Origin of the sequence: uncultured Williamsia sp. (assembly GCF_947494875.1) — a bacterium.
Lineage (GTDB): Bacteria > Actinomycetota > Actinomycetes > Mycobacteriales > Mycobacteriaceae > Williamsia_A.
Window position 1 is genome coordinate 343,814 of record NZ_CANLWM010000005.1, and the last position, 57,671, is coordinate 401,484.

Here is a 57,671-nt window from a genome sequence, read left to right on the forward strand (position 1 = left end):
CACCGTCGTCGTGTTCGACAAGGTGGAGGAGAACGTCCGCGGCGTCCTGCACACGACTCGCCGCACCTACGCCGAACAGGCGAACCTGGCGGTGAACCAGACACTCATGCGGTCGATCAACACGACGGTGATCTCGGTGCTGCCGATCATCGCCCTGATGGTGATCGCCGTCTGGCTGCTCGGTGTCGGGACGCTCAAGGACCTCGGACTGATCCAGCTGGTCGGCGTCGTGGTCGGCACGTTCTCGTCGGTGGCGTTCGCAACACCGCTGCTGGTGACGCTGAAGGAGCGCCGCAAGGACATCCGGGAGCACACGAGCCGGGTGCTCGCGCGCCGCGCCGGCTCTGATGAAACCGACGCCGTCGGCGCGCGGACGCGCACGTCGCTGTCGAAGACGTCGGTCGCCACGGCCACGGGCGACCGCCCGTCGGGCAAGCGGAACCGTCGGCGGTGACCGCCCCGCAGGTCGGAGACGCACTCGCCCGCGCACGGCAGGCGATCGCGACGCACACCCGCCTGGTGCCGGACTTCCCGGAGCCGGGAGTCCAGTTCAAGGACCTCACCCCCGTCCTCGCCGACCCGGAGGGTCTCGCCGCCGTCACCGCTGCGCTGGCGGAGGCCGCCGGTGACGCCGATCTCGTCGCCGGGATCGACGCCCGCGGCTTCCTGCTCGGCGGGGCGATCGCGCTGCACCTCGGCGTGGGTGTGGTCGCCGTGCGCAAGGCGGGCAAGCTGCCGCCGCCGGTCCACGCCGAGAGCTACGACCTCGAATACGGATCCGCCTGTCTGGAGATCCCGGCCGACGGCGTGACCCTGAGCGGGCGGCGGGTGTTCGTCGTGGACGACGTCCTGGCCACCGGCGGGACGCTGAACGCGGCGATCGCGCTGCTGTCCGCGGCCGGCGCCGACGTCCACGCCGCCGCCGTCGTCATGGAGATCGAGGGTCTGCCGGGCCGCGACGCGGTCCGTGCGGCGCATCCCGACCTCGTGCTGACGGGTCTCACCACCGGGTGAGGACTACGATCGGCTGACGAGGAGGTGTAGATGGCCGACGACACCACCGCGGGTCCGCGCGACGCGTCCACCGACGTCGCCCCCGACACCGGTGTGTCCGCGCCTGCCCCCCGCCTCGCGTCGGACGTCACGACCACCGCCCCGGTCAGCCCCGAGCCCGCCCCCACGGCGCCGATGCCCACCGCGGCCGAGTCCGTCGCCCAGTCATCCGGGTCGTCGGCGTCGCGACGGGTCCGCGCCCGCCTCGCCCGGCGGATGACCGCCACCCGCAGCCCGATCCGACCGGTCCTCGAACCGCTCGTCGCGCTGCACCGGGACCTGTACCCGAAGGCCGACGTGGCGCTGCTGCAGCGCGCCTACGACGTCGCCGAGCGTCACCACGACGGCCAGTTCCGCAAATCCGGTGACCCCTACATCACCCATCCGCTGGCCGTCGCGAGCATCCTCGCCGATCTCGGCATGGACACGACCACCCTCGTCGCAGCGTTGCTGCACGACACCGTCGAGGACACCGGCTACAGCCTCGACGCGCTCGCCGCCGACTTCGGCGACGAGGTGGCGCACCTCGTCGACGGTGTCACCAAGCTCGACAAGGTCGCTCTCGGGCACGCCGCCGAGGCCGAGACGATCCGCAAGATGATCATCGCGATGGCCCGCGACCCGCGGGTGCTGGTCATCAAGGTCGCCGACCGCCTGCACAACATGCGCACCATGCGGTTCCTGCCGCCGGAGAAGCAGGCCCGCAAGGCCCGCGAGACCCTCGAGGTGATCGCGCCGCTCGCGCACCGACTCGGGATGGCCACGGTCAAGTGGGAGCTCGAGGACCTGGCTTTCGCGATCCTGCACCCCAAGCGGTACGAGGAGATCGTCCGGCTCGTCGCCGACCGTGCCCCGTCGCGGGACACCTACCTCGCGAAGGTCCGCACCGAGATCACGGCGTCGCTCAACGCCGCCCGCATCACGGCGACCGTCGAGGGCCGACCGAAGCACTACTGGTCGATCTACCAGAAGATGATCGTCAAGGGCCGCGAGTTCGACGACATCCACGATCTCGTCGGCATGCGCATCCTGTGCGACCAGATCCGCGACTGCTACGCCGCGGTCGGTGTGGTGCACTCGCTGTGGCAGCCGATGGCCGGACGGTTCAAGGACTACATCGCGCAGCCGAGATTCGGTGTGTACCAGTCGCTGCACACCACGGTGGTCGGACCGGAGGGCAAGCCCCTCGAGGTGCAGATCCGCACCCGCGACATGCACCGCACGGCCGAGTTCGGCATCGCGGCGCACTGGCGCTACAAGGAGACCCGGGGGCGCAACGGCGCCAAGCACGGCGACGACGCCGCCGAGATCGACGACATGGCGTGGATGCGGCAGCTGCTCGACTGGCAGCGCGAGGCCGCCGATCCCGGTGAGTTCCTCGAGTCGCTGCGCTACGACCTCGCGGTCAAGGAGATCTTCGTTTTCACCCCCAAGGGCGACGTCATCACACTGCCCGCGGGATCCACCCCCGTCGACTTCGCCTACGCCGTCCACACCGAGGTCGGCCACCGCTGCATCGGCGCCCGGGTGAACGGTCGTCTCGTCGCTCTCGAGCGGACCCTGGAGAACGGTGAGGTCGTCGAGGTCTTCACCTCCAAGGCGCCCAACGCCGGACCGTCGCGGGACTGGCAGGGCTTCGTGGTGTCGCCGCGGGCCAAGGCCAAGATCCGGCAGTGGTTCGCCAAGGAGCGCCGCGAGGAGGCCCTCGAGGCGGGCAAGGACGCGATCGCGAAGGAGGTCCGTCGCGGCGGACTCCCGTTGCAGCGGTTGATGAACGGTGAGTCGATGGCCGCGATCGCCGCGGAGCTCCGCTACGGCGACGTGTCCGCGCTGTACACGGCGATCGGGGAGGGACACGTCTCCGCTCGCCACGTCGTCGGTCGCCTCGTCGCCGCGTTGGGCGGCGTGGACGACGCCGAGGAGGAGCTGGCCGAGCGGTCGACGCCGTCGACGATGCCGACGCGCCCCCGCCAGACCGGCGACGCCGGCGTCGTGGTGCCCGGTGCCGACGGTGTCCTCGCCAAGCTCGCCAAGTGCTGCACGCCCGTGCCCGGTGACGAGATCCTCGGCTTCGTCACCCGCGGTGGCGGCATCAGCGTGCACCGCACGGACTGCACGAACGCCGATGCGCTGCAACAGCAGTCGGAACGCATCATCGAGGTGAAGTGGGCGCCGTCACCGTCGTCGGTGTTCCTCGTCGCGATCCAGGTGGAGGCACTCGACCGGTCGCGACTGCTGTCCGACGTGACGCGCGTCCTCGCCGACGAGCGTGTCAACATCCTGTCGGCGTCGGTGAACACCAGCCGCGACCGCGTGGCCATCAGCAAGTTCACCTTCGAGATGGGCGACCCCAAACACCTCGGCCACGTCCTCAACGTGGTCCGCAACGTCGAGGGCGTCTACGACGTCTACCGGGTGACCTCGGCCTCCTGAGGCACACACGTCGACCGGCGCCGACACCCGCCGAGTGTGCAGCAGATCCGCGCGAACGTGCACACGATCACGTCGAGCCGAGCCGGCGTGAACTCTCGGCGGGATCCGCTGCACGATCGGCGGGATCTGGTGCACGGTCGAGGATTTGGGCGCGGCGTTCTGACGCCTCCGGCTCAGTGGTGAGGGCCGGATCAGCTGACGGTGGCCTTCTCGATCGTCGTGGTCAGCTTCGGGGTGCCGTCGCCCGGCGTGGGGGCGTAGGTCACCGCGCCGGTGTTCGGGTCCTGCTGCGGGCGGATGGACGGGGTGATGCCGCCCTTCGAGATCTTGTCCAGGACCGGCAGGCCGGACGGGTCGATCGACCCGACGACGCTGTAGTTCGGGGGGAGCTGGCTGTCGTTGATCGCGATGAACAGCTGCGACGAGCCGGTGTTCTGGCCCTGCGCCTGTCCACCCTGACCGGTCTGATAGCTGTTCGCGATCGCCACCGTCCCGCGTGGGTAGACGACCGAGCTCGGCACGCCGAGCGCGGCGAGCTGCGGGTCCTGGGGGATCACCTTCAGGTTCGTCGGGAACTCGTCCGGGCTCGACCATCCGGGCCCCCCGGCGCCGGTGCCCGTCGGGTCGCCGCACTGCAGGACCGCGATCTTGCCCGCGCCACCCTCGGTGAGGCGGTGGCAGGTGGTGCCGTTGTAGTACCCGTCCTTGATCAGGGACACGACCGCGCCGACGTTGCACGGCGCCTCCGACCGCTTCAGCGTGATCGGCAACGTGCCCTGCGTGGTGTCCAGTGTCGCCTGCAGGTCACCCTTCTTCAGCTGACGGTCCGCGGGGATCGGCGCGGTGCGCTGCTTGGTCTTCCCGGCGACGAACTCGTCGCGGTACTGCTCGGCGAGCGTGCGCTGCTCGGGGCTCAGGTTCGGCGGGATCTGCGGGGAACTGTTGAAGGGGTTCTCCGACGCCGGGGTGGGGGTGAACTGGCACGCGGTGTAGCGGGCCTTCTCGCGGTCGTCGAGGACCTTGTTGGTGATCAGGGTCGCGCCCGTCGCCACCACCACCACGGCCACCACGATCGAGGTCGTCAGGATGATGCGCTTGCGCCGCCGGGCGGCGGCCTCCTGGGCACCGAGCTTCTGCTCGAGCTTCCGCTTGGCCTCGGCCCGCCGCTGTTCGTTCGTGAGCTGGTCGCCGCCGTCCGGGATGTCCTCGCCGGGATTCTCGGTGTTCGGCACAGCTCTCCTGACCTGGTCGATGACGGTGATCCGACGGGTCGTCGGGGCTCACGCAGCCGGTGCGGGGCACAGTCGGTGACCTGCCCGAGACGCACCGTACGGGCAGGGTCGCCGGTGTGAGTGTGCCAGGACTCCCTGTGAATCGTCCCGACCGGGTCTCGGCCACGTCACCGTTGTCCGCGGGTTTGCCATGATGGAGGTTCCGACCACGACGGGAGACGCATGCTGATCACGGGGTTCGCCGCGGGCGTGTTCGCGACGAACTGTTATGTCGTCGCCGATCGACCGGGCGCGGACGCGGTGATCATCGACCCCGGGCAGGATGCGGCCCCCACGGTGACCGAACTGCTCGACGAGCACGGGCTCACGCCGGTGGCGGTGCTGCTGACCCACGGTCACCTCGACCACACGTGGAACGCGGCCGACCTGTGCGAGCAGTACGGGATCCCCGCCTACATCCATCCCGCCGACCGCCCGATGCTGGCGGACCCGGCGGCCGGGATCGGCCCCGCGCTGTCGTCGCTGATCGGCGACCTGACGTTCGCCGAACCGGACAAGGTGGTCGAGTTCGTCGACGGGCACGCGGTGGAGCTCGCGGGCATCCGATTCGACGTCGCCGTGGCGCCCGGACACACCCAGGGCTCGGTGCTGCTCACCGTCACGGTGCCCACCGACGACGCCGAGGTGCCGGTCTGTTTCTCCGGCGACGTACTCTTTGCGGGTTCCATCGGCCGGACGGACCTGCCGGGCGGCGACCACCAGCAGCTGCTGGACAGCATCGCCACCACACTGCTCACCCGCTCCGACGACACCCAGGTGCTGCCCGGCCACGGGCCGCAGACGTCGGTGGGACGCGAGCGCGCCACCAACCCGTTCCTGGCCGACCTGCCGGGAGCCGGGCCCGACGCCGCCGCGCACCCCCGGAAAGGACGACACGGACTGTGAGCGCAGACGCGCCCGGATCGAGCCCCACCCCCACCCCCACCCCCACCCCCACCCCGTCGGCGTTCCAGGCGCCGCGCGGCGTCCCCGACTACCTCCCCCCGACGTCGGCGACGTTCCTCGCCGTCCGCGACACGCTGAGTCAGGCGGCGCGACTCGCCGGCTATTCACATGTCGAGCTGCCCGTGTTCGAGGACACCGCGCTGTTCGCCCGCGGCGTCGGCGAGTCGACCGACGTCGTGTCGAAGGAGATGTACACCTTCGCCGACCGCGGTGAGCGGTCGGTGACGCTGCGTCCGGAGGGCACCGCCGGCGTCATGCGCGCGGTGATCCAGCACGGACTCGACCGCGGACAGCTGCCCGTCAAGCTCACGTACCACGGTCCGTTCTTCCGGTACGAGAAGCCGCAGACCGGCCGGTATCGGCAGCTGCAGCAGGTGGGGGTCGAGGCGATCGGTGTCGACGACCCGGCGCTCGACGCCGAGGTGATCGCCATCGCCGACGAGGGCTACCGCCGACTCGGACTGACCGGTTACCGCCTCGAACTGACCTCGCTGGGCGACGACACCTGTCGCCCGCAGTACCGGGAGACGTTGCAGCAGTTCCTGTTCGGTCTCGATCTGGACGACGAGACGCGGCGTCGCGCGGAGATAAACCCGCTGCGTGTCCTCGACGACAAGCGGCCGGAGATCCGGGCCGCGACCGCCGACGCGCCGCTGATGCTCGACCACCTGTCGGACTCGGTCGCCGAGCACTTCGCCGCGGTCCGACGGCACCTCGACGCCCTCGGCGTCCGCTACGAGATCAACCCGCGCCTGGTCCGCGGCCTCGACTACTACACGAAGACGACCTTCGAGTTCGTCCACGACGGTCTCGGCGCGCAGTCGGGCATCGGCGGCGGTGGCCGCTACGACGGCCTCATGCGTCACCTCGGAGGCAAGCAGGAGCTGTCGGGCATCGGGTACGGACTCGGCGTCGACCGTACGGTCCTCGCGCTGGAGGCCGAGCAGCTCACGGCCACCACGGGTGGTCGGTGCACGGTGTTCGGTGTCCCGATGGGCGACGCGGCCCGCGACCGGATGGTGGCGCTGGCCGGTGAGTTCCGCGCCCGCGGCGTCGCCGTCGACATCGCCTACGGCGGACGGGGACTCAAGGGTGCGATGAAGGCCGCCGACCGCTCCGGGGCCCGCTGGGCGCTGGTCCTCGGCGACCGCGAGCTCGAGTCGGGTCAGGTGGAGGTCAAGGACCTGACCGACGGATCCCAGCGCACCGCCGCGCTCGACGCCGTCGTCGGCGAGATCGTCGCGTCGGCGGGCTGACCCGCCCGCCCCTGCTCAGACGAGGCGGTCCTCGAGTCGACCGCCGTCCATCGTCCATCGCCGTGTGGCGCGGACCGTGTCGAGCATGCGTCGGTCGTGCGTGACCAGCAGCAGGGTGCCGTCGAAGCTGTCGAGCGCGGACTCGAGCTGTTCGATCGCGGGCAGGTCGAGGTGGTTCGTCGGCTCGTCGAGCACGAGCAGGTTCACCCCGCGGGCCTGCAGCAGTGCCAGTGCCGCGCGCGTGCGTTCGCCGGGGGAGAGGTCGGCGGCGGGACGTAGCGCGTCGTCGCCGCGGAGGCCGAACTTCGCGAGCAGCGTCCGCACGTCGGCCTCCGTCTCGTCCGGGACCCGGTCGCGGAACGCCTCGGTGAGCGACTGCGGCCCGGTGAAGACGCCTCGGGCCTGGTCGATCTCGCCGAGTTCGACCCCCGACCCGGTCGAGACGGTGCCGCGGTCGGGTGGTGTACGCCCGAGGATCACCGACAGCAGCGTCGACTTCCCGGACCCGTTGCGGCCGGTCACCAGGATGCGGTCGCCGGCGTCGATGCTCGTCGAGACGGGCCCCAGGGTGAAGTCGTCGCGGGTGACGACGACGTCGTGCAGTGTCGCGACCACGCCACCGCCCCGGGGTGCGCGGGCGATCTCCATGCGGAGTTCCCATTCCTTGCGGGGTTCCTCGACGACGTCGAGTCGTTCGATCCGTCGTTGCGTCTGACGGGCTTTCGCCGCCTGCTTCTCCGTCGACTCCGCCCGGTGTTTGCGGGTGATGGTGTCGTTGTCGGTGGCCTTGCGGCGGGCGTTGCGGACACCGTGCTCGAGCCAGTTGCGTTGAGTACGAACGCGTTCCTCGAGTCCCGCCTTGGTGTCGGCGTACTCCTCGAAGCGTTCCCGCGCATGGCGCCGAGCGATCTCCCGTTCGGCGAGGTAGGCCTCGTAGCCACCGGAGTACGCGGCGACGGTGTTCTGTGCGCGGTCGAGTTCGACGATCCCGGTGGCGGTGCGGGCGAGGAACTCCCGGTCGTGGCTGACCAGCATCATCGCCGCCGGGGTCTCCTGGACGAAGCGTTCGAGGCGTGCGAGGCCCGCGAGGTCGAGGTCGTTGGTGGGCTCGTCGAGGAGCAGGACGTCGAAGCGGGACAACAGGATCGCGGCGAGACCGGCGCGGGCCGCCTGCCCACCGGACAGCGCGGTCATCGCCGTGGCCGGATCGACGTCGAGACCGACGTCGGCGAGGGCACCGGCGACCCGGTCGTCGAGGTCGGCTCCGCCGAGGGCGAGCCACCGTTCGAGCGCCGGCGTGTAGGTGTCGTCGGTCGCGTCGGCGAGTGCCGCCGCGGCGGTGTCCATCGCGTCCTGCGCATCCGTGACACCCGTGCGGCGGGAGAGGAATGCCAGGACCGACTCGTCGGGACGTCGGTCGACCTCCTGGGTGAGGAGCCCGATGGTGGCGTCGGGCGGGGTGAGGGTGATCGCGCCGGTGTGATCGGCGTCGGACACGCCCGCGATCACACCGAGCAGCGTCGACTTCCCCGCGCCGTTGGCACCGACGAGCCCGACGACATCGCCGGGTGCCACGACCAGGTCGAGCCCGTCGAACAGGACGCGGTTGCCCCGCGATGCGCCGACGTCGTCCAGGTGCAGGACCGCGCTCATGCCCCGATCAGTTCGGATCGCAGCACATCGAGGCTGACACCGCCGAGACGCAGTGCGCGCGTGTGGAACTCCTTCAGCGTGCCGTCGGGGTGTGCCGTGCGGAACTCGTCGCGCGCCTGTTCCCAGACGCGTTGGCCGAGGGCGTACGACGGCGCCTGCCCCGGCCATCCCAGGTATCGGTTGCGTTCGAACATCAGCACCGTCCGGTCCATCGCGACGGCCTGGGTCAGGAACGACCACATCGTGTCGGCGTCCCACGTCCCGCCGCCGACCGACTCGGGGGCCGGCAGACCGCAGTGCAGACCGATGTCGACGACGACCCGTGCGGCGCGCAGACGCTGGGAGTCGAGCATGCCCATCCGGTCGCCGTCGTCGTCGAGCCAGCCGAGGTCGGCCATGAGGCGCTCGGCGTAGAGAGCCCACCCCTCGCCGTGGCCCGAGGTGAACGAGGCCAGCTTGCGCCACCGGTTGAGTTCCGGGCTCACCATCGCCGACCCGATCTGCAGGTGGTGGCCCGGCACACCCTCGTGGAAGACGGTGGTCGTCTCCTGCCAGGTGTGGAACACGTCCTGCTCCGGCGGCACCGACCACCACATGCGGCCGGGGCGGCGCATGTCCTCGCTGGGCGCGGTGTAGTAGATGATCCCGGTGGCCGACGGTGCGAGCATGCACTGCAGTGCCGTCAGGTTCTCGGGGATCTCGAAGTGGGTGTCGCGCACCGCGTCCAGCGAGCGGTCGGAGAGTTCCTGCATCCACGCGACGAACGCGTCGCGGTCGGTGACGCGGTGGCGGGGGTCCTCGTCGAGCGCCGCGAGCGCGCCGGCCACACCCGCGCCCGGGGCGATGCGCTCGGCCAGGCTCTCCTGCTCGGCCACGATGGTGGCGAGGTGGTCCAGACCCCAGGCGTAGGCCTCGTCGGGGTCGATCGCCGTGCCCACGAACTCGGCCGACCACAGGCGGTACACGTCGCGCCCGACGGCGTCGGCGGGATCGGCGCGATCGGCGACGGATTCCCGCAGGTGCCGTTGCAGCCGCGAGAACGCCTCTCCCGCGGCGGCGTGCGCGAGGTCGAGATGGCGCTGCATCGACGGGTCCTGCGCGACCACCCGGTCGACCGTGGCGCGGACCGCGTCCGCGGCGGTGCCGCACTGGTCGGCGACGAGGCCGACCTGTCGGCGGGCGATCGGCGGGCCCGAGGCCAGTCGACGGTCGAGGCCGGCGATGACGGTGTCGACGGCGGTGGGTATCGCGGTCACGCGGGCGAGGACGGCGCCGCGATCGGCCTCGTCGTCGACGCCCATCAGGTCGAACACGTCGCGGATCGCCTGCAACGGCGAGGCGATGACGTTGATCTCGCCGACGCGCAGCCCCGCGTCGTCGACGGCGACGGCCCGCGACAACTGGTCGGTCATCGTGGCGATGGTGACGCGGTCGACGTCGTCGGCCGGTGTCGCCGTCGACAGTCGGCGCAGGGTGTCGCGGATGATGTCGGTGCGCTCGGCGACCGCGGCGGGGGAGTAGTCGGTGAGCCGGTGCTCGTGGCCCGACACACCGAGATCCGTGGCGGCGATCGGGTCCGCGGCACACACGCGGGCGAGGTGGTCCTCGGCGATCGCGTCGACCTCCGTGGGGGTACGGGCGGGGGTGCTCACAGGCGGGCTCCTCGTGTCGGTGCTGTTGTCGGCGGACCTGTTCCCACAGGCCGGGATCTACAGGCTGCGGGCGGAGAACGTGTCGCAGGACGCCGGATCGCCTGTGCGATAGCCGGTCTGGAACCACCGGACACGCTGCGCGGACGATCCGTGGGTCCAGCCCTCCGAGTCGTTCCTGCCGGACAGCGTGTCGTCGCCGATGGCCTTCGCGGTCTGGATCACCTCGGAGATCTGCTCCTGGGAGATGGGCGCGAGCATCGCGTCGGGCCCCTTGTCGGCGTGTTCGGCCCACACACCGGCGTAGCAGTCGGCCTGCAGCTCCAGGCGCACCGAGCCCGACGTGGCGCCGCGGGACCCGAGCCGTTGCGCCTCCTCCATCGTCCCCATCAGGTTCTGTACGTGGTGACCGAACTCGTGCGCCACCACGTACTCCTGGGCGAGCGGCCCGTTGCTGCCGCCGAGCTGGTCGGACAGCGTCGTGAAGAACGTCGGGTCGAAGTAGGCGGTGCGGTCGCCGGGGCAGTAGAACGGCCCCACCGACGACGTCGCCGAACCACAGCCGCCGGTGCTGATCGCGTCGGCGAAGATCACGGTCTTCGGCTTCGTGTAGCCCTGCATCAGGGTCGGCCACACCTCGTCGAGGCTGTTGGTGGTGGCCACGATCCGGCAGATGGTGTCGGAGTTCGCCTTCTGCACCGTGCAGCTGTCGATCTGCTGCTGGATGGCCTGATTCGTGGTGCCCTGACTCGTCGACGACGATCCACCGTCGCCGCCGAGGATGTCGCCGGGGTTCACCCCGAACAGAACGGCCACGATCGCGACGATCAGCCCGGCACCACCCCCGAGCGCGATCCGCCCACGACCTCCGCCGCCACCGCCGCCGGACACCCCGCTCGTGTCGAGCGGACCGTCACCCTGGAACGTCATGCCACCCCTTCGTGCCCACCACCGACGGGCGTCGAGTCGGACATCTGATCGTACGTAGGATGAGCGGCGCCGTGGGGCCGACCGCAGGCACCCCCGGAGAGTCTCGAGAGAGGACGCACGTGCTGCGCACGCATTCCGCCGGATCCCTCCGTGCCGACGACGCCGGGGGATCGGTGACGGTCGTCGGCTGGGTGGCCCGCCGCCGCGACCACGGTGGCGTGGTGTTCATCGACCTGCGCGACAACACCGGTCTGGTGCAGGTCGTCTTCCGCGACGAGGCCGTGGCCGAGGCGGCCCACCGTCTGCGCGCCGAGTTCTGCGTCCGCGTCGTCGGCGACGTCGAGGTCCGTCCCGAGGGCAGCGAGAACGCCTCCCTCGCCTCCGGGGCGATCGAGATCAACGCGACCGAGCTCGAGGTGCTGAACGCCTCCGCGCCGCTGCCGTTCCAGCTCGACGAGACGCCGGGGGAGGAGGCGCGGCTGCGCTACCGCTACCTGGACCTGCGTCGCCAGGGGCCCGGGAACGCGCTGCGCCTGCGGTCGAAGGTGAACGCCGCCGCCCGCGGTGTCCTCGCCGACCACGACTTCGTCGAGATCGAGACGCCGACGTTGACGCGCTCGACGCCCGAGGGCGCCCGCGACTTCCTGGTCCCGGCGCGTCTGCGCCCCGGATCGTTCTATGCACTCCCGCAGAGCCCGCAGCTGTTCAAGCAGCTGCTGATGGTGGCCGGGATGGAGCGGTACTACCAGATCGCCCGCTGCTACCGCGACGAGGACTTCCGCGCCGACCGTCAGCCCGAGTTCACCCAGCTCGACGTCGAGATGAGCTTCGTCGACCAGGACGACGTGATCGCGCTGGCCGAGCAGATCCTCGTCGCGCTGTGGTCGCTGATCGGTGTGCAGGTGCAGACCCCGATCTCGCGCATGACCTACGCCGAGGCGATGCGTCGCTACGGTTCCGACAAGCCCGACCTGCGCTTCGATCTCGAGCTCGTCGAGTGCACGGACTTCTTCGCCGACACCCCGTTCCGTGTCTTCCAGGCGCCCTACGTCGGTGCCGTCGTCATGCCGGGCGGCGCGAGTCAGCCCCGCCGGACGCTCGACGCGTGGCAGGAGTGGGCCAAGCAGCGCGGCGCGAAGGGCCTCGCCTACGTCCTCGTCGCCGACGACGGCACCCTCGGCGGTCCGGTCGCGAAGAACCTGTCCGACGCCGAGCGCGAGGGTCTCGCCGCCCACGTCGGCGCGAAGCCGGGCGACTGCGTCTTCTTCGCCGCCGGCCCCGCGAAGGCGCAGCGTGCACTGCTCGGTGCCGCGCGCGGGGAGATCGCGTCGCGCCTGGGTCTCATCGACCCCGACGCGTGGGCGTTCACCTGGATCGTCGACGCGCCGCTGTTCGAGCCGACCGCCGACGCCACCGCGGGTGGCGACGTCGCCGTGGGGTCCGGGGCCTGGACCGCCGTGCACCACGCGTTCACCTCGCCCAAGCCGGAGTCGCTCGACACCCTCGAGTCCGATCCCGGCGCGGCCCTGGCCTACGCCTACGACATCGTCTGCAACGGCAACGAGATCGGCGGCGGCAGCATCCGCATCCACCGGCGCGACGTTCAGGAGCGCGTGTTCGCGATCATGGGCATCGACCATGCCGAGGCGCAGGAGAAGTTCGGCTTCCTCCTCGACGCGTTCTCCTTCGGCGCCCCGCCCCACGGCGGCATCGCGTTCGGCTGGGACCGCATCACGGCGCTGCTCGCCGGCGAGTCCTCGATCCGCGAGGTGATCGCGTTCCCGAAGTCCGGCGGCGGCGTCGACCCGTTGACCGACGCCCCCGCGCCGATCACCGCCGCGCAGCGCAAGGAGTCCGGCATCGACGCGAAGCCCGCCCCCCGGGGCGGCACGGACCCCGCGACCCCCGCCGGCTGACCGGCCGTCGATGCTGCACCTGCGGGTGATCGTCCCGGCCGACGAGTCCGCGGAGGTCCTCGACCACCTGCGGTCGGCGGTGGGCGTCACCCACGTCGTCGTCAGCCCCGGTGCCGCCGTCGACCCCGTCGGTGACCTCCTGCAGGCCGACGTCACCCGGGAGGCCGCCGACGCGGTGCTCGACGCCCTGACCGCTCGCGGACTGCAGCATCGGGGCGCGATCACCATGGAGCCGCTCGACACCGTCCTCTCCGACGCGGCGGTCCGGGCGGAGAAGGAGGCGCCGGGTGATCCCGACGACGCCATCGTCTGGCACGAACTCACCGGCCGGACCCGCGACGACGCCACCCTGAGCGTCACGTTCCTCGCCTTCCTCACCATCGCGTGTCTGCTCGCCGCGGTCGGGGTCATCACCGACTCACCGGTGACGGTGGTGGGCGCGATGGTCGTCGGACCCGAGTTCGGCCCGCTCGCCGGCATCGCCGTGGGTGCGGTGGCCCGCCGGGCCGACCTGGCGCGGCGGTCGCTGATCGCCCTGCTCGTCGGGTTCCCCGTCGCCATGGTCGTCACCGGCCTGGCTGCGCTGGCGGCCGAGGCGGTCGGGCTCGTCGAACTCCGCGACGTGACCTCCGCCGACCAGGTCGACTTCATCTACCAGGTCGGGGTGTTCTCGTTCGTGGTCGCGGTCCTCGCGGGGGCGGCCGGCATGCTCTCGCTGGTCTCGGCGAAGTCCGCGGCCCTGGTCGGCGTCTTCATCTCGGTGACGACGGTGCCCGCGGCCGGGTACGCGGTGATCGCGGCGACCCTGGGACAGTGGGCGGTCGCCGCGGAGTCGGCCGCCCAGCTCGCCGTCAACATGATCGGGATCGTGCTCGCCGGGGCGGGCGTGCTCTGGGCACATCGGGCGGCGGCCCGGCGGCGCGCGGCCCGCGCGTCCTGACCTCGAAAGTCCCAGCGGGAGCGGCTCGCCCACGGGTGACGTCACACCCGCTCGTGCGGTGGGTCCCGCCGATGTGTGATGGGATCGGGGACACCGCCGGGCACCCGAGCTCCGACCAGGCCGGCGCCGGGAAGGACTCTCCGCCGTGACGATCAAGGTCGCCCTCGAGCACCGGACGAGCTACACCTTCGACCGTCCCGTCACCATCCATCCCCACGTGGTCCGGCTGCGACCAGCGCCGCACTCGCGGACGCCGATCGAGGCCTACTCGCTGCGGGTCGAGCCCGACGACCACTTCGTCAACTGGCAACAGGACGCGTTCAGCAACTACCAGGCACGCCTGGTGTTCCCGACCCCGGCGACGTCGCTGACCATCACCGTGGACCTCGTCGCCGACCTGACCTCGGTCAACCCGTTCGACTTCTTCGTCGAGGAGGCGGCGCAGGAGACCGGGTTCGTCTATGGCGACGCACTCCGCGCCGACCTCGAGCCCTACCTGCGGGATGTCGCACCGACCGGCCGGCACGCCGAACGCACGGCGGGTGGGGACGGCGCCGCACCGCTCGTCGACGAGTGGGTCGCCGCCCACCGCCCGTCGCCGGGCACCCGCACCATCGACCACCTCGTCGCCGTGAACCGGGCGTTGCGCGACGACATCGGGTACACCGTGCGGCTCGAGGCCGGCGTGCAGACCCCCGAACACACGCTGTCGTCGGCGATCGGCTCCTGTCGGGACTCGGCGTGGCTGCTCGTCGCGATCCTGCGGCGCATGGGACTGGCTGCGCGGTTCGTCTCGGGCTACCTCGTGCAACTCACCTCCGACATCCCCGCCGTCGACGGGCCGTCGGGTCCGTCGGCGGACTTCACCGACCTGCACGCCTGGACCGAGGTGTACCTGCCCGGCGCGGGCTGGGTGGGCATGGACCCGACCTCGGGCCTGTTCGCCGGCGAGGGGCACATCCCGCTCGCGGCGACCCCGGCGCCTGGCGGCGCCGCGCCCATCACCGGCGCGACCGGTCCGTGTCACGCGACGATGGACTTCTCGAACACGGTCACACGGTTCCACGAGGACCCGCGGGTCACGTTGCCGTACACCGACGACCAGTGGCGGCGTGTCGTCGACCTCGGCGCCCACGTGGACGACCTGATGGCGTCGCAGGGTGTCGACCTGACCATGGGCGGCGAACCGACGTTCGTGTCGATCGACGACCAGACGTCACCGGAGTGGACGACCGCCGCGGACGGGCCGCACAAGCGGCGTCGGGCGTCGGTGCTCGCCGAGAGCCTGCGTGAGAAGTACGCCCCCCATGGCCTCGTGCAGCGCAGCCAGGGCAAGTGGTACCCCGGGGAGCCGTTGCCGCGCTGGCAGATCGCGTTGATGTGGCGCACCGACGGGGAGGCCCTGTGGACCCGGCCCGAGCTGCTCGCCGACCCCTGGCCCGACGACGACGCCGCCCGGCGGTCCATGGCGGGTGAGCCCTCGACGCCCACCGCGGCGACGGCGGCGCGGTCCCGGAGGTTCATCGAGGCGGTCGCCGCCGCGCTGCACCTGCCGACGACGACCGTCGCACCCGCCTACGAGGACCCACTCCTGGCGCTCGCGGACTCGCTGCGCCGCCCCGTCGGGACCCCCGCGCCCGCGACGGCGATCGCGGACGACGCGCCCGACCTCGGACCCGACGACGACTCTGCCGACCGACGGGCCGCGTTGCTCGCCGCGCTCGACGCACCTGTCGTCGACGCGACCGCGCACGTGCTGCCGATCAGCCGCACCGAGGACGACGCGGCGTGGGAGTCGACCCCGTGGACGACTCGGCGCAAGCGATTGGTGCTGTCGGCGGGGACATCCCCGGCCGGCCTCCGACTCCCGTTGGGATCGCTGTCGTGGTCGGCCCCGCCGCTGCTGCCGGACACGGACCCCACGGCACCGACACCGGCACTGCGCGCTCCCGGACCGCCGCCGGAGGTGACGATCGTGGCGCCGGGGGCCACCTCGCCACCGCCCGCCACCGACCCCGAGACCCGGCCGGTGCCGCGTACCGCCGTCGTCGCCGAGGTCCGCGACGACGTCCTCCACGTCTTCCTGCCGCCGACACAGACGCTGGAGGACTTCGTCGACCTGGTGTCCGCGGTGGAGGAGGCGGCCGCCCGCACCGGCGAGCCGGTCGTCGTCGAGGGATACGGCCCGCCCGCCGACGCCCGGCTCCAGTCGCTGTCGGTGACGCCGGACCCGGGTGTCATCGAGGTCAACGTGCAACCGACCGCGTCCTTCGCCGAGCAGTCGGAGTTGTTGGGCGAGTTGTACTCCCAGGCCCGTCTGGCGCGCCTGGGCACCGAGTCCTTCGACCTCGACGGCTCCCACGGGGGTACCGGTGGCGGCAACCACATCACGCTGGGTGGTGTCACCCCCGCGCGGTCCCCGTTGCTGCGACGGCCGGACCTGCTCGTCTCGATGATCGCCTACTGGCAGCGGCACCCGTCGCTGTCGTACCTGTTCTCGGGCCGGTTCGTCGGCACCACCTCGCAGGCGCCCCGCGCCGACGAGGGTCGCGAGGACGCGCTCTACGAACTCGAGATCGCGTTCGCCGAGATCGACCGTCTCTCCCGGGACGGACACACCGCGCCGTGGACCGTCGACCGCGCGCTGCGCCACCTGCTCACCGACATCACCGGCAACACCCACCGGGCCGAGTTCTGCATCGACAAGCTGTACAGCCCGGACTCCGCGCGGGGACGCCTCGGCCTGCTGGAGCTGCGCGCGTTCGAGATGCCGCCGCACCACCGGATGGCGATGGTGCAGTCGCTGCTGGTCCGCTGCCTGGTCGCCTGGTTCTGGCAGCACCCGTTCCGTGGTCGGCTCATCCGGCACGGTGCCGAGCTGCACGGCCGACATCTGTTGCCGCACCACGTCATCGCCGACATCGCTTCGGTCGCCGCGGACCTGCGCGACGCCGGACTCGACTTCGACACCGCCTGGCTCGACCCGTTCACCGAGTTCCGGTTCCCCCGCCTGGGGACCGTCGCCATCCGCGGCCACGAGATCGAGCTGCGCGGTGCGATCGAACCGTGGAACACGCTGGGGGAGGAGTCGACCGGGACCGGGACGGCCCGCTACGTCGACTCCTCGGTGGAGCGTGTGCAGGTCCGGGTCACCGGCAGCGACGACGACCGGTTCGTGCTGACCTGCAACGGGATCCCCGTCCCGCTGGCCGCCACCGAACGCCCGGGCGAACGGGTCGCCGGCATCCGGTTCCGGGCGTGGCAGCCGCCGAGCGCGTTGCACCCGACGATCAGCATCGACTCGCCCCTCGTCTTCGACCTCGTCGACACCGTCACCGGCCGATCGGTGGGCGGCGCGACCTACCACGTCGTGCATCCCGGCGGACGTTCCTACGAGCGGCCCCCGGTGAACGCCGTCGAGGCCGAGTCCCGACGCAACGGCCGGTTCGAGGCCATCGGTCACACCCCCGGACAGGTCGACGTGGCGTCGATCCGCGAGATGCGTGCCCGCCTGGCCGTCGACGTCGGTGTGCCGGGCATCCTCGACCTGCGCCGGGCACGTACGGTTTTGAGGTGACATCGGCCCGGACACCGTTCGACGCGACGTCGGCGACGTCCGGCGACGGGCCCGCCGCCGGGCTGATCGAGACCTACCGGGCCGAGCGGTTCGGACTCTTCGACGCCGCCGACCCCCGCGACCTCGGTGCCGGCGGTGTCCCGCACGACGAGTTCGTCGACCCCGACGGCGCCATCCGCCCGCAGTGGTCGGAACTGGTCGACGCCTACGCCCGCGCCGGTGAACCCGGCCTCACCCGCACCGATGCGCGGTTGGCCGCGATGGTCGCCGACGAGGGCATCACCTACACACCGATCGACGACCACCCGCAGTCGCCTGCCTCGCCGGTGCCCTGGCGCCTCGACAGCGTCCCGATCGTGCTCGACGGCGAGACCTGGGCGGACGTCGAAGCCGGTGTCGCGCAACGCTGCCGACTCCTCGACGCGCTTCTGGCCGACCTGTACGGCCCGCAGCGGACCATCGAGGAGGGGATCGTCGCACCGGAGATGGTGTTCGGTCACCCGGGGTGGGTCGCGAAGGTCGGTGCCGGTGCACCCGCCGGGACACGGTCGCTGGTCCTGCACGCCGCAGACCTCGGCCGCCTGCCCGACGGCGCGGTCGCGGTGTGGGGTGACTACACCGGCGCCCCGTCGGGCATCGGGTACGCCCTGGCCGACCGGCGCATCGTGTCCCGGGTGCTCGCCGGACCCTTCGGGCGGGCCGTGCCGCGCCCGATCACCTCGTTCGCCGCGGCGCTGCGGGTCGCGCTCGTCGACGCGGCCCCGAGCGGTGTCGACGACCCGACGATCGTCGTCCTCAGTCCGGGATCGCTGTCGGAGACGTATTTCGACCAGGTCACCGTGGCGACCCACCTGGGTGTCCCGCTCGTCGAGGGCTCCGACCTGCTGGTCCGCAACGGCGCGGTGTACATGCGTTCGCTCGGCAGCTTCAAACGCGTCGACGTCGTCCTGCGCCGTGTCGACGCCGCCTGGTGCGACCCGCTGGACCTGCGGACCGACTCGCGCCTCGGTGTCGCCGGTCTCGTCGAGGCGGTCGCGCGGGGCGCGGTCACGGTGGTGAACACCCTCGGCAGCGGCGTCGTGGAGAACCCGGCGCTCCACACCGTCGCCGAGGCGCTGGCGCGAGCCCTGCTCGACGAGGAGCTGATCCTGCGTCCCGTCGACACGTGGTGGGCGGGCGATCCCTCCGGTGCCGACGAGATCCGCCGTCGCGTCGGCGATCTCGTGATCGACAACGTCCGCACCGGTGAGCGGTTCGTCGGGCCCGAACTCGCCGCGGCGACGCGTGACACCCTGCGCGCCCGGGTGGACGCGGATCCCTGGCAGTGGGTGGGACGCGCCTGCCCGACGTTCTCGGTGAGCCCGGGCGCCGTCACCGTGCCGGGCGGACGGTCGCGACTGCGGCCCGCATCGGTGGCCCTGCGCACCTTCGCCGTCGCGCACGGCACCGGCTACACGGTGATGCCCGGCGGACTGGGGCAGGTCCTCGCCGACGGGATCGCCGGGGCGGGACTGCGCTCGGTCGCGGCGAAAGACGTCTGGGTGGTCGCCCCCGAACCCGCGGGCGACGCGCGCGTCACCGAGACGTCGGTCGCGATGTCGGTGCCGAGCACCGGCGCCGCCATCGACCGGTCGACGCTGGCACCCCGTGTGCTCGCCGACCTGTTCTGGCTCGGCCGCTACGGCGAACGCACCGAGGCGACGGTGCGCATGGTGCGGGTGGCCACCGAGCGGCATCAGGCGCAGCGGTACCGGCCGCGCGCCGACGAGACCACCGTCGTCGCGCGGTTCCTCGCCGGTGTCGGCGCCGCCACCGGCACCGGACACCTCATCGAGGGCGGCGCGACGGACCTCACGGCCACGCTGGCGGCGATGACGACGGCGCGCACCGTCCCGGGCACCGTCGCGAACGCACTCGACCGCCTCGCGTCCTCGGCTCGCGCGGTCCGCGACCAGATGTCGACGAGCACATGGATGGTGCTCGGCACCGTCGAACGCGCGATGGCCGACCTGCGCACCGCCGACCCGCTCGACCTCGGCGACCTCGCCCGCGGTCACGAACAGATGCTGCACGGGATGCTCGCGCTGGCGGGCCTGCAGGCCGACTCGATGGTCCACGACCCGGGTTGGCTGTTCATGGACGCCGGGCGCCGGCTCGAGCGGATCATCCTGGTCGCCGAACTCCTGCGGGGGATCGCCGCGCAGCGGTCGGACCCGGACGTCGAGCAGGGTCTGCTCGAGGCGTTCCTCGTCGCCAACGAGTCCGCGGTCATCTACCGGCGGCGCAACCGCGCGGTGATGCGCCTGCGATCGGTCATCATGTTGTCCGTGCTCGACGAGACCAACCCGCGGTCGGTGATCTACCAGCTCGACGCCCTGCGCGACGACTGGGACGCCATGCCGGACGAGGTGCGTTCGCCGTCGGTGGAGCGCACCGTCGCCGACCTGGTCGCCGACGTGCGCCGTGTGGAGATCGGCGACCTCGTCGCCACCGACGACGCCGGTGCACGCGGCGACCTCGACCAGCTGTTGGCGCGGCTGTCCCAGGGCGCGCGGTCGGTGTCCGACCAGCTGGGCCGTACCCGCTTCGCGCCGCCGCGCGACCTGCAGCCGCTGTGGGGCGGCGCGCGCGCCCAGGTGCCGTGACCCCGGACCCCGCCATGGTCGACCCCGTCGCGCCGGCCCCGGTCGCGGAGGACCCCGTCCCTGCTGGCACCCGCCGCTACGCCGTCACCCATCGCACGACCTACTCCTACGACGACCTCGTCAGCTCCTCCTTCGGGCGCTGCCACCTGCTGCCACGAGATTTGCCCGGCCAACGGGTGTTGGAGGCCGCCGTCACCGTCGACCCCGAGCCGGCGGACCGGTCGACCGGCACCGACGTCTTCGGCAACGCCGACACGTACTTCCACGTACGCACACCCCACCGACGGCTCGAGGTGACCGGCACCTCGCTCGTCGACGTCGACCCGATCGCACCCGACCTCGTGGAGCGGGGCCCCGCCCTCGACCCGTGGGAGTCCCACCGGCCCGGCCGGGACCGGCACCCGAGGTCGGTGGTGTACGTCCTCGACCTCGACCCGCCGGAGATCACCGACGTCGTGCGCGACTACGCGGCCGGTGTCCTCACCCCGGGGCGTCCGCTGATCGACGTCGTCGTCGACCTCACCACCCGGATCCACGCCGACTTCACCTACCGCTCCGGCTCGACCGCGGTCAGCACCCGGGTCGCGACGGTGATGGACCGCCGGGAGGGGGTGTGCCAGGACTTCGCGCGCGTCGCCGTCGCCTGCCTGCGCAGTCACGGCCTGGCCGCCCGCTACGTGTCCGGCTATCTGGCGACCGAACCGCCCCCCGGACGCGACCGCGTCGTCGGTGCCGACGCGAGCCACGCGTGGGCCGCCGTGGGCACGTCCGACGGCCGCTGGATCGCGTTCGACCCGACCAACGACACGCTCGTGGGTGAGAGGCACGTCACAGTCGCCGTCGGACGGGACTATGATGACGTACCGCCCCTGCGGGGCGTGATCTACACCGACGCGACATCGAGCTCCATCGAGGTCTCCGTCGACGTCGCCCCGCAGCCGCCGACGCCCGAGAACCGGGCGGACACCCGCGCGCAAGCAGCGACGCCCGGGTCACCGCACACCACTACTGCGAACGGGCACGACACCGTGTGAACGGATGGGCGTGTCCGGCGCGTTGGGTAGGTTGAATGGCGATGACCGTGACCACCGAACCCCGCCTGGCCGGGGCCGTGCGGACCGCCGAACGGGTGCTGAGTTCCCGCGCCGGCGTCCAGGTCGATCTCACCGATCCCGTGGACCTCGGGGGCAGCGGTCGTACCGATGTCGTCCGCGTCCGCGTCGCATCGAACCCGGTGACGATGGACCGCACGCTGGTCATCAAGGTCTGGCCCACCGACGAACCCGGCGACGCGTTCGCCCGGGAGCTGGCCTCGTACAAGTACGCCACCGCGCTACCGGTGCCCTCTCGCCCCGGCCCCCACCTCATCGCGTTCGACCACCGTGCCCGGGTCATCGTCCTCAGCGACCTCGGTCACGGTCGGTCGATGGTCGAGATGCTCTCCGCGACCGATCTCGACGCCGCCGAACGCGTCGTGAGTGCTTGGGGGCAGGCCCTGGGTCGGATGCACGCCGCCACCGTCGGCGGTGAGCAGGACTTCGCCGCCCTGCTCCGACACGGTCCCGACCGCAGCACCGCCGAGTCGCTCGCCGTCCATCTCGACGCCGGGGTCGCACTCGCCCCCGAGGTGCTCGCCGACGACCTCGGCGTCGGCGCGGCGCCCGAGTTCGTCGACGTGCTGCGGCGCGGCGCGGAGCTGGTCCGCGAGGGCGACCACCGCGCGTTCAGCCCCTCTGACGTCGGACCGCCGAACATCCTCATCAACGACGCCGGCGTGCAGTTCATGGACTACGAGTGGGGCGGTTTCCGCGACGCCACCCTCGACATCGCCTACGCCTGCCTCACCTGCTCCTCTGCGCTGGCACCCGCCCTCGACGCCCACCGCGACGACCTCGTGACGGGCATGATCGACGCGTGGCGCTCGGAGGTGCAGTCGATCTGGCCGTCGCTCGGACACGACGGGGAGCTGAATCGCAAGATGCTCGTCGCCCGCACCCTCTGGGTGTGGATGTCGACGCTGTGGATGCTGCCGGTCGACCTCGACGACGACAGCCACGCCCGCGGGCTGGCGTTGCGCACCGGCGACCCGACCGTGGTCGTGGGCCGGTGGCGCGATCTCGCCGAGGCGGCACGCCGCACCGGCGTCCCCGAGGTGGCCGACTGCTCGGCGGCGATCGCCGAGGCGCTGGACGCCGCCTGGCTGCGGTGACCCCACCGGACGGGCCGTGACCGACACCGGCGAGAGGGGGCTGTTCGACCCCCCGGCCCCCGAGGTCGACGCCGGCACCGGACCGCTGCCCGTCGACGCCGGCGGGCCCCTGGCGGTGCGGATGCGCCCGCGATCGCTCGACGAGGTCGTCGGGCAGGACCACCTCCTGGGCACCGGGTCGCCGCTGCGCCGACTCGTCGAGGGCTCCGGGGCGGCGTCGGTGTTGCTGTACGGCCCGCCCGGTACCGGCAAGACGACGATGGCCTCGCTGATCTCGACGGCAACCGGCCGCCGCTTCGTCGCCCTCTCGGCGCTGTCGGCGGGAGTGAAGGAGGTCCGGTCCGTCATCGAGACCGCCCGGCGGGCGCTCGTCGCGGGCGAGCAGACGGTGCTGTTCATCGATGAGGTCCACCGCTTCTCCAAGACCCAGCAGGATGCCCTCCTCGACGCGGTCGAGAACCGGATCGTCCTGCTGGTCGCGGCCACCACCGAGAACCCGTCGTTCTCCGTCGTCGCGCCGCTGTTGTCGCGGTCGCTGGTGCTGCAGCTCAACCCCCTCGGCGACGAGGCGATACGAACCGTCCTCCGGCGGGCCGTCGACGACCCGCGCGGGCTCGGCGGCCGCGTCCGCGTCGCCGACGACGCGCTCGAGCACATCGTCGCGCTCGCCGGCGGCGACGCACGCCGGGGACTGACCGCCCTCGAGGTGGCAGCCGGTGCCGTGCAGGAGGGCCCCCGTCCCGACGCTTCCGCCGACGGCCCGCCGACCGTCGACCTCGCCGACGTCGAGGCCGCGATGGACCGCGCCGCGGTCCGCTACGACCGCGACGGCGACCAGCACTACGACGTCATCAGCGCGTTCATCAAGTCGATCCGCGGGTCCGACGTCGACGCGGCCGTGCACTACCTCGCCCGGATGATCAGCGCGGGGGAGGACCCCCGCTTCATCGCGCGGCGCCTGATGATCCACGCCAGCGAGGACATCGGCATGGCCGACCCGACCGCCATCCAGGTCGCCGTCGCCGCGGCTCAGGTCGTCGCGCTGGTCGGGATGCCGGAGGCCCGCCTGGCGCTCACGCAGGCGACCATCCACCTCGCCACCGCACCGAAGTCGGGCGCGGTCGTCTCGGCGATCGGCACGGCGATGTCCGACGTGGCGGCGGGCAAGGCGGGCGCGGTGCCGCCGCATCTGCGCGACGGCCACTACGCGGGCGCGACCGCCCTGGGCAACGCCCAGGGCTATCGCTACCCCCACGACGATCCCGATGGGGTGCTACCCCAGCAGTACCCGCCGGACGAACTCGTCGGTACCGACTACTACATCCCGACCGACCACGGTGCCGAACGCACGCTGGGACCCCGCGTCGAGCGACTGCGGGCGATCGTGCGCGACACCCGGGGCGGGACACGACGGGCCGGGAAGGACTGACCCCCCGGTAGGGTGGACACGCTCTGCCGGACCCGAGTCGGTGGCCCGGTGCCCCACGCGTGATGCCGTCCCCACGACGGCACCCGCACCCCGACCGCAGGAGACGACAGGTGCAGACCCACGAGATCAGGAAGCGATTCCTCGATCACTTCGTCGCGGCCGGTCACACCGAGATCCCCAGCGCATCCCTCGTCCTCGGCGACCCGAACCTGCTGTTCGTGAACGCCGGCATGGTGCCCTTCAAGCCGTACTTCCTGGGTGACCGCACCCCTCCGTCACCGCGCGCCACGTCGATCCAGAAGTGCGTCCGCACCCTCGACATCGAGGAGGTGGGCATCACCACCCGCCACAACACCTTCTTCCAGATGGCGGGCAACTTCTCGTTCGGTGACTACTTCAAGCGCGAGGCCATCGCCTTCGCGTGGTCGCTGCTGACGAACCCCGTCGACGACGGCGGTTACGGCATCGACCCCACACGGCTCTGGCCGACGGTCTACCTCGACGACGACGAGGCCGAGGCGATCTGGCGCGACGAGATGGGCGTGCCCGCCGAGCGGATCCAGCGCCGGGGGATGAAGGACAACTACTGGTCGATGGGCGTGCCGGGTCCGTGCGGGCCGTGCTCGGAGATCTTCTTCGACCGCGGACCCGACTACGGCGTCGAGGGCGGCCCCGAGGCCGACGAGGACCGCTACATCGAGATCTGGAACCTCGTCTTCATGCAGAACGAGCGGGGTGAGGGCACCACCAAGGACGACTACCCGATCCTCGGCCCGCTGCCCCGTCCCAACATCGACACCGGCATGGGTGTCGAGCGGGTCGCGACGATCCTGCAGGGCGTCGACAACGTCTACGAGACCGACCTGCTCAAGCCCGTCATCGACGTCGCCGCCCGGCTCACCGGCCGCGCCTACGGCGACGGCGGCGACGACGGCCACGCCGCCGACGTGCGCTTCCGCGTCATCGCCGACCACGCACGCACCGCGGTGATGCTCATCTCCGACGGCGTCCGGCCCGCCAACGACGGACGCGGGTACGTCCTGCGTCGACTGCTGCGCCGCATCGTGCGGTCCGCGCGGCTGCTCGGTGCCGAGCAGCCCACGATGGGCGAGTTCGTCGACACCGTCCTCGCGACCATGACGCCGTCGTATCCCGTGCTGGCCGAGCAGGCCGCGGACATCCGCGCCGCCGCGGTCGCCGAGGAGCAGGCATTCCTGGGCACATTGGCAGAGGGGTCGAAGAAGTTCGAGGACGCGGCGACCACCACCCGTGGTGCCGGACGCACGGTCATCGCGGGCAGCGACGCGTTCACCCTCCACGACACCTACGGTTTCCCGATCGACCTGACACTCGAGATGGCGGCCGAGGCCGGCCTGTCGGTGGACGAGCAGGGCTTCGCCGACCTCATGGCCGAGCAGCGCCGGCGCGCGAAGGCCGACGCGATGGAGCGCAAGACCGGCCACGCCGACATGTCGGTGTACCGCGAGTTCCTCGACCGCGGCCCGACGGAGTTCACCGGCTTCGACGAACTGGTCAGCGACGCAACGGTTCTCGGGATCGTGGGTGAGGGTGCGACGCAGCCCGTCGCGACCGTCGGTGCGCAGGTCGACATCGTCCTCGACCGCACCCCGCTCTACGCCGAGTCCGGTGGTCAGACCGCCGACATCGGCACCATCTCGACGTCGGCCGGTGCCCGGGCGCGCGTGACCGACGTGCAGAAGGTCGCGAAGTCCGTCTACCGCCACGTCGCGACGGTCGAGGCGGGGGAGTTCGCCGTCGGCGACGTCGTGCTGGCCTCGGTCGACCCGCAGTACCGCCGCGGCGCCACTCAAGGCCACTCCGGCACCCACCTCGTCGGTGCGGCACTCCGCCAGGTGCTCGGTTCCGGTGCGACGCAGGCCGGTTCGCTGAACCGCCCCGGGTATCTCCGGTTCGACTTCCGTTCCTCGGGACCGATGACCGAGGCCCAGCGCGGCGAGATCGAGGACATCACCAACTCCGCGGTCGAGGCCGACCACGAGGTGCACACCTTCGAGACCGGGCTCGACGAGGCCAAGGCGATGGGCGCCATGGCGCTGTTCGGGGAGAACTACGGCGACCGGGTGCGCGTCGTCGAGATCGGTGGACCGTTCTCGATGGAGCTGTGCGGTGGCACCCACGTCGGGTCCTCGGCGCAGGTCGGACCCGTGACCCTGCTGGGGGAGTCCTCGGTGGCGTCGGGCGTGCGTCGCGTCGAGGCCTATGTCGGGCTCGACTCGTACCGGCACCTCGCCCGGGAGCGTGCCCTGCTCTCCGCGGTGTCCGCCACGCTCAAGGTGCCCGGCGAGGAGGTCCCCGACCGCGTGGCCACGCTTGTCGAACGACTGCGCGACGCGGAGAAGAGCCTCGAGAAGCTGAAGGCGGAGGCGGCGCGCGCGTCGGCGGCGTCCGTCCTCGACGACGCGCAGCGCGTCGGCGACACCCTGGTCGTCGCGGCGCGGCTGAACGACGGGCTCTCCGGTGGCGACCTGCGCTCGCTGGCCACCGACCTGAAGGGCCGGCTGGGTTCGCAGGCCGGGATCGTGGCGTTGTTCTCCGTCACCGACGGCAAGGTCCCGTTCGTCGTCGCGCTCACCGGCGCGGCCCGCGACGCGGGGCTGTCCGCGGGCGCCATCGTCGGTGACGTCGCCCCGGTGATCGGGGGGCGCGGTGGCGGCAAACCCGACCTCGCGCAGGGCTCGGGGACGGACCCCGACGGCATCGACGCGGCCCTGGCGCGCGTGCGGCAGGCGGCCGGATGACCGTCGCCGACCCAGAGCCGTCGTCAGCACCTCGCCGCGGACGTCGACTCGCCGTCGACGTGGGGAGTGTGCGCATCGGCGTCGCTGCATGTGATCCTGACGGGATGCTGGCGACACCGGTCGAGACCGTGCCCCGTGTCGGCGACGGACGCGACCTGGCCCGGATCGCCGATCTCGTCGCCGAATACGACGCCGTCGAGGTGATCGTCGGTCTGCCGACCACCCTGCGCGGTGACCACGGTCCGGCGGCGCAGACCGCCACCGCCTTCGCCGAGGCGCTGGGGCGTCGTGTCGGCGACGTCCCGGTCACGCTGCACGACGAGCGCATGACGACCGCGCTCGCGAGTCGCTCCCTGCGGGCCGGTGGACGCTCGTCGAAGCAGCAGCGCGCGATCATCGACCAGGCCGCCGCGGTCGAGATCCTCCAGTCGTGGCTCGACCGCCACCTGCGGCGCCCCGCCGTCGACGACCGCGGGGTGTCCGACCGGTGAGCGACGAGAACCGGCATCGGCGCCGGACGGACGACGACACACCCAGCGAACGGTTCCGCATCCCGACGGACCCCGACCATCACCCCCGACCGCACCGGCGTGCGCGGTCGGCGGACCAGACCGTGGATCCACGGCTGCGGAGGACCCCGGGTCCGGGCCCGACCCGAAGCGGGACTCCGATCGACCCCTCCGCGGCGGGATGGACCGAACCCCGACGAGCCCGCCCCGAGTCGATCCCGCCCCGGGCACCGGCCGGTCCGCCCGGCCGCGACCCCGGATGGGAGAGGCCACTGCGACGGTCGGTGTCCGACCCGTACGGACGCACGCGCGACCAGGGTCGCGATGTCCGCCCGCCCGCTGCCCCCCGTGATCCCGGTGCGGGCTGGTCCGCGGACGACGACCGCCCGCGGTCGTACGCCCCGCGCGACGAGCCACTGCCCGACTCCCCGGTCGGCGTGGCAGCGGGACCCGACGGCGGATTCCGCGACGCGGACGCCGCGACCGTGCCCACCCCGGTCGTCGACCGTGAGCGCCCGCGACGGGGCGGCGGCCGCCCGCGGCGACGCACGACCACCGCCACGGTGCGACGGCGCCGCCGGGTCGCTCTCGTGGGTGTCCTCGTCGTCATGGCCGTGCTGGTCTGCGGAGTCACCTACGCCGGACTGCGCCTCACCGGCTTCTTCGTCGACGACAAGGACTTCGGCGGCAGCGCCGGCACCGGCGACGTGCTGGTGCAGATCCCCGACGACGCCCCGCTCAGCCAGTTCGGCCAGATCCTCACCGACCGCGGCGTGGTGGCGAGCGTGCGGGCGTTCACCGACGCCGCGGACGGCAAACCGATCTCGGCCGGGTTCTACAAACTGCGCACCCGTATCTCCGCGGCGTCGGCGGTGTCGATGCTCGACGGCGACGACAACCGCGTCGGGCGCGTGGTGATCCCCGCCGGGCGCCAGCTCGACACGAAGCAGACCGCGAACGGCACGTCCACCACCGGCATCTTCGCGATGGTCGCGCAGGCCACCACCGTCACCATCGACGGCACCCGACGAGGGGTCACCGCCGAGCAACTCGCGCAGGCCGCCGCCACGGCCACACCCCAGCAGCTCGGGGTGCCGTCGTGGGCGACGTCGCGGGTGCAGGCGCTCACCGGCGACCACCGTCGGATCGAGGGACTCATCGCGCCCATCGCGTGGGAGGCGATCGACCCGTCGCTGTCACCGGTCGACATGCTGCGCTACCTGATCTCCACCAGCGCAGGCTATTTCGACCGCTGGGGGCTGACACGCCAGGGCAGCAGTGGACTCGATCCGTACGACGCCCTCGTCGCGGCGTCCGTGGTCGAGAAGGAGGTGGCCGACCCGAACGACTACGGCAAGGTCGCCCGCGTCATCGTCAACCGCCTGGCACGGAACCAGAAGCTCGAGATGGACTCGACCGCCAACTACACCGCGGCGGTGGTGAACATCGACGTGTCCGGTGACGCCTACACCGCCGACACAAAGTGGAACACCTACCAGGTGACCGGTCTGCCGGCGACGCCCATCGGCTCGGTCGGCGAGAACGTGATCGCACCCACCGTCGACCCGCCCGCGGGGAACTGGCTCTACTTCGTCGCCGTCGACGCCCAGGGGACCACGGTGTTCACCGACGACTACCAGCAGCATCTGCGGAACCGGCAACGCGCCTGCGACAACAAGGTGCTGTCGGTCGGGTGTCGGTGACGGATCACGACGGCCCGCGGCACGCCGCGGTCCTCGGGCACCCCGTCGACCACTCACGGTCCCCTGATCTGCACCTCGCCGCGTACCGCGCACTCGGGCTCGACGCCTGGACCTACGCGCGGATCGACTGCACGGCGCAGGCACTCCCGGGACTCGTCGCGGGATTCGACGAGTCGTGGATCGGGCTGTCGGTCACGATGCCGGCCAAGGTCGCGGCGCTGGAGTTCGCCGACACCGTCACCGACCGGGCACGACGCGTCGGATCCGCCAACACCCTCGTCCGGACGAGCGGGGGCGCCTGGCACGCCGACTGCACCGACATCGACGGCGTGACCGGCGCGCTGGCGACGCTGGGCGCGGCGGACCTCAGGGGCTCGACGGCGGTCCTCCTCGGCGCCGGCGGAACCGCCCGCCCCGCACTGGCGGCGCTGCACGCCGCCGGGACGCGGGAGGTCGCGGTGGTCGTCCGTGACCCCGCCCGAGCCGCAGACCTCGCACGCCTCGGCGACGACCTCGGCGTCGCGCTGACCGTGCTCCCGTTCTCCGACACCCCCGACCTGCGCCGGTGGGCCGCGACGGCCGCCGTCGTCGTGAGCACCGTGCCCGCCCCGGCCGCCGAGGTGATCGCAGACGCGATCGCCGGTGCCCCTCGACTCGTCGACGCGATCTACGACCCCTGGCCCACGCCGCTGGCCGCCGCGGTCACCGAGGGTGGGGGTGTGGTCGCCGGGGGGCTCGTGATGCTGCTGCACCAGGCGTACACGCAGGTCGAGGCGTTCACGGGCCGACCCGCGCCCCGCGCGGCCATGGCCGCCGCGGTCGGCGCGCACGCCGACTGACCCGTCGGTCGCCCCGGCTCGTGCACCGATCCCGGCGCGTCCACACCTCGGCGCCGTCGCGGCCGTCGCTGGGATCGACGGTCGTCTGCACCGGTGACGATCGACCGGTGCAGACACCTCTGGCCCTGGCGGCCCCCGTCGTGGCGTGGCTCCTCGTCCTCACCGGCACCGACCTGCGGGACCGGCGTCTGCCGAACGCCCTCACGATCCCCGGTGTCGTCGCAGCCCTGGGTGCGGCGCTGATCCATCCGACGATCGGTGTCGCCGTCGCCGTGGCCGCGAGCCCGTACCTCGTCGCGGTCCTCGCCGGGGCATGCGGTGCCGGCGACCTCAAGCTCGCCGTCGTCGCCGGGGCACTCGCGGGGGACGCCGTGCGCGCGGGTGCGGTCGTCGCGCTCGCGGCGCTGCTGACCGTCGTCGCGGTGGTCGTCCGGTGCCGGGCCGGGCCGACGGCGGTCGCCCACGGCCCGGCGATGGCGGCGGCATTGCTCGTCCTCGTCGTCTGAGGAGGGGAGGGGTCGGCGATGCGTGGACGACGGGAGGGACGTGGGAGAATGGCCCCGTGTTGCGTTGGACCACCGCCGGAGAATCGCACGGACCCGCCCTCATCGCCCTCCTCGAGGGGATGGTGGCCGATGTCGCCGTGACGTCGGACGACGTCGCGTCGCAGCTCGCCCGACGCCGTCTGGGCTACGGGCGGGGCGCCCGGATGAAGTTCGAGGCCGACGCGGTCACGCTTCTCGGGGGTGTCCGCCACGGCCGGACGCAGGGTGGCCCGGTCGCCATCCAGATCGCCAACACCGAGTGGCCGAAGTGGGAGACCGTCATGTCGGCCGACCCGGTCGATCCCGCGGAGCTCGACGGCGTCGCCCGCAACGCCCCGCTCACGCGCCCCCGACCCGGCCACGCCGACTACGCGGGGATGCTCAAGTATGGCTTCGACGACGCCCGCCCGGTGCTCGAGCGCGCCAGCGCTCGCGAGACCGCGGCCCGCGTCGCCGCCGCCACCGTCGCCCGCGCCTTCCTGCGGCAGGTCGTCGGCGTCGAGATCCTGTCCCACGTCGTGACGATCGGCGCCTCGGAGGCCGTCGACGCCCCGCCGCCGCGGCCGGAGGACCTCGAGCGGATCGACGCCAGCCCCGTGCGCGCAGCGACCCCCGAGGCCGAGGCGGCCATGATCGCCGAGATCGAGGCCGCCAAGAAGGACGGCGACACCCTCGGGGGCGTGGTCGAGGTCATCGCGACCGGTCTGCCGATCGGCCTCGGCTCGCACGTCAGCGGCGAGCAGCGGCTCGACGCGCGACTCGCCGCGGCGCTCATGGGCATCCAGGCGATGAAGGGTGTAGAGGTGGGCGACGGGTTCGCGACCGCACGCCGACGCGGCAGCCTCGCCCACGACGAGATGGTCCCCGGCGCCGACGGCGTGCTGCGCTCGACCAACCGTGCGGGTGGTCTCGAGGGCGGCATGACCAACGGCGAGGACCTCCGTGTCCGCGTCGCGATGAAGCCCATCTCCACCGTGCCGCGTGCCCTGTCGACCGTCGACATGGCCACCGGCGAGCAGGCGCAGGCGATCCACCAGCGATCCGACGTGTGCGCCGTGCCGGCCGCCGGTGTCGTCGCCGAGGCGATGGTCGCCCTCGTGCTCGCGCAGGCCGCGCTCGACAAGTTCGGTGGCGACTCGGCTCGCGAGACGGCGGACAACGTCGCGCGGTACAACGCCACGGTGGCCGACCGCATGGCGGTCCTCGCCGCCGAGTCCGCCGCGCACGCCGGCCGGTGACCCGGCCGACGACGCCGGACGACGCGACCGTCGCGGGTCGGCCCGTGGCCGTGCTCGTCGGTTTCATGGGTGCGGGCAAGTCGACCGTCGGCGCCGCCCTGGCGCGTCTCCTCGGTGAGACGCTGATCGACACCGACGCCGAGATCGTCCGCCGCGCAGGGCGTCCGATCCCGCAGATCTTCGCCGACGACGGTGAGCAGGCGTTCCGCGACCTCGAGGCGCAGGTGATCGTCGAGGTGCTCGCCACCCATCGCGGGATCGTCGCGCTCGGTGGAGGTGCGGTCACCACACCCGCGGTGCGCGAGGCCCTGGCCGGGCACGCCGTCGTCCACCTCGACGTGTCGCCGGAGGTCGGGTGGGCCCGTGTCCGCGGCTCCGACCGACCACTCCTGCGCGTCGACGCGGGAAAGAGCGCCGAACAGCGCTACCGCGACCTGCACGCCCGCCGTGCCGAGCTGTACCGCTCGGTCACCGTGCACCACGTCGACACCGCCACCGGCGACGCCGATTCGCTGGCCCGCCACATCGCCTCGGCGCTGAGCGCCACCGCCGACCACTCGTCACCGATTCCAGGGAGCCCGTCATGACCACGCAGGAACCGGTCCGCATCCACGTCGCGACCGCGGACCCCTACGACGTCGTGATCGGGCGCGGTCTGCTCACCGACCTCGTCGACGCCGCGCACGGCGCGTCCCGCGTCGCGATCCTGTACCAGCCCACCCTCACCCAGACGGCCGAGGCGGTGCGCGCCGCGCTCGCCGACGCCGGACTCGACGCCCACCGCGTCGAGATCCCCGACGCCGAGGCCGGCAAGGACCTCGCCGTCGCCGCCTTCTGCTGGGAGGTGTTCGGCCGCATCGGGATCACCCGCAGCGACCTCGTCATCGGGCTCGGAGGAGGTGCCGCCACCGACCTCGCGGGATTCGTCGCCGCCACCTGGATGCGCGGCGTCCCGGTCATCCACCTCCCGACGACGCTGCTCGGCATGGTCGACGCGGCCGTCGGCGGCAAGACGGGCATCAACACCGACGCGGGCAAGAACCTCGTCGGGTCGTTCCACGAGCCCGCAGCGGTGTTCGTCGACACCGGGACACTGGAGACGGTGCCGCGCAACGAGATCGTCGCCGGGCTCGCGGAGGTGATCAAGACCGGTTTCATCGCCGACCCGGAGATCCTCGACATCATCGAGGCCGACCCCACCGCCGCCACGGATCCGGCGGGCTCGGTGCTGCCGGAGCTGATCCGGCGGTCGGTGCAGGTCAAGGCCGACGTCGTGGCCGCCGACCTCAAGGAGTCGTCGCTACGGGAGATCCTCAACTACGGCCACACGCTCGGCCACGCGATCGAGCGGCGGGAGAAGTACCGGTGGCGTCACGGCGCCGCGGTCGCGGTGGGCCTGGTCTACGCCGCAGAGCTCGGTCGTCTGGCGGGCCGCCTCGACGACGCGACCGCCGATCGACACAAGACCGTCTGCGAACTGGTGGGCCTGCCCACCACCTACGACCCCGACGCGTTCGGTGATCTGCTGCAGACGATGGGCGGGGACAAGAAGAACCGTGCCGGCGTGCTGCGGTTCGTCGTGCTCGACGGCCTCGCGAAGCCCGGTCGCCTCGAGGGGCCCGACCCGGGTCTGCTCGCCGCGGCGTACTCGGCCGTGGCCGGATCGGCGGCGCAGGGGTCGACGGGAGTCCTGCTCTAGGCGCGCATGCGTCGGTGGCCGCCGGGGGCGGCCACCGAGGTCAGGCGTTCTGCTTCTGCAGGCTGGGGCGGGTGTCCTCGGAGTCGTCACGCTGCTCGCGACGCCGCTGACGACGGACGAGGAAGCGTCCTACCGACGCTCCGACCATGGCCGGGATGAAGACCAGCAGTGCCGTGAACGAGCCGCCGGCGAAGAGCTCGATGAGGAAGCTGTTCTGGCCCATGCCCGCGAAGGCGTAGTTGGCCAGCGCCCACCCGACGACACCGGCGATGACACCCGCGAGCAGACCGGCCTTGAGCCAGCGCATCGTGAGGTCCTCGTAGTCGTCCGGGTCGTCGTGCGCGCGTGCGTCGGCGATGCCGTCGATGCCCGCCCAGATGAGCGGGATGATGACGACGACCGCGACCGCGATCGTCTTCCACCAGTTCCCGTTCAGGGGGCTGTGCACGATGGCCATCCCCAACAGGACGCGGACGACGATGTGGACGGCCGCCAGCGGCAGACCGCGGAGCAACCACGACACCATGGCGCGAAGCGTAGCCCACGGCACGGCGGCGGTGTGCTGCACCACACACTCCCGGCGCGGCGACCCCGGTAGCGTGGCGACGATGACCGAACGGAGCGTGACCGACCCGACGGACACCCATCGTCGCCGCCGCGACCGCCTCCGGGCGCGGCTCGCCGAGGTGGGGGCCGACCACATGCTCGTGTCGGACCTCGTCAACGTCCGATATCTGTCCGGGTTCACCGGGTCGAACGCGGCGCTGGTGGTGGGATCCGACGCCGGCGACGACGCGATCGCCACCGACGGGCGCTACATCACCCAGGTGGCCGACCAGGCGCCCGACCTCGAGGCCGTCATCGACCGCGCGTGCGCCCCGGCGCTGCTCTCCCGCGTGTCGACGTCGCCCATAGCCGTCGAGGAGCACGCGCTCACGGTCACCGCGTGGCGGACCCTGACCGACCTCTCGGGGGAGCGCGGCACCCGGCTCGTCGCCTCGGGGCGACTGGTCGAGGATCTGCGGTCGGTGAAGGACGAGGACGAGATCGCGCTGCTGCGCGAGGCCTGCCTCATCGGCGACACCGCGCTCGCGGCCCTCGTCGAGGACGGGGTCCTCGTCCCGGGGCGAACCGAACGGGAGGTCGCGCGCGCCCTCGAGTTCGGCATGTACGCGGCGGGCGCCGACGACATCGCGTTCGAGACGATCGTCGCCACGGGCGCGAACTCGGCGATCCCGCATCACCGTCCCACCGACGCCGTGCTGTCCTCCGGTGACCTCGTCAAGATCGACTTCGGTTCCGTTGTCGGCGGGTACCACTCCGACATGACGCGGACGTTCGTGCTCGAGCGGGCAGCAGACTGGCAGCACGAGATCTACGAGCTCGTCGCCACGGCCCAGCGGGCGGGACGCGAGGCGCTGGCCCCCGACGTCGAGGCCGCCGCCGTCGACGCCGCCGCCCGCTCCCTGATCGCCGACGCCGGATACGGCGACAACTACGTGCACGGTCTCGGACACGGGGTCGGTCTCCAGATCCACGAAGCGCCGTCGATCGGTGCGACCGCCCCGGGTACACTGCCCTGCGGTGCTGCAGTGACCGTCGAGCCCGGTGTGTACCTACCCGGCCGGGGCGGGGTGCGTATCGAGGACACCCTGGTCGTCCGCGAGGGCGACGCAGAGCTGCTGACCACCACCGACAGGACATTTCGGATCGTCTGACCCGAGCGCGCCCCGCGCCGCCGGACGGTCGTGTGCCCGCGCGACGGGCGAGAGGGAGCGAGGCGTCACCAGTGGCCACCACCGCGGATTTCAAGAACGGGCTCGTGCTGCGCATGGACAACCAGCTGTGGCAGATCCAGGAGTTCCAGCACGTCAAGCCGGGCAAGGGCCCCGCCTTCGTGCGCACCAAGATCAGGAACGTGCTCAGCGGGAAGATCGTGGACAAGACGTTCAACGCGGGTGTCAAGGTCGAGACCGCCACCGTCGACCGTCGTGACATGACGTACCTCTACAACGACGGCACCGACTTCGTGTTCATGGACTCCGAGAACTACGAGCAGGTCCCCGTCAGCCCGGACACCCTCGGCGGTGGGGAGCGGTTCCTCCTCGAGGGGATGAAGGTCCAGGTGGCCATGCACGACGGCCAGCCGCTGTACGTCGAGCTGCCCGTCACCGTCGAGGTGCTCGTCGCCCAGACCGACCCGGGTGTCCAGGGCGACCGGTCCACCGGCGGCACCAAGCCGGCGACGCTCGAGACCGGCGCGGAGATCCAGGTCCCGCTGTTCATCAACACCGGCGACAAGCTCAAGGTCGACTCGCGCGACGGCAACTACCTCGGTCGTGTCAACTCGTGACGGCCTGCCTCCTCCGGCGCCCGTGAAGAAGCCCGGAACCCGCCACAAGGCGCGTAAGCGCGCCGTCGACCTGCTGTTCGAGGCCGAGGCGAAGAACGTCTCCCCGGTCGACCTCGTCGCCGAGCGCCGCGAACTGGTGCGCTCCGACGAGAGCATCGGTGTCGTCGCGGAGTACACCGAGCGCATCGTCGCCGGTGTCGCCGCGGACGGCCCCCAGCTCGATGCCGTGCTGACGTCGCACCTGAAGGAGTGGACGCTGCCGCGGCTGCCCGCCGTCGACCGCGCGATCCTGCGCCTCGCCGCATGGGAGCTGTTCAACACCCCCGACGTGCCGCCGGTGGTCGTCGTCGACGAGGCGGTCGAACTGGCCAAGGAGCTCTCCACCGACGACTCGCCCGCGTTCGTCAACGGCGTGCTCGGCCGCATGGTCCACCTGGCCCCACAGGTGCGCGCCGCCGCCGCGGCGCAGCTGCAGGGCGAGACGCGCGACACAACCGGCTGATCGCCGCTCGGCGGGTCGGCGTGGCGCTGCTACTCTCACACCCGCCGGATGCACATCCGGCCCAGACATCCTTTAACGATCCGTCCCGTGAGGCGGAGAAGGAGGTCTCCCTTCGGTGAGCCCGTCGCATCCCGCGTCACCCGGACAGTCCCGCGTCCTGTTGGACGCCTCCGACGTCACCCGCACCATCGCGCGCATGGCGCACCAGATCATCGAGAAGACCGCCGTCGACTCCGACGACGCACCCAGGGTGCAGATCATCGGGATCCCCAGCCGTGGACCCATCCTCGCGCAACGCCTCGCCGACAAGATCGCCGAGTTCTCCGGGGTGCGACCCGGAGTCGGCTTCCTCGACATCACGCTCTACCGCGACGACCTGCGCGGCAAGCCCCACCGCCCGCTCGAGCGGACCTCGGTCCCCGCGGGCGGCATCGACGGCGCGCTCGTCGTCCTCGTCGACGACGTCCTGTACTCCGGGCGGACGGTCCGCGCCGCCCTCGACGCACTGCGCGACCTGGGCCGGCCCGCCGTGGTGCAGCTCGCGGTCCTCGTCGACCGCGGTCACCGGGAGCTCCCGATCCGCGCGGACTACGTCGGCAAGAACATCCCAACAGCCCGCTCGGAGGACGTCGGTGTGCGCCTCGTCGAACAGGACGGGCTCGACGAGGTCGTCATCACCGACGGTCCCCGGGCCGTGGGCGGGGGTGGTCGCTGATGCGTCACCTCCTCGGCGTCGACGATCTCGACGCAACCACCGCCACCGAGATCCTCGACGACGCCGAGAGTTTCGAGCAGGCACTGCTCGGGCGCGAGGTCCGCAAGCTCCCGACGCTGCGGGGCCGGACCGTGATGACCGTCTTCTACGAGAACTCCACCCGCACCCGGGTGTCGTTCGAGGTCGCCGGCAAGTGGATGAGCGCCGACGTCATCAACGTCAGCGCCTCGAGCTCCTCGGCCGGCAAGGGGGAGTCGTTGCGCGACACCGCGAAGACCCTGCACGCCGCCGGCGCCGACGCGCTGATCGTGCGCCATCCCGCCTCGGGCGCGGCCCACCAGATCGCACGGTGGACGTCCGAGGACGGGCCGGGCCCCTCGGTCATCAACGCCGGCGACGGCACCCACGAACACCCGACCCAGGCACTGCTCGACGCCCTCACCCTGCGGCAGCGACTCGGGTCGCTGGAGGGGAAGCGGATCGGCATCGTCGGGGACGTTCTGCACTCGCGGGTTGCCCGGTCGAACGCACACCTGCTCGCGACGCTGGGCGCGACCGTCGTCCTCGTCGCACCGCCCACCCTGCTGCCCGTCGGCGTCGAGCAGTGGCCGGTCCTCGTCGAGCACCACCTCGACGCGGCGTTGCCCTCCCTCGACGCGGTGATGATGCTGCGCGTGCAGGCCGAACGCATGAACGGCGGGTTCTTCCCGTCGACGCGGGAGTACTCGATCCGCTACGGCCTGAACGACCGCCGGCTCGCGCTGCTCCCCGACGAGGCGGTCGTACTGCACCCCGGTCCGATGCTGCGGGGCATGGAGATCGGCTTCTCCGTGGCCGACTCCCCGCGGGCGACCGTGCTGCAGCAGGTGACCAACGGAGTCCACGTCCGGATGGCGGTCCTGTTCCGACTGCTCGTCGGGACCGACGGAGAGGTGGGATGAGCGTGACCGGCTCCACAGGCGACGTGCTGCTCACCGACGTCCGCCCCTACGGCGAGGGCAACGCCCTCGACGTGCTCGTGCGCGACGGGGTCATCGTCGAGATGGGCCCCGACCTGTCGGCGCAGGCCGACGAGACCGTCGACGGCCGGGGCGGGGTGCTGCTGCCGGGCTTCGTCGACCTGCACACGCATCTGCGCGAACCCGGCCGCGAGGACACCGAGACCATCGAGACCGGTTCGCGCGCCGCCGCTCTGGGCGGGTACACGGCCGTGTTCGCGATGGCCAACACCGATCCCGTCGCCGACACCGCGGTCCTCACCGACCACGTCTGGGCACGCGGACGGCAGGTCGGACTGGTCGACGTCCACCCGGTCGGGGCGGTCACCGTCGGGCTCGGCGGCACGCAGCTCGCCGAACTCGGGGCCATGGCCGACGGCGTCGCCGGGGTGCGGATGTTCTCCGACGACGGCAAGTGCGTCCACGACCCGCTGCTCATGCGGCGGGCGCTGGAGTACGCGCGCGGACTCGACGTGCTCATCGCCCAGCACGCCGAGGAGCCGCGCCTCACCGTCGGCGCCGTGGCGCACGAGGGTGCGGCCGCCGCGCGGCTCGGCCTGGCGGGGTGGCCACGGTCCGCGGAGGAGTCCATCGTCGCCCGCGACGCGATCCTCGCCCGCGACGCCGGTGCGCGCGTGCACATCTGCCACGCCTCCACCGCGGGCACCGTCGAGCTGCTGCGCTGGGCCAAGGCGCAGGGCATCGCGATCACCGCCGAGGTGACGCCGCATCACCTGCTGCTCGACGACTCGCGCCTGGCGACCTACGACCCGGTGAACAAGGTCAACCCGCCGCTGCGGGAGTCGTCGGATTGCGCGGCGCTGCGCGCGGCGCTGGCGGAGGGCGTGATCGACTGCGTCGCCACCGATCACGCGCCGCACGCCGACCAGGACAAGTGCTGTGAGTTCGCGGTCGCCCGTCCCGGGATGCTCGGCCTGCAGACGGCGCTGTCGGTCGTCGTGGCGACGATGGTCGCTCCCGAGGACGGCACCGGAGCGCTCGACTGGCGCGGCGTCGCCCGGGTCATGAGCGAACGCCCCGCCGCGATCGTCGGACTGCCGGACCAGGGCCGTCCGGTCGAGGTCGGGGAGCCCGCGAACCTCACCCTCGTCGACCCGACGGCGTCGTGGACCGTCGACGCCGGCGCGCTCGCCAGCATCGGGCGCAACTCGCCGTTCGACGGGATGGAGCTGCCCGCCCGGGTGCGCGCGACCCTGCTGCGCGGCCGGGTGACCGCCCTCGACGGAACGGTGCGTGACCGGTGACCAGCATCCTGATCGTCCTCGTCGTCCTGCTCGCCTGGGTGGGTGTCGTCGGGCTGATGCTGCGGGGCTGGCGCAACCGCGGCCACCGCCAGACCCAGCTCATCGGCGCGTTCCCCGAGGTGCCGAACACGTTGCCCGCCTCGGAGGTCGGACCACACACGGGGCTCTACCTCGGCTCGACCATCGCCCCGAGCTGGCAGGACCGTGTCGCGGTCGGTGACTACGGTGACCGCGCGACCGCGGAGTTCTCCGCCTACCCCGACGGCGTCCTCATCGCACGCTCCGGTGCCAACCCCATCTGGATCCCGGCGACGTCGATCACCGCGATCCGCACCGAGCGGGGCATCGCCGGGAAGGTGATGACCGCCGACGGTGTCCTCGTCATCCGCTGGACCCTGCCGTCGGGCACCGAGATCGACTCCGGCGTCCGCGCCGACGACAAGGCCGTCTACGCCGAGTGGGTCGCGCGCGACCCCCGCCGACGACCACCTCCCGCCCCGACCGACTCTCAGCCCGACACCACACCCACCGACCCGACCCCACCGGAGGACGACCGCCCATGACCGCCGCCGTACTGGTACTCGAGAACGGGCAGGTCTTCACCGGCTCCGCGTTCGGCGCGACCGGCCAGACCCTCGGCGAGGCCGTGTTCTGCACCGCGATGACCGGTTACCAGGAGACCCTCACCGACCCCAGCTACCACCGCCAGATCGTGGTCGCGACCGCGCCGCAGATCGGCAACACCGGCTGGAACGATGAAGACGGCGAGAGCCGCGAGGGTGCCACCGACGGGACGAGCACCGGCGGCCACATCTGGGTCGCCGGGTACGCAGTGCGCAATCCCGCTCGGCGCGTGTCGAACTGGCGCGCGAACCGCAGCCTCGACGACGAGCTCGAGCGCCAGGGGATCGTCGGCATCGCCGGCATCGACACCCGCGCGGTGACCCGCGTCCTGCGCGACCACGGGTCGATGCGGGCCGGGATCTTCTCCGGCGACGCCCTGACACAGGGACCGTCGGGCACCGACACCGACGCCCTGCTCGACCGCATCCGGGCACAGCCGTCCATGGCCGGGGCCGACCTCGCCGGTGAGGTGAGCGCCGACGGCGACTACGTCGTCGAGCCGGCCGGGGGGCATCGGCACACCGTCGTCGCCGTCGATCTCGGCATCAAGACCAACACCCCACGGATGTTCGCGCAGCGGGGGATCCGCGTGCACGTGGTGCCCGCCGGCACCGACGTCGGCGCGATCGACGACATCGCCCCCGACGGGGTGTTCCTGTCCAACGGTCCGGGCGACCCCGCCACCGCCGACGGTCCCGTCGCGCTGGCACAGGGCGTTCTCGAGCGGGGGATCCCGCTGTTCGGCATCTGCTTCGGCAACCAGATCCTCGGCCGCGCACTGGGTCTGGGCACGTACAAGATGCGCTTCGGGCACCGGGGCATCAACATCCCGGTGATCGACCACACCACCGGGCTCGTCTCGATCACCGCGCAGAACCACGGGTTCGCCCTCGAGGGCGAGGCGGGCGCGGAGTTCGACACGCCGTACGGCCGCGCGCGTGTCAGCCACACCTGCGCCAACGACGGCACCGTCGAGGGTGTGGAGCTGATCGACGGCGGCGCCTTCTCCGTGCAGTACCACCCGGAGGCCGCGGCGGGACCCCACGACGCCGCATACCTCTTCGACCGTTTCCTCGCTCAGCTGGACGCGCGCGCCGCGCAGAAAGGCCGGGGCTGATGCCACGCCGCACCGATCTGTCCCACGTCCTCGTCATCGGGTCCGGCCCGATCGTCATCGGACAGGCCTGCGAGTTCGACTACTCGGGCACCCAGGCGTGCCGGGTGTTGCGCGCCGAGGGTCTGCGCGTCAGCCTGGTGAACTCGAACCCGGCGACGATCATGACCGACCCCGAGTTCGCCGACGCCACCTACGTCGAGCCGATCACCCCGGAGTTCATCGAGAAGGTCATCGAGGCCGAACGCGACGGCGGCCACCCGATCGACGCGGTGCTGGCCACCCTCGGCGGGCAGACCGCGCTGAACGCCGCGGTGCAACTGCACGAGCGAGGCATCCTCGCCAAGCACGACATCGAGCTCATCGGCGCCGACTTCGACGCGATCCAGCGCGGTGAGGACCGACAGAAGTTCAAGGACATCGTCGAGAAGGTCGGCGGGTCCAGTGCCCGCAGCCGCGTCTGTTTCACGATGGACGAGGTCCGCGAGACCGTCGCCGACCTCGGCTTCCCCGTCGTCGTGCGGCCCTCCTTCACCATGGGCGGGCTCGGCTCGGGCATGGCCTACGACGACGCCGACCTCGACCGCATCGCCGGCGGCGGCCTCGCCGCGTCGCCGACGGCCAACGTGCTCATCGAGGAGTCGATCCTCGGGTGGAAGGAGTACGAGCTCGAGCTGATGCGCGACGGCAACGACAACGTCGTCGTCGTGTGCTCCATCGAGAACGTCGACCCGGTCGGCGTGCACACCGGCGACTCGGTGACCGTGGCGCCGGCCATGACCCTCACCGACCGCGAGTACCAGGAGATGCGCGACCTGTCGCTGGCGATCATCCGCGAGGTCGGCGTGGACACCGGCGGCTGCAACATCCAGTTCGCCGTCGACCCGACCGACGGCCGCATCGTCGTCATCGAGATGAACCCCCGCGTGTCGCGGTCGTCGGCGCTGGCGTCGAAGGCGACCGGGTTCCCGATCGCCAAGATCGCCGCGAAGCTCGCCGTGGGGTATCGCCTCGACGAGATCCTCAACGACATCACCGGCGAGACCCCCGCCTGCTTCGAGCCGACCCTCGACTACGTCGTGGTGAAGGCGCCCCGCTTCGCGTTCGAGAAGTTCCCCGGCGCCGACGACACCCTCACCACCACGATGAAGTCCGTCGGCGAGGCGATGGCCCTGGGCCGCAGCTTCGCCGAGGCACTCGGCAAGGTGATGCGCTCGCTGGAGACCAAGGCCGCCGGCTTCTGGACAGAGACCCGACCGGAGGCCACGGTCGACGAGATCCTCACGGAGATCGCCACACCCCGCGACGGGCGCCTCTACCGCGTGATGGCTGCCTTCGACGCCGGCGCGAGCATCGAGCAGGTCTTCGACGCCACCAAGATCGACCCCTGGTTCCTCGCCGAGATCGCCGCGGTCGGTGAGATGGGCCGAACGGTCCGGGACGCGGACACCCTCGACGCGGACCTGCTCCGCGAGGCGAAGGGCACCGGCCTGTCCGATCGCCAGATCGCCGCGCTGCGTGACGATCTCGCCGACGAGGCCGCCGTCGCCGCGCTGCGCCGGGAGATGGGCGTGACGCCGGTCTACAAGACGGTCGACACCTGTGCCGCCGAGTTCGAGGCCACGACGCCGTACCACTACTCGACCTACGAGACCGATCCCGCGGCCACCAGCGAGATCGCCCCGCAGCCCGACCGCGAGAAGGTGCTGATCCTCGGGTCGGGTCCCAACCGCATCGGTCAGGGCATCGAGTTCGACTACTCGTGCGTGCACGCCGCGCTGACCCTGTCGGAGGCCGGGTTCGAGACGGTGATGGTCAACTGCAACCCCGAGACCGTCTCCACCGACTACGACACCGCCGACCGCCTCTACTTCGAGCCGCTGACGTTCGAGGACGTCATGGAGGTCTACCGGGCCGAGTGCGCGTCGGGCACGGTGCGCGGCGTCATCGTGCAGCTCGGCGGACAGACCCCCCTCGGCCTCGCGCGACGACTCGAGGACGCGGGCGTCCCGATCGTCGGGACGTCACCGGCCGCCATCGACCTCGCCGAGGATCGCGGCGAGTTCGGGCGCGTGCTCGACGAGGCCGGCCTCCCGGCCGCGAAGTACGGCATGGCCACCAGCTTCGACGAGGCGCGCACCATCGCGTCCGACATCGGCTACCCGGTGCTGGTGCGCCCGTCCTACGTCCTCGGCGGGCGCGGCATGGAGATCGTCTACGACGAGCCGTCGCTGGAGGGCTACATCTCCCGCGCCACCGAGCTCACGCCCGAGCACCCGGTGCTGGTCGACCGGTTCCTCGAGGACGCCGTCGAGATCGACGTCGACGCCCTCTGCGACGGCACCGAGGTGTACATCGGGGGCGTGATGGAACACATCGAGGAGGCCGGGATCCACTCCGGTGACTCCGCCTGCACGTTGCCGCCGGTGGCGCTCGGACGCACCGACGTGGCGGCGGTCCGCCGCTCCACCGAGGCCCTCGCGAAGGGCATCGGGGTGAAGGGTCTGCTCAACGTGCAGTTCGCGCTCAAGGACGACATCCTCTACGTCCTCGAGGCCAACCCGCGAGCCAGCCGGACCGTGCCGTTCGTGTCGAAGGCGACCGCGGTGCAGCTGGCCAAGGCGTGCGCCCGGGTGATGCTCGGCGCGACGATCGCCGAGTTGCGCGAGCAGGGGATCCTGCCCGCGACCGGCGACGGCGGCGAGCTCCCGCCGGGCGCACCCATCGCGGTGAAGGAGGCGGTGCTGCCCTTCAACCGGTTCCGGCGTCTCGACGGCTCCGGTGTCGACTCGCTGCTGAGCCCGGAGATGAAGTCCACCGGTGAGGTGATGGGCATCGACGCCGACTTCGGGCGGTCGTTCGCGAAGTCGCAGACCGCCGTCTCGGGGTCGCTGCCGACCGCGGGTGCGATCTTCGTGTCGGTGGCCAACAAGGACAAGCGCGCGCTGCTGTTCCCGGTGAAACGCCTGGCCGACCTCGGCTTCGAGATCCTTGCCACCGAGGGAACGGCAGAGGCGTTGCGGCGCAACGGAGTCGCGTGCACGCAGGTGTACAAGCACTCCGACACCGACCTGCCGCCGGGGGAGCGGACCATCGTCGAGACGATCCGCGCCGGCGAGGTGTCCATGGTCATCAACACACCGTTCGGCAACTCCGGCCCGCGCGTCGACGGGTACGAGATCCGCAGCGCCGCGGTGTCGCAGAACATCCCGTGCATCACCACGGTGCAGGGCGCGAGCGCCGCGGTGCAGGGCATCGAGGCCGCGCTCGTCGGCGACATCGGGGTCCGATCGCTGCAGGAGCGACACGCGGCGATGCGCGGGAAATGACCGCGGACTTCGCGACCCGCGTCCGCGCGGCCGTCGGCCGTCGGGGGCGGCTGTGCGTCGGCATCGACCCGCACGCGCAGCTCCTGACGGCGTGGGGTCTGCCCGACGACGCGACCGGGCTGCGGACGTTCACCGAGACGGTGGTGGGCGCGATCGGCCCCCACGTCGCGGTGGCCAAGCCACAGGTCGCCTTCTACGAACGCCACGGGTCGGCGGGCGTCGCGGTGCTCGAGGACGCACTCGCCGCGCTGCGGGACGCCGGGGTGCTCGTCATCGCCGACGCCAAGCGCGGGGACATCGGATCCACGATGGCGGCCTACGCCGACACCTGGCTCGGCGACACCTCGCCGCTGCGCGCCGACGCCCTGACGGCCTCGCCGTACCTCGGGTTCGGATCGCTCGACCCCGCCGTCGGGCTCGCCGACGCGACCGGCCGGGGTGTCGTCGTGCTGGCCCGCACGTCCAATCCCGAGGGCGGCGGACTGCAGACCGCGGTCGACGCCGACGGACGGTCGGTGGCGCAGTCGATCGTCGACGCCGCGGCGCTCCACAACGGCTCGGGGCGCGCGAGCGTCGGGCTCGTGGTGGGCGCGACCCGCGAGCACGGGCTCGATCTCACCGGCGTCGGCGGCCCGATCCTGGCGCCGGGACTCGGTGCGCAGGGGGCCACACCGGCCGACCTCGCACGCGTCTTCGCCGGTGCCACCGACCTCCTGCTGCCCTCGGCGTCGCGGCAGGTCCTCTCCGCCGGCCCGGACGGCTCCGCGGTCGCCGCGGTGGCGCAGCGTCTGCGCGACGAGGTCGAGGCCGCGCTCCGCTGACGTCGGTCCGACCGCAGGTCAGGGCCGTGTCCGACACGCGCGGGCGCACATCCGATCGCGAATTGCGGGCGAACTGATCCCCTGTCACACCCGTCACAGACACGACATCCCACGCGCGACCTGGGCCGTGGCCGTCCCGGTCGCCAATATGCCTGTGCCACAGGTGGATCGAGCTCCGACGTAGCAGTCCGCGGCTCGTCGACGCCGGTGGACCCGCAGGGGGCGTGAAAGGCCCTACAACACCCTCTGTGGTGCGGAAATGCCGGGGTGGGGCTCGCAAACGGCACGGTCCGTGGGTACGGTCTGGAATCGCTGTCGGCGATCGGTGACACCGGACGTCGACAGGCACATGGACCAATGAGTGCTGCGAGACGCAGTTCTATGAGTACGGAGGAACCCGTGGCCCTTCCCCAGTTGACCGCCGAGCAGCGCGCCGCTGCTCTCGAGAAGGCAGCTGCTGCCCGCAAGGCGCGCGCCGAGCTCAAGGAGCGGCTCAAGCGTGGAGGCACCGACCTGACGCAGGTGCTGAAGGACGCCGAGACCGACGAGATCCTCGGCAAGATGAAGGTGTCGGCGCTGCTCGAGGCCCTGCCGAAGGTGGGCAAGGTCAAGGCGCAGGAGATCATGACCGAGCTGGAGATCGCGCCGACGCGCCGTCTGCGGGGACTCGGCGATCGGCAGCGCAAGGCGCTGCTGGCCAAGTTCGACCAGAACTGAGGCCGACGTAGAAGCTCGAGGAGGGCCGGCGGCGGGGGACACCCCGCCCCGGGCGTCCGACCGGAGGGGCCGACTGCTGGTGCTGGTCGGCCCCTCCGCCGTCGGTAAGTCCAGCGTCGTGCGGCGCGTGCGTGAGCTGCTGCCCGAGCTCGTGTTCAGCGTCTCGGCCACCACGCGGGCGCCGCGTGCCGGCGAGGTCGACGGCGTCGACTACCACTTCGTCACCGAGGACCGGTTCCAGGCGATGATCGCCGACGGCGAGTTGCTCGAATGGGCCGAGATCCACGGCGGGCTGCAGCGGTCGGGGACACCGGCCGCGCCGGTCGTGGCCGCGATGGACGCAGGCTCCCCGGTCCTCGTCGAGGTCGACATCGCCGGTGCCCGCGCCGTCCGCGCCGCGCTGCCGGACTCGGTCTCGGTCTTCCTGGCCCCGCCGAGTTGGGACGAGCTGGTGCGCCGACTGACCGGTCGCGGCACCGAGAACGCCGACGTGATCGCCCGCCGCCTGCAGACCGCGCGGGAGGAGATGGCGATCGCCGACGAGTTCGACCACGTCATCGTGAACGACCATGTCGACCGCGTGGCCCGCGAGTTGGTATCCTTGCTGGTCGGACATGACCACAGCGCGCCCGCGTCGGACGCCGGTCGTCCCCGCTGATCGAAGTCCGGACGTCAGAACCATCCCGCCGCACCGTGCGGCGACATCCCGCGGCCGCCACACAGACGGCCGCAGACCGTGAGGAACACATCTCGTGAGCACGCCCCTGAGCACGGACGCCACCACCCCCGCGTACGACACCCCGCTCGGCATCACCAACCCGCCGATCGACGAGCTGCTCGACCGTGCGTCCTCGAAGTACGCGCTGGTCATCTACGCGGCCAAGCGCGCGCGGCAGATCAACGACTACTACAACCAGCTCGGCGACGGCATCCTCGAGTACGTCGGCCCGCTGGTCGAGCCGGGTCTGCAGGAGAAGCCGCTCTCCATCGCGATGCGCGAGATCCACTCCGACCTGCTCGAGCACACCGAGGGCGAGTGACCCCCTCCGGAACCGTCCCGGCACCCCACGCCCCTCGGTGACCGCACCGGTCGGCCCGCGCCGCATCGTCGTCGGTGTCGGCGGGGGCATCGCGGCCTACAAGGCGTGCTCGCTGATCCGGCACTTCACCGAGGCGGGCCACAGCGTCCGGGTGATCCCGACCCGGTCTGCGCTGGAGTTCGTCGGCGCGGCCACCTTCGAGGCGCTGTCCGGCAGCCCGGTCACCCCGGAGGTCTTCGCCGACGTCGAGCACGTCCCCCACGTGCGGCTCGGCCAGGAGGCTGATCTCGTCGTCGTGGCGCCCGCCACCGCCGACCTCATGGCCCGTGCGGCCTCGGGTCGCGCGGACGACCTGCTCACCGCGACGCTGCTCACCGCGCGTTGTCCCGTCGTCTACGCGCCGGCGATGCACACCGAGATGTGGGAGCACCCGGCCACCCAGGCGAACGTCGCGACGCTGCGCGCTCACGGAGCGACCGTCCTGCGGCCCGCGTCCGGTCGGTTGACGGGCCGTGACTCCGGTGCCGGGCGCCTGCCGGAGCCCACCGAGATCGGGCTCCTCGGCGACGTCCTGCTCGAACGTCCCGACGCCCTCCCGTTCGACCTCGCGGGTCGACGGGTCCTCATCAGCGCCGGCGGTACCCGCGAGCCCCTGGACCCCGTGCGGTTCCTCGGGAACCGGAGCTCAGGCAAGCAGGGTTTCGCGCTCGCCCGGGCGGCCACGCACCGCGGTGCGCAGGTGACCCTCGTCGCGGGGTCGTCGACCGGACTGGAGGCCCCGGCCGGGGTCGATCGTGTCGACATCACCACCGCCGAACAGCTCGCGACGGAGATCACCACCCGCGCGGCCGACGCCGACGTCGTCATCATGGCCGCCGCCGTCGCCGACTTCCGGCCGGTCCACGTCGCGGCGTCCAAGATCAAGAAAGAGCCGGGCGCCGACGCGACCCCGGCGCCGGTCGAGCTGACCACCAACCCCGACATCCTCCGGGGACTGGTCGCGGCACGGTCCGCGGGCGACGTCGCCGCCGGCACCGTGATCGTCGGTTTCGCGGCCGAGACCGGGGACGAGCGCGGCGGTGTGCTCGACCACGGACGCGAGAAGCTGGCCCGCAAGGGGTGCGACCTCCTCGTCGTGAACGCCGTCGGCGACGGCAAGGCGTTCGGCACCGACGACAACACCGGTTGGGTGTTGGCGTCGACGGGCGCGGAGACCGCTCTGCCGCTCGGGTCGAAAACACTCATGGCGAGTCGAATACTGGACGCCGTGACAGTGCTCCTGTCCGGTCGTCGGACCGACTGACACCCACCCCGTCGCGGTGACCCTGCGGGTCACCGACCAGCGGGGAGGGTGTGTAGGTTGTTGCTCTGGCAGGGGGAGAGACCACACGGGGACGGGCCACCACCGCGGCGGGACGCACCCGCCGCACCGCCCCATGCGACGTCGACCGGCGTCGGACTTCGAGAGGAAATGATGACTTCAGGCCAGAGTTCCGCGGGGACGTCGCGACTGTTCACCAGTGAGTCGGTGACCGAGGGTCATCCCGACAAGATCTGTGACGCGATCAGCGACTCGATCCTCGACGCCCTCCTCGAGCAGGACCCGACCTCGCGCGTCGCGGTCGAGACGCTCGTGACCACCGGCCAGGTGCACGTCGCCGGTGAGGTCACCACCTCGGCCTACGCCGACATCCCCAAGATCGTCCGCGAGAAGGTCCTCGAGATCGGGTACGACTCGTCGTCGAAGGGCTTCGACGGCGCCACCGCCGGCGTCAACGTCGCGATCGGTGCGCAGTCGCCCGACATCGCGCAGGGCGTGGACAACGCCTACGAGGCACGCGTCGACGGCCAGACCGACGAGATCGACAAGCAGGGCGCCGGCGACCAGGGCCTGATGTTCGGGTACGCCACGAACGAGACCCCGGAGTTCATGCCGGTCCCGATCGCGCTGGCCCACCGGCTGTCGCGCAAGCTGACCGAGGTCCGCAAGAACGGCACGCTGCCGTACCTGCGCCCGGACGGCAAGACCCAGGTCACCATCGAGTACGACGGTGACACCCCGGTCCGCCTCGACACGGTCGTGCTCTCCACCCAGCACGCCGCCGACATCGACCTGGTCAACATGCTGACCCCGGACATCAAGACCCACGTCGTCGACGCGGTCCTGGCCGACCTGCAGCTGCCCTCGCTCGACACGTCGAACCCGCGCCTGCTGGTCAACCCGACCGGCAAGTTCGTCCTCGGCGGCCCGATGGGCGACGCCGGTCTCACCGGCCGCAAGATCATCGTCGACACCTACGGCGGCATGGCCCGCCACGGCGGCGGCGCGTTCTCCGGCAAGGACCCCTCGAAGGTCGACCGCAGCGCCGCGTACGCCATGCGCTGGGTCGCCAAGAACGCCGTGGCCGCGGGCCTCGCGAAGCGCATCGAGGTCCAGGTCGCCTACGCAATCGGCAAGGCGGCCCCGGTCGGTCTGTTCGTCGAGACGTTCGGCACCGAGGCCATCGACCCGGTGACGATCCGCGCCGCGATCTCCGAGGTCTTCGACCTCCGCCCGGGTGCGATCGTCCGCGATCTGGATCTGCTGCGCCCGATCTACGCGCCGACCGCGGCCTACGGTCACTTCGGTCGCACCGATCTCGACCTGCCCTGGGAGCGCACCGACCGCGCCGACAAGTTGAAGGCGGCTGCGGGCATCTGAGTCCGTTCCCCGTCCCCGGCGCCGCCGGGATCGTCTCCCGACACCGACGCCACCGTCGATGAGCCCGCGCGCAGCCTCCGCCGCGCCCGCCGCCCATCTGCCGGTGGCGTCGGTGCTCGTCATGCTGGGGTTGTCCCACCTCGACCGGCTCTTCGACTACGAGGTCGGTGCCGATCAGGACGCCGACGCGGTCCCCGGGGCACGGGTGCGCGTGCGGTTCGCCGGCCGTCTCGTCGACGGATTCGTCGTCGACCGCCTCGAGTCGAGTGACCACCCCGGGAAGCTCGGTCGGCTCGACCGGGTGGTCTCGCCCGAGCCGGTGCTCACCCCCGAGGTGGCGGCGCTGTGTCGCGCGGTCGCCGACCGGTACGCCGGGACGCTGACCGACGTCGTGCGCCTGGCGATCCCGCCCCGTCACGCCCGCACCGAGGCCGCACTGCCGACCGAGGCGCCCCAGCACCCCGCGCCGCCACCCCTCGACGAGACCGCCTGGTCGTCGTATCGGACCGGGCCGGCCCTGCTGGCCGCCGTCGGAGGCGGTGGTGCCCCCCGCGCCGCGTGGCAGGCGCTGCCGGGGGAGGACTGGCCCGCGCGGATCGCCGACCTCGCGCTGGCGACCGTCGCCGGTGGGAGGGGCGTGATCGTGGTCGTGCCCGACCAGCGTGACCTCGACCGCGTCGACGCGGCCTGCCGGGCACTGCTGGGCGACCGCGTCGTGTCCCTGTCGGCCGGGCTGGGACCGACGGCGCGCTACCGACGGTGGCTGCAGGCCCTGCGCGGCCACGCCGATGTGGTGGTCGGGACCCGCAGCGCGGCGTTCGCCCCCGTCCGCGACCTCGGTCTGATGGTGGTGTGGGACGACGGCGACGACAGCCTCACCGAACCGCGGGCGCCGTACCCGCACCCGCGGGAGGTCGCCGTGCTGCGCACCGCCGCGGCGTCCTCGGCGCTCGTCGTCGGGGGCATCGCGCGGACGGCCGAGACGCAGGTGCTCGTCGCCTCGGGCTGGATGCACGACGTCGTCGCCGACCGTGCGGTGATCCGCGACCACGCACCACGCATCCGGGCCATCAGCGACGACGACCGCACCGTCATGCGCGACCCGCTGGCGCGCGTCGCCCGCCTGCCGGCCATCGCGTTCGACGCCGCCCGCGCCGCGATCGCCGCAGGCGCGCCGGTGCTCGTCAGCGTGCCCCGACGCGGGTATCACCCGTCCCTGGCGTGCGCCCGCTGCCGGACCCGTGCGCGCTGCCGTCGCTGTCACGGCCCGCTGCGCGCGGACTCCGCTGCCGCGACCCGGGACTCCGCCCCGACCGTCACCTGCAACTGGTGCGGACGCCGCGAGGCGTTCCGCTGTGTCGAGTGCGGCGACACGCACCTGCGGGCCACCAGCAGCGGCGCCCGGCGCACCGCGGAGGAACTCGGCAAGGCGTTCCCGGGGGTTCCCGTCCTCACCTCCGGTGGTGACGCGATCACCGACCACGTCGACCCCGGCGCGCGCCTGGTGGTCGCCACACCGGGCTCCGAACCCGTCGTCGACGGCGGATACGGCGCGGCGATCCTCCTCGACACGTGGGCACAACTCGACCGTGCCGACCTACGCGCCGGCGAGCAGACGTTCCGACGGTGGACGTCGGTCCTCGCCGCACTGCGCCCGGCGCGAGAGGGCGGCACCGCGGTGGTCGTCGCCGACGCCGGGCTGCCCGTCGTCCAGGCCGCCATCCGCTGGGACCCGGTCGGGTTCGCCGAACAGGAACTGGCACAGCGCGCGGAACTGGGTCTCCCGCCCGCGGTGACGATGGTGTCCGTCGACGGCACCGACCGCTCGGTGGCGGCCTTCGTCGACAGCCTCGACCTCCCCGACGGCGCCGAGACACTCGGACCTGTCGACCTGCCGACCGACGCACGCCCGCCCGCCGGGTGGGATGGCGAGACCGAGGGCCCGCTGAGCCGCGTGCTGCTCCGCACGCCCCGGACGCACGGCCGGGCTCTGGTCCGCGCGCTCAAGGTGGCGCAGGTGCACCGCGCCGCCCAGCACGACACCGGTCCGCTGCGCATCCAGGTGGACCCACCGACCATCGGGTGAGCGCAGGGAAGGGGCGGACCGACGCGGCGCCTAGACTCGACAGCCGGCCCCGGACGTCCGGGCGCAGGACGAGGAGGCTGTCGGTGGCGGTACGAGCTATCCGGTTGTTCGGCGACCCGGTCCTGCGGACGCCGACCCCCGAGGTCACCGACTTCGGCCCCGATCTGCACCGCCTCGTCGACGACATGTTCGAGACGATGGACACCCACCACGGTGCCGGGCTGGCGGCGCCGCAGGTCGGGGTGAGCACGCGGGTCTTCGTGTTCGACTGCGGCGGACGACGCGGGCACGTCGTCAACCCGGTCTGGACCGCGGTGGACGACGAGACCCAGACCGGCCCGGAGGGCTGCCTGTCGATCCCCGGGGTGCAGGCCGCGTGCACCCGAGCGGCGCGGGTGCGGGTGCACGGCGTCGACCGCGACGGCGCGCCGCTGTCCATGGAGGTCGACGGCATCCTCGCCCGCGCGGTGCAGCACGAGACCGACCACCTCGACGGGGTGCTCTTCCCGCAGCGACTGTCCCCGCAGGCGCGGAGGGCGGCGATGCGCGTCGTCCGCGAGTCCGACTGGTTCGTCGCCGGGGAGACCGTCACCGACACCCCTCGCGGCGGCCGCGCGGTGTGGGTCGGCGACGGGCAACCTGCCGTCGACACCGCGGAGGCGTTGCGATGAGGATCGTCTTCGCGGGCACACCCGAGCCGGCCGTGCCGTCGCTGCGGCAGCTGATCGCGTCGCCACACCACGAGGTGGTCGGCGTGCTCACCCGGCCCGACGCTGTCGCCGGCCGCGGACGCACGGTCACCCGGTCACCGGTCGGGCTCGTCGCCGACGACGAGGGGATCGAGGTCGCCACCCCGCGACGCCTGCGCGATCCCGACGCGCACGAGACCCTGACGCGCTGGGCGCCCGACTGTGTCGCCGTCGTGGCCTACGGGGCGCTGGTCCCGCCCGATCTGCTCGATCTCCCCCGCCACGGGTGGATCAACCTGCACTTCTCGCTGCTACCGGCCTGGCGGGGTGCCGCGCCGGTGCAGGCCGCGATCGCCGCGGGCGACGAGTTCACCGGCGCGAGCACCTTCCGCATCGAGGAGGGACTCGACACCGGCCCGGTGTTCGGGACGCTCACCGAACGCATCCGCCCCGACGACACCAGTGGCGCCCTGCTCGCCCGCCTCGCCGACGCCGGGGCGCACCTCCTCGCCTCGACGCTGGACGGCATCGACCGTGGCGAGCTCGTCGCGGTGCCGCAGCCCGCCGACGGCGTCAGCACCGCCCCGAAGATCGAGGTCGCCGACGCCCAGGTGACGTGGAACCGTCCCGCGCACGTGGTCGACCGCCTGATCCGCTCCCGCACCCCCGACCCGGGCGCGTGGACCCTGCTCGGTGACACCCGCGTCAAGCTCGGACCGGTCACGGTGGCCACCGACGGCGACGTGCCCGACGAGATCGGACCGCTCGCACCCGGCGCGGTCGCGGCGACGAAGAAGGCGGTGTTCGTCGGCACCGCGTCGGCGCCGGTCCGGCTCGGACAGGTGCAGCCGCCGGGCAAGAAGCCGATCGCCGCGGCCGACTGGGCGCGCGGGGCCCGGCTCGACGCGAACACGGTGTTCGCGTGACCCGCCCGGCGCACCTGCGCGACAAGCCCGTCGACGCCGCCCGCGCGGTCGCGCGCGACGTGCTGCGCGCCGTCCGGGAGCGGGACTCCTACGCCAACCTCGTCCTGCCCCGGTTGTTGCGCGAACGCCACATCACCGGTCGCGATGCCGCGTTCGCCACCGAGCTCGCCTACGGCACCTGCCGTGCCGCCGGGGTCCTCGACGAGGTGATCGCCGCCGCGGCTCGTCGCCCCGTCGCCGAGATCGACCCGACGCTGCTCGACGTGCTCCGGCTCGGCACCTACCAGTTGCTGCGCACCCGCGTGGGGTCCCATGCGGCGGTGTCCACCTCGGTCGACCTCGTGCGGTCCGAGGCGGGACAGGGTCCCGCCGGCTTCTGCAACGCGGTGCTGCGCAAGGTCTCCCAGCGCGACGACGAACTGTGGACCGAGGAGCTCGCCCCGCCGATCGCGGACGACCTCGTCGGCCACCTGGCGTTCCGGTACGCGCACCCGCGATGGGTCGCCGAGGTGTTCGCCGACGCCTTGAGCACGCCCGAGCGTCGTGTCGGGGCGGGCGAACTGCAGGCCGCTCTCTCCGCCGACGACGAGCGGCCCGAGGTGCACCTCGTCGCCCGGCCGGGGTTGATCACGGCCGATGAGCTCGCCGCGGTCACCGGGGGCGACGTCGGGCGGTGGTCGCCGTATTGCGTATACCTGCCCGGCGGCGATCCCGGTGATCTCGACGCCGTCCGCGAGCACCTGGCCGGGGTGCAGGACGAGGGATCGCAGCTGGTGGCCCGGGCACTGTCGCTCGCGCCGGTCGACGGGCCGGACTCCGGCCGCTGGCTCGACCTCTGTGCCGGGCCGGGGGGCAAGGCGGCGCTGCTGGGGGCGCTCGCCGACATCGACGGCGCCCACCTCGACGCGGTCGAACCCGCCGAGCACCGCGCCGAGCTCATCCGGCAGGCGACGGACGGACTGCCCGTCACCGTGCACGTCGCCGACGGTCGCGACAGCGGTCTCACCCCCGGCTACGACCGCATCCTCGTCGACGCGCCGTGCACCGGCCTGGGTTCGCTGCGGCGTCGACCCGAGGCCCGCTGGCGACGGACCCCCGACGACGTCGCGCCCCTCGTCGACCTGCAACGACAGCTGCTGCGCGCGGCGGTCGGTCTGCTGCGGCCGGGCGGAGCGCTGGTCTACTCGACGTGCTCACCGCATCCCGCCGAGACCCGCGGCGTCGTGGAGGCGGTGGTCGCCGAGACCGGTGCCCGCGTGCTCGACGCCCGCCCGGTCGTCGGCGTCGACGCCGGGGACGGGCCGATCGAGGGCACCGTCCAGATGTGGCCGCATCGGCACGGGACCGACGCGATGTTCCTGGCGCTGCTCACCGTCCCCGCCGCGGCGACCGACGACGGTCCCGGCGACCCGGCCTCATAGACTGCGCGCCATGCCTGCCGACGCCTCCGCGCGCCCCGATCAGCCGATGATCGCGCCGTCGATCCTGTCCGCCGACTTCGCCAACCTGGCCGCCGAGGCCGACGCCGTCCGCGGCAGCGACTGGCTGCACGTCGACGTGATGGACGCGCATTTCGTGCCGAACCTGACGCTGGGACTGCCCGTGGTGCAGAGCCTCCTCGGGGCGACCGACATCCCCATCGACTGCCACCTCATGATCGAGGACCCGGGGCGATGGGCACCGCCCTACGCCGAGGCCGGCGCCCACAACGTCACCTTCCACGCCGAGGCCACGAACGACCCGACCGCGGTCGCCCGCGACATCCGCGCCGCCGGGGCGAAGGCGGGCCTGAGCATCAAGCCCGGCACCGCGCTGGACCCGTACCTGGAGATCCTGCCGTCGTTCGACACGCTGCTCGTGATGAGCGTCGAGCCCGGCTTCGGCGGCCAGTCGTTCATGCCCGAGGTGCTCGACAAGGTCCGCACGCTGCGCACCCGGATCGACAGCGACGGCCTGCGGATCCTCGTCGAGATCGACGGGGGCATCAACGCCGACACCATCGAGCAGGCCGCCGTGGCCGGCGTCGACTGCTTCGTCGCGGGCTCGGCCGTGTACGGCGCCGACGACCCCGCCGCAGCCGTCTCCGCGCTGCGCGCACAGGCCGCCCGCGCCCGCGGCTGACCCCATGGCACCCGACCCGCGCGGAGCCCGTCCGGTCGACCTCGGTGCCGCGATGGCTCTCGCGCTCGAGCAGGGGCTCGCCGCGTGCGGGATCAGCACCCCGAACCCGCCGGTCGGGGCCGTCGTCCTCGACGGCGACGGCGTCGTCGTGGGGGCAGGACACACCCAGCCGGTGGGCGGCCCGCACGCCGAGGTGATGGCCCTGCGCCAGGCCGGGACCGCCGCCCGCGGCGGTACGGCCGTGGTCACCCTCGAGCCGTGCGACCACGTCGGACGCACCGGTCCGTGCACCGGTGCACTTCTCGACGCCGGCGTCGCCCGGGTGGTCTACGCCGCCGACGATCCAGACCCGGTGGCCGGCGGGGGAGCGCGGACGCTGCGCGCGGCCGGGGTCGACGTGGTCGCCGGTGAGTCCGCGGATGCCGCCACCGCCGGCGCGCTGGCCGGATGGTTGCACCGACGCCGTACCGGCCGACCGCGCGTGACCGCGAAGATCGCCGCCACTCTCGACGGGCGGGTCGCCGCCCCCGACGGCACCAGTCGCTGGATCACCGGCCCGGTGGCCCGGGAGCATGTCCACGCGGAGCGCGCTCGGATCGACGCGATCGTCGTGGGCACCGGCACGGTGCGCGTCGACGACCCCGAACTGACAGCCCGCCACGCCGACGGGACCCTCCGGCACCGACAACCCCGTCGGATCGTGCTGGGGCGCGGCGGCATCCCCGACGACGCGCGCCTCCGCGGGGCCGGTGATCCCCCGGTGGAGGTCCTCTCCCACGACCCCCACGACGTGCTGGCCGCCGCCGGGGACGCCCTCGACGTCCTCGTCGAGGGCGGGCCCACCGTGCTCGGCGCGTTCTTCGCGGCCGGCCTCGTCGACCGCGTGCGGGTCTACCTCGCCCCGACCGTGCTCGGCGCCGGACGCGCCGCCGTCGACGACGTGACCGTCGGGACCCTCACCGATGCCCACCGCATGCGGCGGGAGTCGGTGCTGGAGCTGGGTGACGACATTCTCATCACGCTGGTCGCAACGCGCTGACCGGCGGTTTCAGGGTGAGCGCGCTCCGATCCGATCCGTTCGCTGTGCTAGCGTCGAATCAGCGAGTTCTCAGGGCGGGGTGCGATTCCCCACCGGCGGTGACGGCCCACGGGTCGAAGCCCGCGAGCGCCCGGATCCTCACCGGTCCGGGGTCAGCAGATCCGGTGTGATTCCGGAGCCGACGGTCACAGTCCGGATGAGAGAGAACGGTCGTGGCCGCCATGGCCACCGGACGTGCTTCCCTGAGCTGACGACAGGAGGCACGGTGTTCACCGGGATCATCGAGGAACGTGGCGAGATCGTGCGCCGCGAGGACCTCACGGACGCGGCCCGATTCGTCATCCGGGGCCCGCTCGTCACCAGCGACGCCTCCCACGGCGACTCCATCGCCGTCAACGGCGTCTGTCTCACCGTCGTCTCCGCGCCCACCGACGGCACCTTCGCCGTCGACGTCATGGCCGAGACGCTGCGACGCAGTTCGCTGACCGCCCTCGACGCGGGTGCACCCGTCAACCTCGAGCGCGCGATGGCCGCGGGTGGGCGCTTCGGCGGCCACATCGTGCAGGGCCACGTCGACGGCACGGGCACCGTCGCCGCGATCAGCCCGTCGAAGAACTGGACCGTCATCCGCATCGCGATCCCCGCAGACCTCGCCCGCTACGTCGTCGAGAAGGGGTCGATCACCGTCGACGGGGTGTCGCTGACGGTCTCGGCCACCCCGCCCGACCCGACCGGCGACAGCTGGTTCGAGATCTCCCTCATACCCACGACCCTGGACGTCACCACGCTGGGTCGACTCGCGCTGGGGGACACTGTCAACCTGGAGGTCGACGTAATCGCGAAGTACGTCGAACGACTGGCCGTCCCGCACGCGCGGACGCAGCACGAGAGCGAGGCGTCGGCATGACCGACATCCATCCCGAGACCGAGACGACGCGGTCGGTCGTCCTCGACTCGATCGAGCGTGCGATCGCCGACATCGCCGCCGGCAAGGCCGTCGTCGTCGTCGACGACGAGGACCGCGAGAACGAGGGCGACCTCATCTTCGCCGCCGAGAAGGCCACCCCCGAGCTGGTGGCGTTCATGGTCCGCTACACCTCGGGCTACCTCTGCGTCCCGCTCGACGGGAACGACTGCGACCGTCTCGGTCTGCCCCCGATGTACTCGGTGAACCAGGACAAGCACGGCACCGCGTACACGGTCACCGTCGACGCGCGGGAGGGCATCGGCACCGGCATCTCCGCCTCCGACCGCGCCGCCACCATGCGTCTGCTCGCGCAGCCGTCGAGCACCGCCGCCGACTTCACCCGACCCGGCCACGTGGTCCCGCTGCGCGCGCGGGAGGGCGGCGTGCTGCGGCGCCCCGGACACACCGAGGCCGCCGTCGACCT

48 protein-coding genes and 1 riboswitch (2 of these 49 running past the window's edge) are annotated in these 57,671 nt (G+C 72.2%); of the genes, 43 read left to right on the forward strand and 5 right to left on the reverse strand.

The window, feature by feature from the left end; genetic code table 11:
- From secF to Q1A98_RS13985, 3 genes are all read left to right on the forward strand, one after another.
- On the forward strand, window positions 1-454 hold the 3' portion of the coding sequence (gene secF, locus Q1A98_RS13975; protein ID WP_299574516.1) for a protein translocase subunit SecF. Its footprint begins 707 nt before the window's first position; the window shows 454 of its 1,161 coding nt (coding positions 708-1,161); the start codon falls outside the window, past its left edge; the stop codon is at window positions 452-454.
- The gene (locus Q1A98_RS13980) at window positions 451-1,014 is read left to right on the forward strand and encodes an adenine phosphoribosyltransferase (protein ID WP_299574518.1); all 564 of its coding nucleotides are present in this window, start codon (window positions 451-453) and stop codon (window positions 1,012-1,014) included. Before secF ends, Q1A98_RS13980 begins: the two co-directional genes overlap by 4 nt.
- 174 nt (window positions 1,015-1,188) lie before the next feature.
- A complete protein-coding gene (locus Q1A98_RS13985) occupies window positions 1,189-3,486 on the forward strand; it encodes a bifunctional (p)ppGpp synthetase/guanosine-3',5'-bis(diphosphate) 3'-pyrophosphohydrolase (RefSeq protein ID WP_299574709.1) in 2,298 nt (765 codons plus the stop codon).
- Between the two features lie 191 nt (window positions 3,487-3,677).
- Here Q1A98_RS13985 and Q1A98_RS13990 read toward each other — a convergent pair whose 3' ends face one another.
- Window positions 3,678-4,718, reverse strand: coding sequence for a peptidylprolyl isomerase (locus tag Q1A98_RS13990; RefSeq protein ID WP_299574520.1), 1,041 nt, complete (start codon window positions 4,716-4,718; stop codon window positions 3,678-3,680).
- Between the two features lie 222 nt (window positions 4,719-4,940).
- On the opposite strand from Q1A98_RS13990, the gene Q1A98_RS13995 reads away from it, so the two are divergent.
- Both Q1A98_RS13995 and hisS read left to right on the forward strand, forming a co-directional pair.
- Window positions 4,941-5,663, forward strand: coding sequence for an MBL fold metallo-hydrolase (locus Q1A98_RS13995; protein WP_299574522.1), 723 nt, complete (start codon window positions 4,941-4,943; stop codon window positions 5,661-5,663).
- Window positions 5,660-6,979 carry a histidine--tRNA ligase gene (gene hisS / locus Q1A98_RS14000; RefSeq protein WP_299574524.1) on the forward strand — a complete coding sequence of 440 codons (1,320 nt, stop codon included), beginning with the start codon at window positions 5,660-5,662 and terminating at the stop codon, window positions 6,977-6,979. Before Q1A98_RS13995 ends, hisS begins: the two co-directional genes overlap by 4 nt.
- Before the next feature lie 15 nt (window positions 6,980-6,994).
- Here hisS and Q1A98_RS14005 read toward each other — a convergent pair whose 3' ends face one another.
- The 3 genes from Q1A98_RS14005 to Q1A98_RS14015 are packed head-to-tail and all read right to left on the reverse strand — an operon-like array spanning window position 6,995 to window position 11,211.
- Complete coding sequence (locus Q1A98_RS14005) at window positions 6,995-8,632, reverse strand: ABC-F family ATP-binding cassette domain-containing protein (protein WP_299574525.1); 1,638 nt, start codon at window positions 8,630-8,632, stop codon at window positions 6,995-6,997.
- On the reverse strand, window positions 8,629-10,284 hold the full coding sequence (locus tag Q1A98_RS14010) for a DUF885 domain-containing protein (RefSeq protein WP_299574527.1): 1,656 nt from the start codon (window positions 10,282-10,284) through the stop codon (window positions 8,629-8,631). The genes Q1A98_RS14005 and Q1A98_RS14010 overlap by 4 nt, the downstream gene beginning before the upstream one ends.
- Before the next feature lie 57 nt (window positions 10,285-10,341).
- A complete protein-coding gene (locus Q1A98_RS14015; RefSeq protein ID WP_299574529.1) occupies window positions 10,342-11,211 on the reverse strand; it encodes a neutral zinc metallopeptidase in 870 nt (289 codons plus the stop codon).
- Between the two features lie 119 nt (window positions 11,212-11,330).
- On the opposite strand from Q1A98_RS14015, the gene aspS reads away from it, so the two are divergent.
- The 15 genes from aspS (at window position 11,331) to aroB (ending at window position 33,240) form a co-directional block, all read left to right on the forward strand.
- The gene (gene aspS / locus Q1A98_RS14020; RefSeq protein ID WP_299574531.1) at window positions 11,331-13,127 is read left to right on the forward strand and encodes an aspartate--tRNA ligase; all 1,797 of its coding nucleotides are present in this window, start codon (window positions 11,331-11,333) and stop codon (window positions 13,125-13,127) included.
- A 10-nt stretch (window positions 13,128-13,137) separates the two neighbouring features.
- Window positions 13,138-14,067 (forward strand): DUF389 domain-containing protein, encoded by a 930-nt coding sequence (locus Q1A98_RS14025; protein ID WP_299574533.1) that lies wholly within the window; start codon window positions 13,138-13,140, stop codon window positions 14,065-14,067.
- A 145-nt stretch (window positions 14,068-14,212) separates the two neighbouring features.
- A complete protein-coding gene (locus Q1A98_RS14030; RefSeq protein ID WP_299574535.1) occupies window positions 14,213-17,644 on the forward strand; it encodes a DUF2126 domain-containing protein in 3,432 nt (1,143 codons plus the stop codon).
- Complete coding sequence (locus Q1A98_RS14035; RefSeq protein ID WP_366943461.1) at window positions 17,641-20,289, forward strand: circularly permuted type 2 ATP-grasp protein; 2,649 nt, start codon at window positions 17,641-17,643, stop codon at window positions 20,287-20,289. Before Q1A98_RS14030 ends, Q1A98_RS14035 begins: the two co-directional genes overlap by 4 nt.
- A 14-nt stretch (window positions 20,290-20,303) precedes the next feature.
- Window positions 20,304-21,323 (forward strand): transglutaminase family protein, encoded by a 1,020-nt coding sequence (locus tag Q1A98_RS14040; protein ID WP_299574713.1) that lies wholly within the window; start codon window positions 20,304-20,306, stop codon window positions 21,321-21,323.
- A 41-nt stretch (window positions 21,324-21,364) separates the two neighbouring features.
- Entirely contained in the window at window positions 21,365-22,498 is a 1,134-nt protein-coding gene (locus tag Q1A98_RS14045) for a phosphotransferase (protein ID WP_299574537.1), read from the forward strand.
- Window positions 22,499-22,583: 85 nt separating this feature from the next.
- The gene (locus Q1A98_RS14050; protein ID WP_299574715.1) at window positions 22,584-23,927 is read left to right on the forward strand and encodes a replication-associated recombination protein A; all 1,344 of its coding nucleotides are present in this window, start codon (window positions 22,584-22,586) and stop codon (window positions 23,925-23,927) included.
- A gap of 110 nt (window positions 23,928-24,037) precedes the next feature.
- Complete coding sequence (gene alaS, locus Q1A98_RS14055; RefSeq protein WP_299574539.1) at window positions 24,038-26,707, forward strand: alanine--tRNA ligase; 2,670 nt, start codon at window positions 24,038-24,040, stop codon at window positions 26,705-26,707.
- On the forward strand, window positions 26,704-27,198 hold the full coding sequence (ruvX, locus tag Q1A98_RS14060) for a Holliday junction resolvase RuvX (protein ID WP_299574541.1): 495 nt from the start codon (window positions 26,704-26,706) through the stop codon (window positions 27,196-27,198). The genes alaS and ruvX overlap by 4 nt, the downstream gene beginning before the upstream one ends.
- Window positions 27,199-27,500: 302 nt before the next feature.
- Complete coding sequence (locus tag Q1A98_RS14065; protein WP_299574543.1) at window positions 27,501-28,919, forward strand: endolytic transglycosylase MltG; 1,419 nt, start codon at window positions 27,501-27,503, stop codon at window positions 28,917-28,919.
- Window positions 28,910-29,758, forward strand: coding sequence for a shikimate dehydrogenase (locus Q1A98_RS14070; protein WP_299574545.1), 849 nt, complete (start codon window positions 28,910-28,912; stop codon window positions 29,756-29,758). Before Q1A98_RS14065 ends, Q1A98_RS14070 begins: the two co-directional genes overlap by 10 nt.
- Before the next feature lie 107 nt (window positions 29,759-29,865).
- On the forward strand, window positions 29,866-30,264 hold the full coding sequence (locus Q1A98_RS14075; RefSeq protein WP_299574547.1) for an A24 family peptidase: 399 nt from the start codon (window positions 29,866-29,868) through the stop codon (window positions 30,262-30,264).
- Window positions 30,265-30,320: 56 nt separating this feature from the next.
- Window positions 30,321-31,541: a chorismate synthase gene (gene aroC / locus Q1A98_RS14080; RefSeq protein ID WP_299574549.1), complete on the forward strand. Its 1,221-nt coding sequence runs from the start codon at window positions 30,321-30,323 to the stop codon at window positions 31,539-31,541.
- Window positions 31,538-32,128: a shikimate kinase gene (locus Q1A98_RS14085; RefSeq protein ID WP_366943462.1), complete on the forward strand. Its 591-nt coding sequence runs from the start codon at window positions 31,538-31,540 to the stop codon at window positions 32,126-32,128. Before aroC ends, Q1A98_RS14085 begins: the two co-directional genes overlap by 4 nt.
- Window positions 32,125-33,240 carry a 3-dehydroquinate synthase gene (gene aroB, locus Q1A98_RS14090; RefSeq protein WP_299574551.1) on the forward strand — a complete coding sequence of 372 codons (1,116 nt, stop codon included), beginning with the start codon at window positions 32,125-32,127 and terminating at the stop codon, window positions 33,238-33,240. The genes Q1A98_RS14085 and aroB overlap by 4 nt, the downstream gene beginning before the upstream one ends.
- 40 nt (window positions 33,241-33,280) lie before the next feature.
- Here aroB and Q1A98_RS14095 read toward each other — a convergent pair whose 3' ends face one another.
- Complete coding sequence (locus tag Q1A98_RS14095; RefSeq protein WP_299574554.1) at window positions 33,281-33,766, reverse strand: B-4DMT family transporter; 486 nt, start codon at window positions 33,764-33,766, stop codon at window positions 33,281-33,283.
- A gap of 82 nt (window positions 33,767-33,848) precedes the next feature.
- Here Q1A98_RS14095 and Q1A98_RS14100 point away from each other — a divergent pair, with 82 nt between their 5' ends.
- The 23 genes from Q1A98_RS14100 to Q1A98_RS14210 form a co-directional block, all read left to right on the forward strand.
- The gene (locus Q1A98_RS14100; RefSeq protein WP_299574557.1) at window positions 33,849-34,958 is read left to right on the forward strand and encodes an aminopeptidase P family protein; all 1,110 of its coding nucleotides are present in this window, start codon (window positions 33,849-33,851) and stop codon (window positions 34,956-34,958) included.
- Window positions 34,959-35,029: 71 nt separating this feature from the next.
- Window positions 35,030-35,593 (forward strand): elongation factor P, encoded by a 564-nt coding sequence (gene efp / locus Q1A98_RS14105; protein ID WP_299574559.1) that lies wholly within the window; start codon window positions 35,030-35,032, stop codon window positions 35,591-35,593.
- A 22-nt stretch (window positions 35,594-35,615) separates the two neighbouring features.
- Entirely contained in the window at window positions 35,616-36,095 is a 480-nt protein-coding gene (gene nusB / locus Q1A98_RS14110; protein ID WP_299574562.1) for a transcription antitermination factor NusB, read from the forward strand.
- Between the two features lie 115 nt (window positions 36,096-36,210).
- Entirely contained in the window at window positions 36,211-36,810 is a 600-nt protein-coding gene (pyrR, locus tag Q1A98_RS14115; protein WP_299574565.1) for a bifunctional pyr operon transcriptional regulator/uracil phosphoribosyltransferase PyrR, read from the forward strand.
- Window positions 36,810-37,751 (forward strand): aspartate carbamoyltransferase catalytic subunit, encoded by a 942-nt coding sequence (locus Q1A98_RS14120; RefSeq protein WP_299574568.1) that lies wholly within the window; start codon window positions 36,810-36,812, stop codon window positions 37,749-37,751. Before pyrR ends, Q1A98_RS14120 begins: the two co-directional genes overlap by 1 nt.
- The gene (locus Q1A98_RS14125; RefSeq protein ID WP_299574571.1) at window positions 37,748-39,073 is read left to right on the forward strand and encodes a dihydroorotase; all 1,326 of its coding nucleotides are present in this window, start codon (window positions 37,748-37,750) and stop codon (window positions 39,071-39,073) included. The genes Q1A98_RS14120 and Q1A98_RS14125 overlap by 4 nt, the downstream gene beginning before the upstream one ends.
- On the forward strand, window positions 39,070-39,636 hold the full coding sequence (locus Q1A98_RS14130; RefSeq protein ID WP_299574574.1) for a transporter: 567 nt from the start codon (window positions 39,070-39,072) through the stop codon (window positions 39,634-39,636). Before Q1A98_RS14125 ends, Q1A98_RS14130 begins: the two co-directional genes overlap by 4 nt.
- A complete protein-coding gene (carA, locus tag Q1A98_RS14135) occupies window positions 39,633-40,814 on the forward strand; it encodes a glutamine-hydrolyzing carbamoyl-phosphate synthase small subunit (RefSeq protein WP_299574577.1) in 1,182 nt (393 codons plus the stop codon). Before Q1A98_RS14130 ends, carA begins: the two co-directional genes overlap by 4 nt.
- Window positions 40,814-44,140: a carbamoyl-phosphate synthase large subunit gene (carB, locus tag Q1A98_RS14140; protein WP_299574580.1), complete on the forward strand. Its 3,327-nt coding sequence runs from the start codon at window positions 40,814-40,816 to the stop codon at window positions 44,138-44,140. Before carA ends, carB begins: the two co-directional genes overlap by 1 nt.
- A complete protein-coding gene (gene pyrF, locus Q1A98_RS14145) occupies window positions 44,137-44,961 on the forward strand; it encodes an orotidine-5'-phosphate decarboxylase (RefSeq protein WP_299574583.1) in 825 nt (274 codons plus the stop codon). The genes carB and pyrF overlap by 4 nt, the downstream gene beginning before the upstream one ends.
- A 399-nt stretch (window positions 44,962-45,360) precedes the next feature.
- Complete coding sequence (gene mihF / locus Q1A98_RS14150) at window positions 45,361-45,678, forward strand: integration host factor, actinobacterial type (protein ID WP_299574586.1); 318 nt, start codon at window positions 45,361-45,363, stop codon at window positions 45,676-45,678.
- Window positions 45,679-45,751: 73 nt separating this feature from the next.
- Complete coding sequence (gene gmk / locus Q1A98_RS14155; protein WP_299574720.1) at window positions 45,752-46,336, forward strand: guanylate kinase; 585 nt, start codon at window positions 45,752-45,754, stop codon at window positions 46,334-46,336.
- Window positions 46,337-46,430: 94 nt separating this feature from the next.
- On the forward strand, window positions 46,431-46,718 hold the full coding sequence (gene rpoZ / locus Q1A98_RS14160) for a DNA-directed RNA polymerase subunit omega (RefSeq protein ID WP_299574589.1): 288 nt from the start codon (window positions 46,431-46,433) through the stop codon (window positions 46,716-46,718).
- A 37-nt stretch (window positions 46,719-46,755) separates the two neighbouring features.
- Window positions 46,756-48,021, forward strand: a complete 1,266-nt coding sequence (gene coaBC, locus Q1A98_RS14165) for a bifunctional phosphopantothenoylcysteine decarboxylase/phosphopantothenate--cysteine ligase CoaBC (RefSeq protein WP_299574592.1) — start codon at window positions 46,756-46,758, stop codon at window positions 48,019-48,021.
- A 171-nt stretch (window positions 48,022-48,192) separates the two neighbouring features.
- Complete coding sequence (gene metK / locus Q1A98_RS14170; RefSeq protein ID WP_299574594.1) at window positions 48,193-49,419, forward strand: methionine adenosyltransferase; 1,227 nt, start codon at window positions 48,193-48,195, stop codon at window positions 49,417-49,419.
- Window positions 49,420-49,477: 58 nt separating this feature from the next.
- The gene (locus tag Q1A98_RS14175) at window positions 49,478-51,505 is read left to right on the forward strand and encodes a primosomal protein N' (protein ID WP_299574597.1); all 2,028 of its coding nucleotides are present in this window, start codon (window positions 49,478-49,480) and stop codon (window positions 51,503-51,505) included.
- 83 nt (window positions 51,506-51,588) lie between these two features.
- Window positions 51,589-52,176, forward strand: a complete 588-nt coding sequence (def, locus tag Q1A98_RS14180; RefSeq protein WP_299574599.1) for a peptide deformylase — start codon at window positions 51,589-51,591, stop codon at window positions 52,174-52,176.
- On the forward strand, window positions 52,173-53,120 hold the full coding sequence (gene fmt, locus Q1A98_RS14185; RefSeq protein WP_299574602.1) for a methionyl-tRNA formyltransferase: 948 nt from the start codon (window positions 52,173-52,175) through the stop codon (window positions 53,118-53,120). Before def ends, fmt begins: the two co-directional genes overlap by 4 nt.
- Window positions 53,117-54,541, forward strand: a complete 1,425-nt coding sequence (locus tag Q1A98_RS14190) for a transcription antitermination factor NusB (protein ID WP_299574604.1) — start codon at window positions 53,117-53,119, stop codon at window positions 54,539-54,541. The genes fmt and Q1A98_RS14190 overlap by 4 nt, the downstream gene beginning before the upstream one ends.
- A gap of 46 nt (window positions 54,542-54,587) precedes the next feature.
- Window positions 54,588-55,241 (forward strand): ribulose-phosphate 3-epimerase, encoded by a 654-nt coding sequence (gene rpe / locus Q1A98_RS14195; RefSeq protein WP_299574722.1) that lies wholly within the window; start codon window positions 54,588-54,590, stop codon window positions 55,239-55,241.
- Window positions 55,242-55,245: 4 nt separating this feature from the next.
- Window positions 55,246-56,280 carry a bifunctional diaminohydroxyphosphoribosylaminopyrimidine deaminase/5-amino-6-(5-phosphoribosylamino)uracil reductase RibD gene (ribD, locus tag Q1A98_RS14200; RefSeq protein WP_299574606.1) on the forward strand — a complete coding sequence of 345 codons (1,035 nt, stop codon included), beginning with the start codon at window positions 55,246-55,248 and terminating at the stop codon, window positions 56,278-56,280.
- A gap of 61 nt (window positions 56,281-56,341) precedes the next feature.
- Window positions 56,342-56,492, forward strand: a riboswitch (FMN riboswitch).
- A gap of 53 nt (window positions 56,493-56,545) precedes the next feature.
- Window positions 56,546-57,187, forward strand: coding sequence for a riboflavin synthase (locus Q1A98_RS14205; protein ID WP_299574609.1), 642 nt, complete (start codon window positions 56,546-56,548; stop codon window positions 57,185-57,187).
- A protein-coding gene (locus Q1A98_RS14210; protein ID WP_299574612.1) for a bifunctional 3,4-dihydroxy-2-butanone-4-phosphate synthase/GTP cyclohydrolase II crosses the window boundary here: on the forward strand, window positions 57,184-57,671 show its 5' portion. It continues 817 nt past the right edge of the window; only the first 488 of its 1,305 coding nucleotides appear in the window; the start codon lies at window positions 57,184-57,186; its stop codon lies beyond the right edge, outside the window. The genes Q1A98_RS14205 and Q1A98_RS14210 overlap by 4 nt, the downstream gene beginning before the upstream one ends.

Bases quoted from the DNA above. Each gene is read 5' to 3' on its own strand.
- Q1A98_RS13995 (WP_299574522.1), top strand. From the start codon at position 4,941: ATGCTGATCACGGGGTTCGCCGCGGGCGTGTTCGCGACGAACTGTTAT.
- ribD (WP_299574606.1), top strand. From the start codon at position 55,246: ATGGCACCCGACCCGCGCGGAGCCCGTCCGGTCGACCTCGGTGCCGCG.
- carB (WP_299574580.1), top strand. From the start codon at position 40,814: ATGCCACGCCGCACCGATCTGTCCCACGTCCTCGTCATCGGGTCCGGC.
- Q1A98_RS14015 (WP_299574529.1), bottom strand. From the start codon at position 11,211: ATGACGTTCCAGGGTGACGGTCCGCTCGACACGAGCGGGGTGTCCGGC.
- Q1A98_RS13985 (WP_299574709.1), top strand. From the start codon at position 1,189: ATGCCCACCGCGGCCGAGTCCGTCGCCCAGTCATCCGGGTCGTCGGCG.
- aroB (WP_299574551.1), top strand. From the start codon at position 32,125: ATGACCACGCAGGAACCGGTCCGCATCCACGTCGCGACCGCGGACCCC.
- Q1A98_RS14120 (WP_299574568.1), top strand. From the start codon at position 36,810: ATGCGTCACCTCCTCGGCGTCGACGATCTCGACGCAACCACCGCCACC.
- rpe (WP_299574722.1), top strand. From the start codon at position 54,588: ATGATCGCGCCGTCGATCCTGTCCGCCGACTTCGCCAACCTGGCCGCC.
- Q1A98_RS14040 (WP_299574713.1), top strand. From the start codon at position 20,304: ATGGTCGACCCCGTCGCGCCGGCCCCGGTCGCGGAGGACCCCGTCCCT.
- ruvX (WP_299574541.1), top strand. From the start codon at position 26,704: ATGACCGTCGCCGACCCAGAGCCGTCGTCAGCACCTCGCCGCGGACGT.
- Q1A98_RS14125 (WP_299574571.1), top strand. From the start codon at position 37,748: ATGAGCGTGACCGGCTCCACAGGCGACGTGCTGCTCACCGACGTCCGC.
- carA (WP_299574577.1), top strand. From the start codon at position 39,633: ATGACCGCCGCCGTACTGGTACTCGAGAACGGGCAGGTCTTCACCGGC.
- Q1A98_RS14005 (WP_299574525.1), bottom strand. From the start codon at position 8,632: ATGAGCGCGGTCCTGCACCTGGACGACGTCGGCGCATCGCGGGGCAAC.
- pyrF (WP_299574583.1), top strand. From the start codon at position 44,137: ATGACCGCGGACTTCGCGACCCGCGTCCGCGCGGCCGTCGGCCGTCGG.
- fmt (WP_299574602.1), top strand. From the start codon at position 52,173: ATGAGGATCGTCTTCGCGGGCACACCCGAGCCGGCCGTGCCGTCGCTG.
- Q1A98_RS14045 (WP_299574537.1), top strand. From the start codon at position 21,365: ATGACCGTGACCACCGAACCCCGCCTGGCCGGGGCCGTGCGGACCGCC.
- Q1A98_RS14025 (WP_299574533.1), top strand. From the start codon at position 13,138: ATGCTGCACCTGCGGGTGATCGTCCCGGCCGACGAGTCCGCGGAGGTC.
- Q1A98_RS14175 (WP_299574597.1), top strand. From the start codon at position 49,478: ATGAGCCCGCGCGCAGCCTCCGCCGCGCCCGCCGCCCATCTGCCGGTG.
- metK (WP_299574594.1), top strand. From the start codon at position 48,193: ATGACTTCAGGCCAGAGTTCCGCGGGGACGTCGCGACTGTTCACCAGT.
- Q1A98_RS14100 (WP_299574557.1), top strand. From the start codon at position 33,849: ATGACCGAACGGAGCGTGACCGACCCGACGGACACCCATCGTCGCCGC.
- Q1A98_RS14095 (WP_299574554.1), bottom strand. From the start codon at position 33,766: ATGGTGTCGTGGTTGCTCCGCGGTCTGCCGCTGGCGGCCGTCCACATC.